44 protein-coding genes and 5 pseudogenes (1 of these 49 running past the window's edge) are annotated in these 57,671 nt (G+C 42.9%); 14 read left to right on the forward strand and 35 right to left on the reverse strand.

Features of this window, described 5'->3' with window-relative positions:
* A partial coding sequence (locus tag KNP02_RS15045; protein ID WP_353048771.1) for an IS3 family transposase occupies nucleotides 1-77 on the forward strand: 77 nt, incomplete at its 5' end.
* Between the two features lie 72 nt (nucleotides 78-149).
* Here the strand turns inward: KNP02_RS15045 and KNP02_RS03155 are convergent.
* The 9 genes from KNP02_RS03155 to KNP02_RS03195 all read right to left on the reverse strand — a co-directional run bounded on the left by KNP02_RS03155 (nucleotide 150) and on the right by KNP02_RS03195 (nucleotide 9,243).
* Nucleotides 150-761 (reverse strand): sugar transferase, encoded by a 612-nt coding sequence (locus KNP02_RS03155; protein WP_285800825.1) that lies wholly within the window; start codon nucleotides 759-761, stop codon nucleotides 150-152.
* Nucleotides 761-2,314, reverse strand: coding sequence for a lipopolysaccharide biosynthesis protein (locus KNP02_RS03160; RefSeq protein ID WP_214709071.1), 1,554 nt, complete (start codon nucleotides 2,312-2,314; stop codon nucleotides 761-763). Before KNP02_RS03160 ends, KNP02_RS03155 begins: the two co-directional genes overlap by 1 nt.
* Before the next feature lie 12 nt (nucleotides 2,315-2,326).
* Nucleotides 2,327-3,028 carry a CpsD/CapB family tyrosine-protein kinase gene (locus KNP02_RS03165; RefSeq protein WP_214709069.1) on the reverse strand — a complete coding sequence of 234 codons (702 nt, stop codon included), beginning with the start codon at nucleotides 3,026-3,028 and terminating at the stop codon, nucleotides 2,327-2,329.
* Nucleotides 2,997-3,758, reverse strand: a complete 762-nt coding sequence (locus KNP02_RS03170; protein WP_214709067.1) for a YveK family protein — start codon at nucleotides 3,756-3,758, stop codon at nucleotides 2,997-2,999. The genes KNP02_RS03165 and KNP02_RS03170 overlap by 32 nt, the downstream gene beginning before the upstream one ends.
* 130 nt (nucleotides 3,759-3,888) lie before the next feature.
* Nucleotides 3,889-5,079 (reverse strand): hypothetical protein, encoded by a 1,191-nt coding sequence (locus tag KNP02_RS03175; protein ID WP_214709065.1) that lies wholly within the window; start codon nucleotides 5,077-5,079, stop codon nucleotides 3,889-3,891.
* 17 nt (nucleotides 5,080-5,096) lie between these two features.
* Nucleotides 5,097-6,251 carry a glycosyltransferase family 4 protein gene (locus tag KNP02_RS03180; protein WP_214709063.1) on the reverse strand — a complete coding sequence of 385 codons (1,155 nt, stop codon included), beginning with the start codon at nucleotides 6,249-6,251 and terminating at the stop codon, nucleotides 5,097-5,099.
* A gap of 13 nt (nucleotides 6,252-6,264) precedes the next feature.
* The gene (locus KNP02_RS03185; RefSeq protein WP_214709061.1) at nucleotides 6,265-7,320 is read right to left on the reverse strand and encodes a glycosyltransferase family 2 protein; all 1,056 of its coding nucleotides are present in this window, start codon (nucleotides 7,318-7,320) and stop codon (nucleotides 6,265-6,267) included.
* A gap of 175 nt (nucleotides 7,321-7,495) precedes the next feature.
* Entirely contained in the window at nucleotides 7,496-8,401 is a 906-nt protein-coding gene (locus KNP02_RS03190; RefSeq protein WP_214751429.1) for an NAD(P)-dependent oxidoreductase, read from the reverse strand.
* Nucleotides 8,398-9,243, reverse strand: coding sequence for an aldolase/citrate lyase family protein (locus KNP02_RS03195; protein ID WP_214709057.1), 846 nt, complete (start codon nucleotides 9,241-9,243; stop codon nucleotides 8,398-8,400). Before KNP02_RS03195 ends, KNP02_RS03190 begins: the two co-directional genes overlap by 4 nt.
* A 283-nt stretch (nucleotides 9,244-9,526) precedes the next feature.
* On the opposite strand from KNP02_RS03195, the gene KNP02_RS03200 reads away from it, so the two are divergent.
* Nucleotides 9,527-10,174, forward strand: coding sequence for an acetyltransferase (locus KNP02_RS03200; RefSeq protein ID WP_058764582.1), 648 nt, complete (start codon nucleotides 9,527-9,529; stop codon nucleotides 10,172-10,174).
* Nucleotides 10,175-10,215: 41 nt separating this feature from the next.
* Here KNP02_RS03200 and KNP02_RS03205 read toward each other — a convergent pair whose 3' ends face one another.
* A complete protein-coding gene (locus tag KNP02_RS03205; protein WP_214709055.1) occupies nucleotides 10,216-10,671 on the reverse strand; it encodes a hypothetical protein in 456 nt (151 codons plus the stop codon).
* 344 nt (nucleotides 10,672-11,015) lie between these two features.
* Between KNP02_RS03205 and KNP02_RS03210 the strand changes: the two are divergent.
* Together KNP02_RS03210 and KNP02_RS03215 are read left to right on the forward strand one after the other, a co-directional pair.
* Nucleotides 11,016-12,924 (forward strand): annotated as a pseudogene (locus KNP02_RS03210) (beta-glucoside-specific PTS transporter subunit IIABC).
* 37 nt (nucleotides 12,925-12,961) lie between these two features.
* Nucleotides 12,962-14,416, forward strand: a complete 1,455-nt coding sequence (locus KNP02_RS03215) for a 6-phospho-beta-glucosidase (RefSeq protein ID WP_214709054.1) — start codon at nucleotides 12,962-12,964, stop codon at nucleotides 14,414-14,416.
* Nucleotides 14,417-14,548: 132 nt separating this feature from the next.
* On the opposite strand, the gene KNP02_RS03220 is transcribed toward KNP02_RS03215, so the two are convergent.
* Nucleotides 14,549-15,574 carry a GTPase gene (locus KNP02_RS03220; protein WP_214709052.1) on the reverse strand — a complete coding sequence of 342 codons (1,026 nt, stop codon included), beginning with the start codon at nucleotides 15,572-15,574 and terminating at the stop codon, nucleotides 14,549-14,551.
* A gap of 320 nt (nucleotides 15,575-15,894) precedes the next feature.
* On the opposite strand from KNP02_RS03220, the gene KNP02_RS03225 reads away from it, so the two are divergent.
* On the forward strand, nucleotides 15,895-17,220 hold the full coding sequence (locus tag KNP02_RS03225; RefSeq protein ID WP_214709050.1) for a PDDEXK-like family protein: 1,326 nt from the start codon (nucleotides 15,895-15,897) through the stop codon (nucleotides 17,218-17,220).
* Between the two features lie 105 nt (nucleotides 17,221-17,325).
* Here KNP02_RS03225 and KNP02_RS03230 read toward each other — a convergent pair whose 3' ends face one another.
* Nucleotides 17,326-18,780, reverse strand: coding sequence for a hypothetical protein (locus KNP02_RS03230; protein ID WP_214709049.1), 1,455 nt, complete (start codon nucleotides 18,778-18,780; stop codon nucleotides 17,326-17,328).
* Nucleotides 18,781-18,901: 121 nt separating this feature from the next.
* Here KNP02_RS03230 and KNP02_RS03235 point away from each other — a divergent pair, with 121 nt between their 5' ends.
* Nucleotides 18,902-19,222, forward strand: coding sequence for a hypothetical protein (locus tag KNP02_RS03235; RefSeq protein WP_214709048.1), 321 nt, complete (start codon nucleotides 18,902-18,904; stop codon nucleotides 19,220-19,222).
* Between the two features lie 73 nt (nucleotides 19,223-19,295).
* On the opposite strand, the gene KNP02_RS03240 is transcribed toward KNP02_RS03235, so the two are convergent.
* Genes KNP02_RS03240 through KNP02_RS03250 form a run of 3 tightly spaced genes read right to left on the reverse strand, consistent with a single transcriptional unit; the run spans nucleotide 19,296 to nucleotide 25,313 of the window.
* The gene (locus tag KNP02_RS03240; protein ID WP_214751432.1) at nucleotides 19,296-21,653 is read right to left on the reverse strand and encodes a dynamin family protein; all 2,358 of its coding nucleotides are present in this window, start codon (nucleotides 21,651-21,653) and stop codon (nucleotides 19,296-19,298) included.
* Entirely contained in the window at nucleotides 21,650-23,338 is a 1,689-nt protein-coding gene (locus KNP02_RS03245; protein ID WP_214709045.1) for a dynamin family protein, read from the reverse strand. The genes KNP02_RS03240 and KNP02_RS03245 overlap by 4 nt, the downstream gene beginning before the upstream one ends.
* Before the next feature lie 31 nt (nucleotides 23,339-23,369).
* Complete coding sequence (locus KNP02_RS03250; RefSeq protein ID WP_214709042.1) at nucleotides 23,370-25,313, reverse strand: dynamin family protein; 1,944 nt, start codon at nucleotides 25,311-25,313, stop codon at nucleotides 23,370-23,372.
* 455 nt (nucleotides 25,314-25,768) lie between these two features.
* On the opposite strand from KNP02_RS03250, the gene KNP02_RS03255 reads away from it, so the two are divergent.
* Nucleotides 25,769-27,115 carry a PDDEXK-like family protein gene (locus tag KNP02_RS03255; protein WP_214709039.1) on the forward strand — a complete coding sequence of 449 codons (1,347 nt, stop codon included), beginning with the start codon at nucleotides 25,769-25,771 and terminating at the stop codon, nucleotides 27,113-27,115.
* Between the two features lie 63 nt (nucleotides 27,116-27,178).
* On the opposite strand, the gene KNP02_RS15050 is transcribed toward KNP02_RS03255, so the two are convergent.
* Nucleotides 27,179-31,354, reverse strand: a complete 4,176-nt coding sequence (locus KNP02_RS15050; RefSeq protein WP_214751435.1) for an Ig-like domain-containing protein — start codon at nucleotides 31,352-31,354, stop codon at nucleotides 27,179-27,181.
* 386 nt (nucleotides 31,355-31,740) lie between these two features.
* On the opposite strand from KNP02_RS15050, the pseudogene KNP02_RS03265 reads away from it, so the two are divergent.
* Nucleotides 31,741-31,987: pseudogene (locus tag KNP02_RS03265) on the forward strand (transposase); the annotation flags it as partial.
* Nucleotides 31,988-32,055: 68 nt separating this feature from the next.
* On the opposite strand, the gene KNP02_RS03270 reads toward KNP02_RS03265, so the two are convergent.
* Nucleotides 32,056-33,018, reverse strand: a complete 963-nt coding sequence (locus tag KNP02_RS03270; RefSeq protein WP_214709077.1) for an aldose epimerase family protein — start codon at nucleotides 33,016-33,018, stop codon at nucleotides 32,056-32,058.
* A gap of 342 nt (nucleotides 33,019-33,360) precedes the next feature.
* On the opposite strand from KNP02_RS03270, the gene KNP02_RS03275 reads away from it, so the two are divergent.
* The 6 genes and pseudogenes from KNP02_RS03275 (at nucleotide 33,361) to KNP02_RS03300 (ending at nucleotide 39,046) form a co-directional block, all read left to right on the forward strand.
* On the forward strand, nucleotides 33,361-33,813 hold the full coding sequence (locus tag KNP02_RS03275; RefSeq protein WP_214709035.1) for a sigma factor: 453 nt from the start codon (nucleotides 33,361-33,363) through the stop codon (nucleotides 33,811-33,813).
* A gap of 5 nt (nucleotides 33,814-33,818) precedes the next feature.
* Nucleotides 33,819-34,688 carry a tyrosine-type recombinase/integrase gene (locus KNP02_RS03280; RefSeq protein WP_214709033.1) on the forward strand — a complete coding sequence of 290 codons (870 nt, stop codon included), beginning with the start codon at nucleotides 33,819-33,821 and terminating at the stop codon, nucleotides 34,686-34,688.
* An 835-nt stretch (nucleotides 34,689-35,523) separates the two neighbouring features.
* A complete protein-coding gene (locus KNP02_RS03285; protein WP_214751438.1) occupies nucleotides 35,524-35,928 on the forward strand; it encodes a hypothetical protein in 405 nt (134 codons plus the stop codon).
* Between the two features lie 245 nt (nucleotides 35,929-36,173).
* A complete protein-coding gene (gene istA / locus KNP02_RS03290; protein ID WP_214709029.1) occupies nucleotides 36,174-37,730 on the forward strand; it encodes an IS21 family transposase in 1,557 nt (518 codons plus the stop codon).
* Nucleotides 37,723-38,472 (forward strand): annotated as a pseudogene (istB, locus tag KNP02_RS03295) (IS21-like element helper ATPase IstB). Before istA ends, istB begins: the two are co-directional and overlap by 8 nt.
* Before the next feature lie 190 nt (nucleotides 38,473-38,662).
* The gene (locus KNP02_RS03300; RefSeq protein ID WP_353047324.1) at nucleotides 38,663-39,046 is read left to right on the forward strand and encodes a transposase; all 384 of its coding nucleotides are present in this window, start codon (nucleotides 38,663-38,665) and stop codon (nucleotides 39,044-39,046) included.
* Between the two features lie 135 nt (nucleotides 39,047-39,181).
* Here KNP02_RS03300 and KNP02_RS15055 read toward each other — a convergent pair.
* The 18 genes and pseudogenes from KNP02_RS15055 to KNP02_RS03390 form a co-directional block, all read right to left on the reverse strand.
* A pseudogene (locus KNP02_RS15055) lies at nucleotides 39,182-39,580 on the reverse strand (IS21 family transposase); the annotation flags it as partial.
* Between the two features lie 424 nt (nucleotides 39,581-40,004).
* A pseudogene (locus tag KNP02_RS03310) lies at nucleotides 40,005-40,274 on the reverse strand (DapH/DapD/GlmU-related protein); the annotation flags it as partial.
* A gap of 483 nt (nucleotides 40,275-40,757) precedes the next feature.
* Nucleotides 40,758-41,786: a GDP-mannose 4,6-dehydratase gene (locus tag KNP02_RS03315; RefSeq protein WP_285800824.1), complete on the reverse strand. Its 1,029-nt coding sequence runs from the start codon at nucleotides 41,784-41,786 to the stop codon at nucleotides 40,758-40,760.
* Entirely contained in the window at nucleotides 41,767-43,137 is a 1,371-nt protein-coding gene (locus KNP02_RS03320) for a UDP-glucose dehydrogenase family protein (protein WP_214709019.1), read from the reverse strand. The genes KNP02_RS03315 and KNP02_RS03320 overlap by 20 nt, the downstream gene beginning before the upstream one ends.
* Before the next feature lie 34 nt (nucleotides 43,138-43,171).
* The gene (gene wecB / locus KNP02_RS03325; protein WP_214709017.1) at nucleotides 43,172-44,302 is read right to left on the reverse strand and encodes a non-hydrolyzing UDP-N-acetylglucosamine 2-epimerase; all 1,131 of its coding nucleotides are present in this window, start codon (nucleotides 44,300-44,302) and stop codon (nucleotides 43,172-43,174) included.
* Nucleotides 44,303-45,412 carry a polysaccharide biosynthesis C-terminal domain-containing protein gene (locus KNP02_RS03330; protein WP_214709015.1) on the reverse strand — a complete coding sequence of 370 codons (1,110 nt, stop codon included), beginning with the start codon at nucleotides 45,410-45,412 and terminating at the stop codon, nucleotides 44,303-44,305.
* Between the two features lie 23 nt (nucleotides 45,413-45,435).
* Nucleotides 45,436-46,464, reverse strand: coding sequence for a polysaccharide biosynthesis protein (locus KNP02_RS03335; protein WP_214709012.1), 1,029 nt, complete (start codon nucleotides 46,462-46,464; stop codon nucleotides 45,436-45,438).
* 8 nt (nucleotides 46,465-46,472) lie between these two features.
* Nucleotides 46,473-46,991 (reverse strand): acyltransferase, encoded by a 519-nt coding sequence (locus KNP02_RS03340; protein WP_214709011.1) that lies wholly within the window; start codon nucleotides 46,989-46,991, stop codon nucleotides 46,473-46,475.
* 67 nt (nucleotides 46,992-47,058) lie between these two features.
* Nucleotides 47,059-48,414 (reverse strand): MATE family efflux transporter, encoded by a 1,356-nt coding sequence (locus KNP02_RS03345; protein WP_214709009.1) that lies wholly within the window; start codon nucleotides 48,412-48,414, stop codon nucleotides 47,059-47,061.
* A complete protein-coding gene (locus tag KNP02_RS03350) occupies nucleotides 48,404-49,093 on the reverse strand; it encodes a CatB-related O-acetyltransferase (protein WP_214709007.1) in 690 nt (229 codons plus the stop codon). The genes KNP02_RS03345 and KNP02_RS03350 overlap by 11 nt, the downstream gene beginning before the upstream one ends.
* Nucleotides 49,074-50,228 carry a glycosyltransferase gene (locus tag KNP02_RS15060; RefSeq protein ID WP_214709005.1) on the reverse strand — a complete coding sequence of 385 codons (1,155 nt, stop codon included), beginning with the start codon at nucleotides 50,226-50,228 and terminating at the stop codon, nucleotides 49,074-49,076. Before KNP02_RS15060 ends, KNP02_RS03350 begins: the two co-directional genes overlap by 20 nt.
* Nucleotides 50,229-50,242: 14 nt before the next feature.
* Nucleotides 50,243-51,343, reverse strand: a complete 1,101-nt coding sequence (locus KNP02_RS03360; RefSeq protein ID WP_214751441.1) for a glycosyltransferase family 4 protein — start codon at nucleotides 51,341-51,343, stop codon at nucleotides 50,243-50,245.
* A 31-nt stretch (nucleotides 51,344-51,374) separates the two neighbouring features.
* Nucleotides 51,375-52,634 carry a hypothetical protein gene (locus KNP02_RS03365; RefSeq protein WP_214709001.1) on the reverse strand — a complete coding sequence of 420 codons (1,260 nt, stop codon included), beginning with the start codon at nucleotides 52,632-52,634 and terminating at the stop codon, nucleotides 51,375-51,377.
* 27 nt (nucleotides 52,635-52,661) lie between these two features.
* Nucleotides 52,662-53,828 (reverse strand): glycosyltransferase family 4 protein, encoded by a 1,167-nt coding sequence (locus KNP02_RS03370; protein ID WP_214708999.1) that lies wholly within the window; start codon nucleotides 53,826-53,828, stop codon nucleotides 52,662-52,664.
* 54 nt (nucleotides 53,829-53,882) lie between these two features.
* Nucleotides 53,883-54,974: a glycosyltransferase family 4 protein gene (locus tag KNP02_RS03375; protein ID WP_214708997.1), complete on the reverse strand. Its 1,092-nt coding sequence runs from the start codon at nucleotides 54,972-54,974 to the stop codon at nucleotides 53,883-53,885.
* A 12-nt stretch (nucleotides 54,975-54,986) separates the two neighbouring features.
* Nucleotides 54,987-55,850, reverse strand: coding sequence for an NAD-dependent epimerase/dehydratase family protein (locus tag KNP02_RS03380; RefSeq protein ID WP_214708995.1), 864 nt, complete (start codon nucleotides 55,848-55,850; stop codon nucleotides 54,987-54,989).
* A complete protein-coding gene (locus KNP02_RS03385; RefSeq protein WP_214708993.1) occupies nucleotides 55,847-56,479 on the reverse strand; it encodes a sugar transferase in 633 nt (210 codons plus the stop codon). The genes KNP02_RS03380 and KNP02_RS03385 overlap by 4 nt, the downstream gene beginning before the upstream one ends.
* A 17-nt stretch (nucleotides 56,480-56,496) precedes the next feature.
* Nucleotides 56,497-57,671 carry the 3' portion of a polysaccharide biosynthesis protein gene (locus tag KNP02_RS03390; protein WP_251129268.1) on the reverse strand. It continues 709 nt past the right edge of the window, so the window shows 1,175 of its 1,884 coding nt (coding positions 710-1,884); its start codon lies beyond the right edge, outside the window — the gene reads right to left on this strand; the stop codon is at nucleotides 56,497-56,499.

Here is a 57,671-nt window from a genome sequence, read left to right on the forward strand (position 1 = left end):
ACCATCATCGTTATCAATGGAACATGAAAAAGATGACTCCCGTACAGTACAGGAATCATCTCCTTGAATCAGCATAAGTTTTTTTATTAATGTCCTTTACAAGGGGTACAGATTATGTGGCCCGCTCGCTTCATTTATAAGACGTGTTATCATTCATCCCCCATAAACGCCTCCATTGTCACCGCCGTATCTGACGAGATGCCGTCCTTCTTCACGACTTTCCCGACCGTCTGCAGGATGATCTTCCAGTCGTTGAAGAACGTGACATTGTCGACGTATTTCACGTCGAGCGCGAAGCGATCGGGCCACGACAGCCGGTTCCGGCCGTTCACTTGGGCGAGGCCCGTCAGTCCGGGACGTACATCGTGACGTCGGCGTTGCTCCTCGTTATAGCGCGGTAAATATTCGACGAGCAACGGGCGCGGTCCGACGATGGCGATGTCGCCTTTGACGATATTGAGCAAGCTCGGCAACTCATCGAGACTGAGCGACCGGAGCGTCTGACCGAACGGGGTCAACCGGACCTCGTCCGGCAACAGCTCGCCGTGCTCATCCCGCTCATCGGTCATCGTCCGAAACTTCACCATCTCGAAGATGACGCCGTCCTTCCCGGGACGTTTCTGTTTGAACAGCACCGGCCCCCCGAGCTTCCACTTGATCAGACCCGCGACCGTCACGAGGACGGGACTCAATACGACGAGCGCAGCCGACGCGAGCACCACGTCTTGTGGCCGTTTGACGTACGTCTCATACATCCTCATCACACTCCCCCCTTTCCGAATCGCTTGCTTGGGATCATCGACCGGACCAAGTCTTTCTCGAACGCATCGACCGTGAACACCCACATGAAGATGGCGTAGGCGAGGACGAGTCCCATTCCTTTGAAGACGAAGCCGAACAACGTGTCAGCCGGAAACCAATACTGGACGATGAAGCCGAGTCCGAGAACGAACAGTAATCCCGGGGCGAGCTTCACATGACACTCTCGGAAAAATCGGAACACGTCGAGCTTCAACACTTTCGCGTAGATGATGTTCATGAACAGCGTATTGCCGCTCAAGTATCCAATCATGACCGACAGCGCCGCCCCCGTCGCCCCGAACGGACCGCTCAGGAATGCCGAGACAATCAAGGCGATCACCGCCGACAATACCATCCCGTACGCCCGGTAGCGGACCTGGTTCGTCGCGACGAGGTGGATGTTGGCAATCTCTTGCGGTAGCGTGATGATCCCCATCGCGATCAACAGTGCCGCGACGACATACGATTCTTTGAAGTCGTCCCCGACCCAGAAGTGGATGAACTCCGCGCCCATCGCGATGAACACCATCGTGATGAGCCCAATGACGTACAGTTGGATGCGACCGACCCGGATCATCAAGTTCTCGATGTCTTTCAAACCGCCCGAGTGGTTGAGCCGGGTCACTTTTGGCAAAAACAACGAGTTGACGGCCGTGGCGATTAACAGGACGTATCCTTCAATGACCATCCCAATCGAGAAGATAGCGACGGCGACACCGCTCGCGAAGATGACGAGCACGGTCGGCATGATGTGCATCAAGAAATTCTGTGTCGCGGACACGGTCGTCTGCCACGAGGCGAAGACGAAAATCTCGCGATACATCCCTTTTCCCGACGCGGTGAAGTCGATTTCCGTGTCCGTTCCTTTCCAGACGTACAGCAACTTACACAAGTTGATCAGCAAAATCATCGCCGCGTTGACGACAACGAGGGCATAGACCCCGTAACCCATGACGAGCGCCCCGATCGTGAAGCTGACGATGAGGATTTTCTCGAGGAAGAGCAGCGTGTTCAGCTGGATGAAACGCTCGTTGACGATAAAGACAGCGTCGATTGGTTTGGCGAGCAGCGTAATCAAGATGTAGAAACCGACAATCGGATACATGACTTTCAACTTCTCCATGTCACTCGCGCTCAAATTGCCGTAAATGACGTCGAGCAGGAAGTAGAGGACAACGAGGACGACCGTCAATAAGAGCGTCAAGAAGAAGAACAGTTTATAGGCGATGCCAAGAAAGCGAATCTCCCCGGCTCGGTCGCCGTGCGTCCGATAGTTGCTGAGGAAACGGGCGACGACGACCTCGAGCCCGAGGTTGAACGCGAAGATGGCGATAATCGAGAACGACAGGACGTATAACCCATAGTCCCCTTGCCCAATCTTACTGATCATCCACGGCGTGTAGAGGAGCCCCGAGATGATATTGAACCCGATCGATCCGTACGAGACCAAGGCGCCGTATTTGATTTGATTCGAACTCGCCTGTTCCGGTTCGATGGCATATTTGGTCGCCATGGTAGAGCCTCCTCATTGATACGTATAGTAGTAGGCGTCCTTGCCTTGACGCGATTCGCGACGGTTCAAGACGATACCGAGAATCTTCGCTCCGGTCATGAGCAGCTGGTCACGTGCTTTGACGACCTCATCCCGGTCGGCCGATTCACAACTGAGGACGAGGATTGCCCCGTCGACTTCCTGGGCAATAATCCGGCTGTCCGCCACTTGCATGATCGGCGGTGCGTCGAGCAGGATGATATCAAAGTCGTCCTTCATATGATCGAGCATTTCCCGGAACGCCGGGGCCGCTAGCAACTCGGACGGATTCGGCGGGACGACGCCCGCGACCATGACGTATAAGTTGTCGAGCTGGGTCGGTTGGATGGCCGCCTCGGCCGTCGAGCGTTTGGCGAGCACGTTCGAGAGCCCGACCCGTGAGTCGATATGGAAGATTTGATGGATCGTCGGACGCCGCATGTCACAGTCGACGAGCAGGACGCGCTTGCCGAGTTGCGAGTAGACGACGGCCAAGTTGCTCGCGGTCGTCGACTTCCCTTCCCCCATCGACGTCGAGGTGATGAGCAGCGTCTGCAACTTCGAGCCGAGCGATGTGAACTCGAGATTCGTCCGGAGCGTCCGGTATTGCTCCGAGATCGGTGACTTCGGTTCGTAAATCGTGATCAAGTTTTTCGTCATCCGATTATGATAGTTTTCGTTGCGTTTTCGGAACATACGGTTCACCCTCCTTTACGACTTTTGGTTCCTGCGGCTTCCGTTTCTCAGGTTTCGCGATTTGACGATCAAACAACGGGATCGACGCGATGACCGGGATACCGAGGATGGCTTCGGCCTCGGCCTCGGAGCGAATCTGTTTATTGAACAAATAACGCATGAGGACGATACCGCTGCTCAAGATGAAACCGACCAAGACACCGAGTGCCGTGTTTCGTGGGATATTCGGTTCGACCGGTTCGGCCGGGATGAATGCCGGCGATAAGATTTGCGTATTGTCGATATTCATCAATTTCGGTACCTCGTTCGAGAAGACGCGTCCGAGCTCGTTGGCAATGGTGGACGCGAGCGCTGCCGAATCGGCCGTCGCCCGGATGGTGATGACTTGCGAGTTCTCCTCGCTCTCGATGACGATCTGGTCCTCGAGTTTCTCCGGGGCGTTGGCGATATTCTCGCGCACCTCGTTCAAGATGATCGGACTCTTCATGATAATTCGATACGTGTTGACGAGCCCTTGAGACGATTGGATTTGCGTACTGTCGAGCGTCTCCGTCCCCGTTTGTTTCGGCACGACGAGAATCTGGGTCGATGCCTCGTACGTCGGCGGGATAACGTAACGGCTGAGCGAATAGGCGATGCCCCCGACTAGGACCATGGTGAACAGGATGACCCATTTCTTCGTTTTTAGGATGAACCAAATATCGCGAATCGATGCGTTGATGTCTTTCACGGCAACCTAACCTCCTTCATTGGTGCGACTCATAGTTGTATGCGTTGTTGGATAATGACCATTTCCCCGTCCCGCTTCCCGTCAAATACAAACAGGAAGGAGATGCCTATCATTTTTTTGAAAGATTTGTCTACGTCGTGACAACAGGCGGAACGGGCTGTTTCGCTTGTTCGGCCCGGTGCCGGCTATAGGCGACGACAAAGACGAGCAAGATCAACAGATAAGCGATGGCGCGGAGCCGCAGCGCGGTCCCGATATTATCGTTCGTGATGGCGATCAAGCCGTTCCAGACGAACGCCTGCGTCAAGATGAACTGTTGTACTTTCGTGACGTAGGCGCGTCGTGACCAAAGGAACAACAAGATGAGCGTCATCGGCAACGCCTCGATGAAGAAGGCGAGCAAGATCGTGAGGCCGCGTACGTCCCATGGGAGCGGGCCGACGAGGTTGCCGAGGTAACTGTGTACATAATTGACTAAGAAACCGAAGTAGTTTGATGCGTCGAGCCGGATGCCCATCTGACTGCCCCCGGCGAGGAAGCCGATGCCGTCGGAGCGATACTGCAACGCCGAGCGGAGCGTCTTGTCGACGATCGGGACTTGGACATCCATGAAGAACGTATAGATGACGCCGAAGAAGACGAGCGCGAGCGTCAGGATGACGAACGGTCCGGCGACTTTGCGCACCGCTTGAAGTGACAGCCATAGGACGGTCGCCATGACGAACGACAGAAGCGCATATGTCCGGAACTCACCGAGCAGCCAAACGGTCGGAATCAGGAGCAGGAAGTAGGTCCAATTCTTCTCGAACAGCCAACGGATGGCGAGATACGTCGCCGCAATATAGAGCATGTAAATCCAGACGTCCCGGTAAATCGATGTCGTGATGTTGATGAACAGGCTGATGTAGGCGATGAAACTGAACAGCGCGTATAGATAGGCGTAGTGGCGGATGCGTTTCTCTTTCTCCCCGAGCTCTGTCGTCGCGAGCTGAATGGAGACGAGTTTCAAGGCGAAATGGATGAGGAGCGCCATCCCGACGAAGTTGAACAGCCGGATGGCGAACACGCTCTCGGTACCGATCAACTGCATCAGCTTGCCGATGACCCATGGATAAATCGACGTGCGGATCCACGACAAGTCGTAAAACACGTTCATCGCCTGTTCCCAGTAGAAGACGCCGTCATCCCCTTCCCCGAACAAATGGTACGACACGCCGTTCCCGGTCGCGTAAATCGCGAGCGCGTAAAAGACGGTCGTCGCAAGCAGATAATAGAACAACACCAAGTACTTGACGACGCCGACCTCGGTATCGAGTTTCATGCGTCTCCCTCCTCTCTTTAGGCGATCGGTCGATCAAAACTCTCATAGATGCGTCGCATCTCCGTCTTCGAGCGGTCGACGTCGAACGCTTTGACCGACTCGCTGTTATGGAGCCCCATCTGATGGGACAAATCGAAATCGAGTTGCATCGTCCGGATGGCCCGGGCGAATCCGGCCACGTCTTCCGGCGAACATTTATAACCGGTGACCCCGTCAATCGAATAGTCATTGATACCGTGCACGTTCGACGTGATGAGCGGGAGTCCGGCCGCCATCGCCTCGAGCGCGGCCATGCCGAGCCCTTCCCGTTTCGACGGGAAGACGAAGCAGTCCGACGCCTTCATCACTTCGATGACGTCATCCCGGAAACCGAGCAAGGTCACTTGCCGCTCGAGTCCGAGTTCACGGATGAGCCGCTCGAGATGCTCCTTGTTGTCACCCGTCCCGGCGATCAAATAACGGAGCGTCGGTTCTTTGAGCGAGGCAATGGCGCGGATGATTGTCTCGTGGTTCTTGTTCTCGTTCAACTCGCCGACCGACAACAAGACGAAGTCGGTATCGCTGTCGATGCCGAGGCCACGACGTTTCAGTGGTCGATCGATCGTGACCGCCTCGATTCGTTTCGTGTCGACGCCGATCCCGGGGATGCGGAACGTGTGCGATGTCTTGAACGTCTGTGCCCGCGAGAAGTCCTCTTCGTTGATGGTGACGATCGTGTCGGTCATGCGGGCGAGCGTCCGTTCGACCGGATAATACAGCATCCAGTTGAGCGACGGGCTGCCTTTGAAAAAATGGAAGCCGTGCGCCGTATACATGCATGGGGTGTGCGTCTGACGCGCGACGAGCCGGCCGACGACCCCGCCGATCGGCGAGTGGCAGTGGATGAAGTGATAGCGGTTCGCCGTCATGACGGCTTTCAACTGTTGATAGGCGCGGACGTGGCCGTTCATCTTCTTGATGTCGCGCTCGAAATCGATTTGGAAGAGCGTGACGCCGTTCGCCTCTAGGTCCTGCTTGATGCGGGCGATCTTGTCAGCGGAATACATGCTGCCCCATTCGAAGTTCGTGGCGACATCGACTTGATACCCCATCTCTTGGAGCATGCGGATATTGTCGCGGTTGAAGCTCTCGATCATCGAGACGACCGAGGCGACCATGAGCACTCGTTTCATCGTTTTCTCCTCCTCACACACGTTTCCGAAGATAGTCGACCCCATGCAACATCAAGACGAGCGGGACGGTCCGTTCGTGCTTACAGAGCTGGAAGAACGTCCGCCACTTCACATCGAAATGCTCGAGCTCCATCTGCGAATAGGCCTGTTTATATTCGTCCTGGCGGAGCACTTGTTTGAGCGACTCGGCCTGGGCGAACAGCGACTTCGGTGCCGCCAGTTCATTCAAGCCGATGCCGATCATGCTGAGGGCGATGCGGTTGTAGAGGGCCTGCACATACTCCTCGCCGAGGTGGTGCGTCTCGATGTAGCGCATCAAGATGTGGAAGAATTGTAGCCGCGATGTGACGAGATTCCGTTTGTACGCACTCGACATCGAACCCGCGTCCGTCTTTCGGTAATGGTAGACCGGGTAGTCGACATAGACGAAACGCTGGCAGTTCTCGAGCGCCTCGATTTGGAAGTAGAGGTCGTTGAACGTACCGTACGGACCGGCCCCGAACGTGAGGTGTTTGACGAGATCGCGATGATAGAGCGTGAAACAGTTCGAGTTGAGGGCGTCAACGTTCTCCGGGTGGGCGAGCTCTTCCCCGACCAATCCGAACAAGCGACGATGGACGTGGCGCTTCGTCTCGTCCGCATCGAACGATAAAAAGTCCGCATCAAAGATTTTCTTCGGTAGCGAGCGGCCCTTGTACTCCCGGACGTATGTGCCCATGACCGCATCGGCACGTTCCCGTTCGGCATGCTCGACGAGGACACGAACCGCATCGAGGTCAAGCCAATCATCGCTGTCGATGAACATGATGTACTCCCCCGTGGCCATGCCAAGCCCCCGGGTGCGGCTAAAGGCGCAGCCCCGGTTCGTTTGGTCGAGCACTTGGACACGCGGGTCATGAATATATTCCATCAAGATGTCGTGGCTGTCGTCGGTACTGCCGTCGTTGATACAGATGATCTCGACGTGCGGATACGTCTGTTGCGTCAAGCTGTCGAGACATTGACGGACGTAGGCGCTCGCGTTGTAGACCGGGACGACGAGACTGACGAGCGGGGTGAGGCTTGGCATGTGGGTCACTCCTTCTAGGTTGTCGTTTCATGGTGTGAGTGAGAAATGGGGATGATTCTATCCTCGTTGTTCCCGTAAGCTCTTTCTGGTAACTCACAAACGGAATGAGCCGTGGATAATCTTTTCGTGAATTATAAAAAACGAAAAAAGCCGACCCTTCGGTCAGCTTCGCATGTCACTGAAGTTGTTCTTGCCGCAAGTTGCGGAAGATGTTCTCGAACAAACGCTCCTTCACTCGGTCCGACACGTACGAATTGTGCGGGGTGAGCGTCACCCACTCGAAGTTATAGAGCGCGTGATCCGACGGGAGCGGTTCGGTCTCAAAGACATCCAAGGCGACCCCGAAGAACTTGCCGTCCTCGAGCGCCGCGATGAGCGCCTCTTCATCGATGATCGACCCGCGCGCCACATTCAATAGGACGGCATCTTCTTTCATCGCCGCAATCGCCTTAGCATCGATCACATGATACGTGTCGTCAGTGAGCGGCAAGGCGATGACGACGACGTCGCTCTCCGCCAACACGTCGTGCAACTCATCCATCAACACGTAACGGTCGACGAACGGCACCTGTTTCTCACGATGACCGACACCGATAATCGTCATATCGAACGCACGGAGCCGAGTCGCGATTGCCTCCCCGACGTGACCGAGGCCGAGCAAAGCGACGGTCTTCCCAGTCAGTTCACGTAAACGACGTTCCTTCTCCCAATGCCGGTTCGCCTGTTTCTCTCGGAACGCCGCCCCCTGTTTCATAAAGTCGAGCAGCTGCCAGACGACCCATTCGGCCATCGGAACGGCATATGTGTCACCGGCATTGTAGACACGGATGCCTCGATCTTCGAGCTCGTCGAGCGGGAGACGGTCGAGGCCGGCACTGACGGCTTGGACGAACCGTAGTTGTTTAAAATCGTCGACATGACAATATTGGAACACGTTGTTACAAATCATGCCCTCGACTTCTGAGACGTCGATGTCTGTGACATCCGCCTCTTCACGGAGCGTCGTCACTGTATAGCCAAGTTGTTCGAGTTTTGCGAGTTGTTCAGGAGTCAACCGCACTCCTGTCGACAGCAAATTCAAGATAAGATCCCCTTCCGGTTCTGGATTTCCGTCGCGATGGCATCGACGGTCGAGACGAGGCTCAACCGGTTCAATTCCAACCACTCCGGTGTCGCGTGTTCGAGCTGTTGCTCGTACGCTCTAATTTTCCATACCCCTTCTTGGAACATTTGTGCCTGTCTGGCGTCAAATTTTCCGGTCGACCCGATATTGCAAAAGCTGCGCGACAAGATAGCGAGCGACGAGCCGAGTCGGACGTGCTCCCCGAGCACCTTCTCGGCCGGGAGTCTCCCTTCCCCGATTCGGGCGATGCCACCGAACCCATACGGGATGCCGACCGCTTGCATTTGACGCGTGACCGCCTCGACCGTCCCGTCGGCGAGCGGCTCGAACAGGAAACTCTGCCCGTAACTCAGATGCAGATCGTTCAGACCGATATGGATGTAGTCGATACCCGGTAATTTGAGCACGTCCGGCATACAGGCGACGGCCTCTTTCGTCTCACACAACAGACAGACGTCGGCCCGCTTGTCGACGAGCTCGATGAACGTCGCGACTTCGTCGACCGTCTTATAGTATGGCAACATGACGACGTCGGCCCCACGATTGATGACCTCATTGATCTCATAGCGCGAGCCTTGGAAAATCGGATTGACGCGGACGAGCAGCTCCGCATGCTTCAAGACCGCGCGCAACCGGCTCACGTCGCGAATCGCATGGCGTGAGATGACCGTATCGAGATGGCCTTGCCGTTCCTCTTTCCCGTTCAATTCCAAATCGACGAACACCCAGTCGACCCCGTTTTGTTCCGCGAGCAGCGCGATATCCGGCTGGTTTGTGATATACATCAGTTTCAAAGGCATGGCGAGCACTCCTCCCATCGATAGATTACCTTAGGAAAATAGCCCGTCCGAAAAACAACAAAACGGAAATGCGGATAATGCTTTTGGATTGTAAATGGGAAGTTTACAGATTTTTGAACAAATCCCTTTATAGGAAGTCACACCTCTCCCCTTCGAATATGCTTTGACATCAAATCATGTTCGCAACTTCCTTTTTGTTTTGTTTCAAATGCGGGGAATCGGAAATAACTAACGTACAGAACCATATTTTCGACAGTTTTCGGCAAAAAAGGGGTGACCAATCATGGAATGGATTGTGATATTTGGTGCAGGCGGTCACGCACAAGTCATCATCGATATTCTTGAATTGATGGGGCTCTACCGGATCGCAGGAATTTATGACGACAACCCAGCATTAATCGGGAAGTTCATCGCCGGGTACCCCGTGCTCGGTCTCGTCCATTCCAACGTCGTCGCCCAGAAAGGCATTATCGGAATCGGTGACAACGTCCAACGCGAGTCACTCGCGCGTGCCATCCGCGAACGGACACCAAACTTTGAATTCGTCAACGCCATTCACCCGAGCGCCGTCATCGGCAAGAACGTCACGCTCGGTGAAGGGACGGCCGTCATGGCCGGCAGCGTCATCAATCCGAACGCCGTCATCGGTCCGCACAGCATCATCAACACGATGGCATCGGTCGATCACGACTGTGTGCTCGAATCGTTCGCTTCAATTGCCCCAGGTGCCCATCTCGGGGGCAACGTCCATGTCGGCGCCCGCACGTTCATCGGCATGAGTGCGACGGTCATCCACAACGTCCATATCGGCCACGACACGGTCATCGGTGCCGGGGCCACGGTCGTGAAAGACATCCCGAACCACGTGGTCGCTTATGGCTCACCGGCTAAACCAATCAGGGGTCGAGTCATGAACGAACGATACTTGTGAACACAAAAACGAGGTCTCCCCGCGCCGGGTGACCTCGTTTTTCATTTCAACTCGCGATGCAGCTCACGGTCGGTGATATAATCCGGCTCGAGTTTCAAGATGATCCGCTCGAAATAGCGTTGGAGCAGATACATCCCGCCGACGAGAACGGCGAGCGTGAGGAAGACGGACGGTCCCGGTGAACCAAGATCGTACCATCCCAAAATCGAATAAAGAATCGCTAAACCGAATAACGTCATCCAGAACGGCAACCGGACGAGCCGTTGATACGTCACATTGTCGTTGAACGAGGCTCGGATCGTGCCGAACCGCCACTCGCGAACGAGGAGCGGAATGACGCCAAGAAAACCGAAACCAAGCAAGAGATATTCAGATTGGTCGACCTTATCAATCAGTATCCCGGTGATGATGAACGATGCGACTGCTAAAATGATGGCCCAGCGCTGACTTCGTTTCGCATAGTCGACGAGGCGCCGGATATGTTGTTCACGTCTCATGATTTGGTCTCCTTTTGTGATTGTTAATCTATGTACGAATTCTTTTCACCTTTGGTTTCAAATCGAAATAATCCCCATCTATAGAAGTAAAAAAATCTCACTTGTGACAGATTAAAGAAATCTGAATATTTGTAAATGTAAGCGTTGACATTTTGTTTTGGCGCGTGCTACATTTCAAGTATCAAATAACAACTGAACGGTCTCCTGCGCAGGAATGTTACCTTTAGTGGGCATAACCTGACTCGAGTCAGATGGTAGACGTGATTTCACGTATCTCATCTGACACGGGTCAGGTTTTTTATTTGACGCAAACCAAAAATCCAATGAAAAAGGAAGGTATGGACATGAAGTATGAACAGCTCGCACGCGACATTATCCAGCACGTCGGCGGCAAAGAGAACGTCAACAGCGTCGTCCACTGTATCACCCGTTTGCGTTTCAAATTAAAAGACGAGAGCAAGGCCAACACGGAAGCCCTCAAAAACATGGATGGTGTCGTCACCGTCATGAAGAGTGGCGGTCAATACCAAGTCGTCATCGGTAATCACGTCCCGGACGTCTATAAAGCTGTCGTCGAAGTCGGCGGTTTCCAGAACCAGTCACCGATTGAAGAAGAGGACGGCCCGAAAGGATCATTATTCAGCCGGTTCATCGACATCATCTCTAGCATCTTCACCCCTATCCTCGGCGTTTTGGCCGCGACCGGGATGATCAAAGGGTTTCAACGCCCTCTTCGTCGCCCTCGGTTGGCTCGACGCCACATCCGGCACGTATCAGCTGTTGAACGCCATCGGCGACTCGTTGTTCTACTTCTTCCCAATCTTCCTCGGCTATACGGCCATTAAGAAGTTCGGCGGCAGTCCGTTTATCGGGATGGCCATCGGGGCGGCGCTCGTCTATCCGACGCTGTCGACGCTCACGGCCGGTGACCCGCTCTACACCGTCTTCGCCGGAACCATGTTCGAGTCACCGATCCACATCACGTTCCTCGGTGTGCCGGTCATCTTGATGACGTACTCGACATCGGTCATCCCAATCATCATCGCGGCGTTCTTCGCAGCGAAGCTTGAGAACTTCTTGAAGACGGTCATTCCAGACGTCGTCAAAATGTTCATCGTTCCATTATTGACGTTGCTCATCATCGTCCCGCTCACGTTCATCTTGATCGGACCAATCGCGACATGGGCTGGTATGTTGCTCGGTAGCGCCACGGTCGCCGTCTACAACTTGAGCCCGCTCGTCGCCGGGATCTTCCTTGGCGGTCTCTGGCAGGTGTTCGTCATCTTCGGTTTGCACTGGGGACTCGTCCCGGTCGCCATCAACAACTTGACGTCACTCGGGGCAGACCCGGTGCTCGCACTCGTCTTCGCGGCCTCATTCGCGCAAATCGGTGCCGTACTCGCGGTCTTCCTTCGTATCAAAAATCAAAAGATCAAAACGCTCTCTATCCCGGCCTTCATCTCAGGGATCTTCGGGGTCACTGAGCCAGCCATTTACGGGGTCACGCTTCCGCTCAAAAAACCGTTCATCATGAGCTGTATCGGTGGTGCCGTCGGTGGGGCCATCATGGGTGTCATGGGTACGCAAGTGTATATCATCGGAGGTCTCGGGGTCTTCGGTTACCCGTCGAACATCTCACCAGAAGGCATCACGACCGGCTTCTACGGTTCACTCATCGGGACGGCCGTCGCCTTCGTCGTCGGTTTCGTCTTGACGTACTTGTTCGGTGGCGTCAATAAAGCGGTCGCCGCAACGCCACAACCAGAAGTCACACCGGTCGCAGAAGAAGTTTCAGCGACAAAAGTCGGCCAAGAACAGATCCTCAGCCCACTCGCCGGCAACGTCGTCAACTTGAAAGACATCTCAGACGTCGCCTTCTCATCTGGCTCGCTCGGCCAAGGCGTCGCCATCGAACCGACAGAAGGCAAGCTTGTCGCCCCGGTCGCTGGGACAGTGTCCGCTCTCTTCCCGACGCATCACGCCATCGGCATCACGACCGAGACGGGAGCTGAGGTGCTCATCCATATCGGTATGGACACGGTTCAACTCGAAGGCAAATACTTTAAAGCACACGTCACGCAAGGCGAGTTCGTCGAGAAAGGACAGCTGTTGATCGAGTTTGACCTCGACGCGATCAAACGCTCAGGCCGGGCCCTCACGACGCCGGTCATCGTCACGAATCGGAAAGTGATTTCACCGAGCCGCGCCACAAACGTTCGCTCAGGCGAAGCGTTGTTTGTCATTAACGAATAAATGTGGGAGGGCTCGTCCCTCCCCTACTTTAGAAAGGATGGATTTAATGAGTTTTCCAAACGGATTTTTATGGGGCGGCGCCATCGCCGCGAACCAAGCAGAAGGTGCGTACTTAGAAGGTGGCAAAGGCTTGACGACAGTCGACTTGTTGCCGACCGGGAAGAAGCGGTTCGACGTCATGTTCGGCGACTTGCCGTCACTCGAGCCGGTGCCGGGCGAGTTTTATCCGTCACACGAAGCGATCGACTTCTATCACCGCTACAAAGAAGATATCGCGCTGTTCGCCGAGATGGGCTTCAAGGCACTCCGCCTGTCGATCTCATGGGCCCGCATCTTCCCGAACGGTGACGACGCCGAGCCGAACGAGGCCGGTCTTCAGTTTTATGACGACGTCTTCGACGAGCTGTTGAAGCACGGCATCGAGCCAGTCGTCACGATCGCCCACTTCGACGTGCCGGTCAGCCTGATCCAAAACTACGGCAGTTGGCGCGACCGCCGCGTCGTCGACTTCTTCGAGACGTACGCGACGACGCTGTTCACCCGCTATAACGGCAAAGTGAAGTATTGGATGACGTTCAACGAGATCAATATGCTGTTGCACTTGCCGTTCATCGGCGCCGGTCTCGTCTTCGAGGACGGTGAGGACAAGCAGCAAGTGAAATACCAGGCGGCCCACCATCAGCTCGTCGCGAGCGCGAAAGCGGTCAAGGCGGCGCACGCCATCAACCCCGACATGCAAGTCGGCTGCATGCTCGCGGCCGGTCAGACGTACGCCTACTCGTGCAACCCGGACGACGTCTTGGACGCGATGGACAAGGACCGTGAATCGTTCTTCTTCATCGATGTCCAGTCGCGCGGCGAGTACCCGGGCTATGCCAAACGTTTCCTCGACGAAAACGGCATCACGCTCCAAATGGAAGACGGCGACCTCGAGCTGTTGAAACAGCACACGGTCGACTATATCGGTTTCAGCTATTATGCGAGCCGGACGACGAGCACGGACCCGGAAATCAACGCATCGACCGAAGGCAACATCTTCAGTTCGCTCGAGAACCCGTTCCTCGAGAAGTCAGAGTGGGGCTGGACAATCGATCCGACCGGCTTCCGCATCACGGCGAACCAGCTGTACGACCGCTATCAGAAACCGTTGTTCGTCGTCGAGAATGGACTCGGTGCCGTCGACGCGCCAGACGCGAATGGCTACGTTGAGGACGATTACCGCATCGACTATATGGCGAAACATATCGAACAGATGCATGAGGCGATCAAGGACGGTGTTGAGATTCTCGGCTACACGAGCTGGGGCCCGATTGACTTGGTCAGTGCCTCGACCGGTGAGATGAAGAAACGTTATGGCTTCATCTACGTCGACAAAGACAATGAAGGTAATGGTACCCTCACCCGCTCGAAGAAGAAGAGCTTTGATTGGTACAAGCAAGTCATCGCGACGAATGGTGAAGAAGTGACACTTAAGGCTTCTGTAGAAAAATGAGAAAAGCAGCTTCGGCCGAATTGGCTGGAGCTGCTTTGTTTGCGTTATGATTTGATTCTACAATCAAACTTCTTTATCGATGATTGCATGATTTATTACTCATATTTTTATTCAATGTGATTCATTTAGACATTACTTACTTTTTTCTTTTTCCAAAAATGTGTTATATACAAATTTCAATTGTTCGGCCGACAGTTCAATGTCATGTTCGTGTAGGTATTTGACAGCATATCCTAAAGCGATAGTGGCCGCACTCGCCACACCAGCTCCAACAGCCCAACCAGCTCCAGGAATTAATTTAACCAACTGACGAAATGCTGTTTTTCCTGCATTTCCAACGATTGTAGCAAGTAGCAGCTCTTTAGCACTCTCTTTTGAGACCGGCTTATTGTAAAGCATAGAGAGTTTAATGATTAGGCCAACTTGAATGCCGGTTAAAGGAATGATATCAGACCCAGGAATTGGAGAGGCACCGATAGCCGCCGAAGCAACTCCTGCGCTGTTAATCCAACGGTTTGCTGTTGTTGATTTATCCTTTAATTCACGAGCCATCAAAATGTCTTTTTGCTTCTCCTCTAAAATTTTTAAGAGCTCTTTCTGTAACATCTCGATATTTTCACCTGTTCGCGATGAAATTGGAGTAACTGGGTAACTGTAGTTTGTCGCTTGTTGAATATATTGAACAAGCCCACCAATATCTTCGGCTGCATCAATTTTATTTAAGACGATAATGATGTTTTTATTCGTTTTTTCAATTTCTTTCAAGTTCTTCAGCTCATTCTCAGATAACACAGTACCCGCCGCATTCGTAAAAAATAAGATGACATCTGACTTTTTATAGTAATCTAGTGTCACTTGTGAATTTTCTTTATTGATATCGTCGAGCCCCGGTGTATCCACGAAGACAATTTTATCGGTGTATTGAATTTCTTTGATTTCGACCGTCTCACCTGGCTTTGCACCTGTAGACACGATTTCCCCGTTCATCAACTTGTTGATTGTAGACGACTTTCCACAGTTCACATCCCCAACGAGTGCAATTAAGATATTGCCTTCTAATTGATCATTTGCCTGCTTAAATTGCGCTTCATAATTTCGATTAAATTCTTGTTCGAATTCCTCTTTATCCATTCCATTAAAGTCAAATGTTGTATCCATTCTAACCCCTCCATATTCTATGTTTGTTTGAATTGATGTTCACTTCTTTTTTATGCCTCGTGGTCGATTTTACATAAGAAATAGCTTAAATACTGTCATTTTCTACAAAAGAGGTAGAGGATGTCTGTGCTCTCACCTTTTAATCGTTCGACATTTGTTCGACAAATACTTATTCGTCAATCAAAACCACCTCCCAATTCGATATTACCGTTTTCACCGTTGCTATCCCGATACGTTTTTTGACCACGTTTATTTTTCATACAGCCTTCTTCATTTATTTGTAGTTTACTTATCTTATCTACTTTTCTTAGGAGGCCTATATGACCTACTCACTCGACACCATCTTACAACTCGAAAACTCGACCGAATTCAACCGTCTCCATCAGCAGTTCCACCAATTCAATCCGCTCAAAGTGCTCCGCGTCGATCAGTACGAGATCCGTCACTCGAACGTCCTGGCCTGGCTGTTCGATCCGAACGAGAACCATCGGCTCGGTAGCTTCTTTTTACGGAAAGTATTGATGAACTTAATCACAAAGCCGGAGAACGAAGAGAAGATTGTCGGCATAGACTATCTCCCATTCCTGCACGCCCCACTCTCGGACGTCATGGTCCATCGCGAATGGTGGACCGGAAATGGTGCCATCGACTTGTTGATTGATATTCCATCCCTGAATTTGATGCTACTCATCGAAAACAAGTTTCATTCGAGCGAGTCGGCCGGGCAACTCAGTCACTACTTTGACCACGTCCACGAGACATTTCCGAATCGGAACATCTTGCCGGTCTATTTGACACTCTCGAGTGATGCCCCGTCCCACGACGACTATTGGTTCCTCGACTATGAGGACGTCCGTCTGATGATCACCCAAGAACTCGAGTTGAACCGCGCGACGATTGCCGACAATATTTACGATTTCCTGACGTATTATATCGCGCTACTCGAGGAGCGCCTCGTTGATGACGAGGACACGATGAATACGGCGCTCGAGCTCTATCAAGACTACGCCTCTGCGATTCATTTGCTGTATGCGAATGCCAATCCGGCAAAGCATAAACAAATCGAGCTACGGCAAGCTGTCAAAACGCTTGAGACGTTCGACGCGGAGACGAAACGACATCTACTGCTCATCTATAACCGGAAGCGACAAACCATCGACTACATTTTCAAAACCGGTGGTAACATCGTTCACCAAGCGTTTCTCGAGTTCGTGAACGAGCAGGCGATTACGACCTACTCTGCACATACTCGGGTGCCTAACTTCGTCATGGACGACTGGTTACCATACTTAGAACAGATGGACCGGTTGAATCGCTATTGGCTCAATTATGGACTAATCATCTGGTTCGAACAAAAAGGCAGCAAACGTCTCAAGCTTTATGTGGAAGTTGGACCGATCGACTATACCGAACGTCTCCCGCTGCTAGAAGCACTCGAAGCGAAGAACATCTCTTTTTGGAAGTCTGGGGAACAAGAAGGCAAGAAGTTCACGCGCATTTATACGGAGACGACCGATGTCTCCGATTGGACGAACGCAGCTGTCGTGAAAAAGGCTATGACATCACTCATCGACGACTCGTCGTTCCGCTCGTTCAGTCAGACAGTGACTGATGTATTAGGTGAATTGTATGCCGTCAAAGCGTAACGCAAAAGACCATCTAACTTGTTAGAGATGAGTTAAATGGTCTTCATGTATACATATCGGTCTCTAACTTCTTTTTCTCATCCAACTGAAAAACAGTCTAAGAATTTAATAACTTGAATATGACTGTATGCCACCTTCTGAGAACTGTTTCAAAAGTGTAGTATCTACGATGTACCACGTCTGTGCATCGTAGTCGAATTCTAAATTGTATCGGAAAGTACTTGGTTTAGAATCGTCTTCCTCAGCAAACTCCATCGTATCTTCATCTAAGTATTCACCCTCGTATTGAATTCTAGCTTCAATCGTGGCTTTGATTGGATTAGATTCTTCAATGCTGATTGAATCACTACTGAACTCCAATCCGACATATTCACCTTGCCAATACCAATCATTTCGATCCAGTGCTCGGTAATATGATTCTTGTCGATCGATATAGTCTGACGAACGAATGCGAGTAAAGTAACTAGAATCTTTATTTCGATAAGCTTTTTCCCAATCCCGTGCATTCGTATAAATTGTATCCACAATATCCTGTTTCACTTCTGGGCGAACTGGATCAATTCGATCACTCGATGAATCTGAAATCAGTTTTCGCTCATCTACTTTCCAATACCCATCTTCTTTCAGTATTGTCAGTTGCCATTCCATTTCACTACCTTCTGGTTCCCCTCTCAAATAAGGGACATAAGATAGAGAAGAATAGTCCGTCCCAACAATCGCAATCACTCGACTGTCAGTCACTTCAATGATATTGGATGAACTGATTGGGTATGATTGAATTTCGCCTTCAAAAACCACGTGATTTTCTCCCATTCTTTCAACAATAGGACGAAAATCGCTTCGAAATTTATCTGTGACAATTCCCGAAAAATTATCTGTCCTTCCTTTTAGTGAGTTCTGTAAATCTGTAAAAAATACTGGTGACATATCGTTCACTAATCCGATTGCCATTTCATTTAAGTAAGCTTGTTCATCGTCTTCATTTTGCACTTCGTCTTCTAAGACTTCATCAGAATAAGACTCATCTTCAGAATAATAACCTTCGTCATACTCTCCATCCCAGTCTTCTTCATCCGAAGGTAATAAACTAAAATCCATTTCATTATTCATATAGTATTGATGCGTAGCATTTGATAAGAGCGCGCCACTCGCTACAAGTAAAAAAGCCATTGGCAAAACATAATATTTCTTGTTGTTTGCAGATCCTTTACTCATATCCGAGCGATAATGTGCAATTTTAGAAGAAATTGAAGGGTACGTAAACTGCTGGTTGTAATTTTGATCCCCTAAAAAGATTTTTTGCTGTATATCACGATGATTTGAATTCTTTTTGGGTTTCCCTGCTAATTTAGGCACTGATTGATTACTTAGTTCATGTTCAACATTGGAAATATAACTTCTTTCATGGACAGTCTTATTTAATGACCTGACGATGATTTGATAAGCTTCTTCAATTTCATCAAGGTTTGCTGAATCGTCTTTACGAAGATTCAGGTATTCTTTTTCAACTTCCTCTCTTGTATGTAAAGGAGTTACTTTTAAAACTTTGTAAGGATTCATTAGATTTTCTCCCCGCAGTGGATAAGTACATTTTTAATTACATAAATGAAAGAATGAAAATTTATAGTTTTTGTAATAAGCTATAAGTATCTTACAAATTATATCTTAAGGAGGATTTAATATGGATAACGATTTTGATTCATACGACTATCAATCACTAAGTGAGATATCACCTACTGACATCGCAAATGATCCATTTGTCCTGTCTAATGCTATGGTACATTCTTCACACGCAATGTCTGTTGATGATTGTTTGTTAAAACACGATCCTTTAGCACACATCCAACATTTGAACCTGGAACCTGTAAAGTTAACTTATGTAGAACCTCACTGGGTAGATGGGTATCTCCGCTCAGATGGCACATATGTACAAGGATATTTCCGTGACGGAGATGGAAACACTAATGTATTTGATGGTGATGGATACTACAGAAGAAGCTAATGCTAGATAATAAGGGATGATAGTTAAATAATAACTATCATCCTTTTATTATTGGTAGGTTATGAACAATTGATTAATAGTTTCGAAACAACATAAACGGTAAAATTGCACCGACTAAATAACTAACGACTGCACGGTCAGCTCCAAATAGGAGATTACCAATCTCAACTAAAAGTAGTGCCATGCCTATCAACATAAGATTCCAAGGAAAATCTAATTTTGCTGTTTTCTGTACATCTGTTGTAAATCGCACTCCGACTACTTTTGACTTCATCAACGTTCTCTCTACGTATCGATGTGCAAAGTAAGTCCAGGTTAATGAGCTGATAAAACTGAAGGCGACGATTCCCCAAAATCTTGGGCTGGTAAGTAGGAATAATAGAAACCCTTTCCCATAATCCATTTCTATAGTTGAAAAAGAAATCAAAGGACCAACCAAAAGTAAGAATGTCAGTAAGACCGTCATAGACAATGTATCGAATTTAAAAAGTGAGTAATTCCATTGCCGTTGATTAAACTTATTGTATTTTGCAGAAGATTTTTCTGGCTTTACATATTTCTTGTACACTGGTTGATAAGAGAACGCATGAGTTTTAGAAACCCCATTTAATAGTATTTTCGAATCTGAAATCACCCGTTCGACAACAGCATTAACAAAGCTCCATTCATTTTCTTGTGGGATAGGATACTTGATTAATTTTTTATCAATTATCTCAACCTTTTGACCTAACTCATTCAAAGAATGTTCTGCTTGATCCATCTTACTTTGCCAGTCATCGGAATACTTTAGAATTCTATTTCGTTTTTCCTCAAGTTTTAACAAAGAGTCTTTAATCGCTTTCCACGGATTTTCTAATACTTGTTCCTCCTTCGGTAATCCCCATTCTTTTCTAGGTGAATTTTTTAAGACTTCTTCTACCAAATACATGTTCTCTCGTTTTATCGATGTGAGTGCTAATTCCATTTCATGGATGAAAGTCAACATATTATCTCTTTCTATTTGGTCCTTCAAATCGGGAGAAATTTTTATTTCTCCACTACTTCCATTTCGTTTTATAAAAATAACTTTCCCAAAATCATTCAAATAATCTTTTTCTACATTTTTCTTAATGGTCTTCTTTACAATGGCTAAGTGCCGAGTACCAAATTCACTAAACTCTTTATAACCTTCTTGAAGTCTTGCTTCCTCTAACTTCTCTTTATCTTTATCAAGTATTAGATTTAAGCGTTGATCTAATTTCTGTGCATCCTCAATCACGTCATGAAATGCACACTGTTCAGTTTTAGTCCAAGATAGATTACTGAATAGTCTTTTTTCCATTGCGTATAACAACGAAAGCATCTGTTCCTTTTGATGCATAATCAACTGTTGATTATCATGAGATAAAGAAAAATCATTATATTGATTCCATGTTTGTTTAAATATATTCACAGTTTTACCGATTAAATTCGCAGTATGAGGCTCTTCATTCTTCCAAATCATATTAAAAAATGATAAGTACCATTCCTGTTGAAGTTCCTTAAGTTTTAAATCAAAATTGTTCAAACTAGTTTGATAGGCTTTGTCCCAAGAGTTATACCGCGCGCAAATAACATCTGTCTTTCGCTCGATTGATTTGAATTTCATATTTGCAGTTCGACTAATTGCAGACGACAATTCATGTGTCACTTGGTCAAGGATGGGAATCTGTATATTCCTCGCAGGATATCTAGACTGCTTTATCAGTTGCTCCCATAGAGACTTGCGTAATGAAGGCTCGTCATTTAACCAAAGGCTAGACTGTTGGGTGACCCATTTAAAAAGGCCAGTATCTTGAATTTCAGAAAATAATTCTTCTACTTCTTCTTCCTCATCTTCATCGATGAGATCTGCTTTTGTCGCAATGAGATGTGTAGCCCCAATTTGATTCAAAGTCGTCATTTGTGTCTCGCTGAGTACATCCCCGTATGGCATACACCACGCGTACGTAATACATGGGATAAAATCTAAGTCGAAAGTTGTACTGGCATTTGACCCAGGAGTATCGAGAAGACTTATTTTCTTCAGGTTTTTGTTTGGTAACGTTACTAACAACCAATCCGCCTCTTTTGCTGAAGCTGTTAGCAAAGAAATAGACTCTATATCAAAACTTTGAATGGAAGGCACTTGTTTACTAAATGGATAAATACGAGCTTTATCTCCGTATACGAAGTATACGGGACATTTGGTTGATTCGAGAATATCGATTACGCCTGCCTTTGTCTCTAACAAAGCTTCAATCAAACTAGTTTTCCCTGCACTGAATTCACCCAGTAACGCCATGGTGGGCCTTGTTGTTGCTAGAGAATAGTATTCCAAAAAATGAAGGTAATCGTTCCATGCATCCATTTCAAAAGCTTCAAGGAGAGGAAGCATTTTTTTGTACTGAATCATATTTTTTCTCGCTTTCATTTAAATAATGCCTCTTTAATTTTTTCGATTTCATGTTCTAGTTCTTTTTCAATCGTATTTTTTTGCTCATACCAAACGTTTTTATCATTTTTTTGATTATGTAATTGTTTTTGAATTTTCTCTTCTTGGCTTCGGTAATGATTTGCAATTTGACTTAATGTTGTTTCTGAAATGGTAGCAAAAGATTTTTCCACATAAGTCTCAAGCGTTTGCTTCATATCTTTTAGAACAACATGAACTATTTTATCCAAGTCCATTAGCATTAGATTTTTGGCTTCTGTCAGGGCTTGAGTTTCTAACTTCTTTCTAATGATTGGATAGGCTGCTAAACCGACGAAAGGCAATAGTAAACCGCCCCCTAGGCCTAACATGATGGCTGCCGCTCCCCCTGCCACCAATCCAGCAGTAATAGTCGGATCCGGTTTTCCATCCGAGAAAGGCGGTTGGAATAATACTTCTGATAAATTGTCTTGTTCGATCTGTTTCCATAGCACGACGGCTTGCTGTTTCGTCATGTTGGTTACGGACTGTAGAACCTCCTGTTGGACTTTTCGAATATATAAATCAACTTGTGGTGTATAACGTTCAACCCAACGTTTTCTTTCCGTTGATAATATATGTTCAATATCTTGTTGAATGACTTCTAAAAATTGAGCAGAAGGCCCTTGATAACGTTTGACAACCCGATTACATTCTCGAATCCATTCTTCGGACAGACGTTCAATCGATTTATCAATCATTAGCAAAAGATCATTCTGTCTAACTTCCAAATAATTTTTTATTTCACTAAAATGTACTTGATTCGCTTCGTTGGCTGAATCAATCCATGTCCGAATAATTTCAAGTTCTTCGACCTTCATCACATCTAATTGATTATAAGTCTCTTGTTCCTGATTAAAAGTACGTGTTACCTCATTAAACATCGCCTTATAACGAGGTAACCTTAACGACTCAAGTCCATTTTTTTGGAATTTTTCAATTTGAGAAATCAATTCGTCGACTTCTGAAGTTTGGCCAAGTATCGAGTTATTCAGCGCTCTCTTTGCATCAAATGGAATAATAATCGGATCATCGAGTCCTTCGATGGTACATAAAGTCTCTTTTAAAGACTCAATCATTTCTTCCAACTCTTCTTCTTCATCTTCAAAAGCATCAGCAAAATTCATAACAAAAATTATGCGATGTAGCCCTTCTTTTAAAAGTGTATCGCGTAAAAAAGATAGTTCGGTCTCTGTTATCGGCTGCTCTGCCTTTAATAAAAAGAACACAATGTCCGCCTTAGGGATAAACTTGTAAGACACGTCACTTCGCTTCTTGTTTACGTCATTCAAACCTGGCGTATCTACCACATATACAGGAGGAGCGAACGGAATATTCGGGTGTCTAATGCCAATCCACTCGATTTCACTTACATCAGAATCCCCAATGTAGCTCCGTAAGTCTTCACTTTTTACTGTAACGATTTGCTCCTGTTTATGAATTTGTATCTTTTCATCACCTTGGCCGATAATATTTATCGTTGCCGTAGTTGGCAATATACCTGTAGGCAGTAAATCTTGACGAAGTAAACTGTTCACAAAGGTGCTTTTCCCGTGATTAAATTCACCTACAACCACAATAAAAATTTCTTCTTGTGCAATGACATCCTTCACTCGTTTAATTTTTTCCACTGTATCTAAGTACATGTTCTCACCTCATTGAAAAATATAAAGGATGTTAGATTCTAGCAAGTTGAGCTTGGACTTCTATTTTTAATGAATGAATATACTCAATTTCTTTTGAGACGTTTGTTTCTTCATCTTTAAACGATTGCTCTATTTTCTTTAGACGCTTTTCAGTTCGCTCGAAAGATTTCTGTATACTTTCTTCCATATCATTCATCCATGTTTCAACGGATTGATCGAATCCGGTTTGAATAGTTTTTTTAGACTCTTTTTCTACACGAACATACAGTTTTTCAATTTCTTTGCTGAGTCTTTGTTTCAGTTTACGACCGTCTGAACTTGATGAACTTTCTTCGGCAAGGAAAGCTGCCCCCATTGCTGCTGCAGGAATCAATAAAAGAGCACCAAATATCCCAACACCTAATAATGCAGCCGCTCCAAAACCTACCGCAGCTCCAGTTAATGCCGCTGAATCTGTGTTACTTGATGACGATTTAATCTCTGCTGGAATAAATGCACTACGTATAGTAGGCATTACGAAAACATTTTGGACCGTCGGTAACTGACTAGAGTATTCATTGAGATATATTTGTCTAATGCTTTGTTCAATTTTCGGAAGTTCCTCAAGAACCCACGATTGGATGCGATCCATCAATTCATCAGCTCGAGCTTTTAATAACGCATTTGCTGCTTCACTGGAGTTTATGTGTGTTATTGTCGTTTCCGCTTCAACTTCTGCTTTTATTTCCTCAAAAACCTTTTCAAAACGTTTTAGAAACTCATGTTTCTCTAGCCTCGTCTTTTCACTAAACTTCTGACGAGTCGTTTCCATGGCCTTGATAGATTGCTTATGTTCATCTCGATTGCGCTTCAGTTCAGTTTTCACTTCATCATCTGTCCGACGCAAGTCTTTATTCGCTTCATCCAATTCATCATTTAGACGCTTTCCAATCTCTTGTAACTGATTTTCGATTTTCTTTTTTCTGCCTTCTCCTTTATTCGAAACAAGAAATTCTTGTAACACGTCAAAGAAGTGATTTAATGCACTCGACTCTCTCAGACGGAGCATTTCATCTTTTGCAAGCGACACCCGTTCACTAGGAGTTAACGACTCTGCTTTACGTTGAAGAGATTGCGTTGGGAAGTCACCCTCTCCGCTGACAACAATTTTTTCTAAGCTGTTCGCAAGAACTGCCTGCTTAGCGGAAATGAAAAAGATATTTTTCTCAGGAATGTTTAACTCTTTGAATTTTTTGTACGTCGCTTCTTTTACCGTGACTTGGTCATCTGCTACTAACTTGTCGAATCGGTTGACTAAGATAAAGATGTGATCCACATGCTTTTTAAGAATATATTCCTCGAAAAAAGCCATCTCTGAATTTGATAACAATTTATCCGCTCGCATCAATACGATTGCAGCGTCCGCTTTTCTGACAAACCGTTTTGTAATCACAGAACGGATGCCACCTGAATCATTGAGTCCAGGAGTATCGATGATGCGAACTCGGTTTTGTAACAATGGATGATTAAGTTGAATTTCAATATATGTATCTTCGTTCACTTCGTTTTTCGTTGTCATGATTTTTTTAAATCGGGCTAACCGTCCGGTGCTTTCTTCCTTCCACCGCTTAGAATGAACAGTGTATGAGTCATTGAATGACTCTAAATCTTTTGAAGAAAAAATTTGCTCCCCTTCAATGTACAGCGACGCTTTTAAGTTCTCTCCTCTACGCACGTGAGTTACAAGTGCTGTAGATTCTTTTCTGGAAACAGGTAAAACAGGGTGCTTTAATAGTGCATTTAAAAAAGAGGACTTCCCAACGGATACCTCTCCGACAGTAGCTAATAGCAAATCTTGTTCTTCTGTCCATAGCTTCACTAATTTTAATTGTTCAAAAAGATCATCTTGTTCTATCGCACTTGCTATTTTTTGTAGAGCATTAGCTGTACTTACAAGGTTATTAATCGAATTTTTATATTGAGTTAATTTTTCCAAATTTAATCACCTTCTATACATATTTTCTATCGATTACTATTTCTAAACTTTATAATACGTTGTACTTAGATTATTTGAGTATATTTGTTATTAACTTTATTAGGGTTTTATAGGCATGAGGAACTAAATATAGACCATATTAGATATAATTACTCAGTATCATACCTTCGATGTTGATATTACAAAAGAAATAGAAAAATTACTCTCGCTTTCTGTAAAAAAGGTAGATGATATTGCCAATTTTGACCTTGAATCGTTCGACATTTATTCGACAATTTTAATCTATGAATTCTTAAAAACTTTTAATTGCTCACTAAACTTATTTATATTCATAATTTCATTAAATTCACTTCTATAAATACCTACATATTTTTTGGACCACGTATAATATATGCACCCCCAGCTACAAATAATTGTAGTTTACTAATCTTATCAACTATCCTTAGGAGGTCCCTATGCCCTACTCACTCGACACCATCTTACAACTCGAAAATTCGACGGATTTCAACCGCCTTCATCAACAGTTCCATCAATTTAACCCTCTCAAAGTACTACGTGATGACCAATATGAGATCCGCCACTCGAACGTCCTCGCTTGGCTGCTCGACCCGAACGAGAATCACCGACTGGGAAGTTTCTTCTTACGTAAAGTACTGATGAACCTCGTGACGAAAGCGGATAATGAAGATAAGATCAACAGCTTTGATTACTTGTCATTCCTTCACACGTCGCTCTCTGACGTCGTCGTTCATCGAGAGTGGTCGACAAATGGGCATGGTTCGATTGATTTATTGATCGAAATCCCCTCGTTAAAAACAATCATGCTCATTGAAAACAAATTTCATTCAGCTGAATCCGAAGGACAGTTGGATCGCTATTTGACAAGTGTGACAACTCGTTATTCAGAGTGGAAAGTACTACCTGTCTTTTTAACCCTATCAGGCGAACCACCATCTCACGACGCTTATTGGATGTTGGCCTATGAAGATGTGCTGCAAATCATCCTGCAAGAACTCGATTTGAATAAAGAAACGATTGCCGACAGCATTTATGACTTTTTGAATTACTATGTAGCATTACTAGAAGAACAATTAGTTGAGGATGAAAACACGATGCAGATGGCGATGAGGCTGTACCAAAACTATACCTCGGCCATTCATTTGATTTATGCCAATGCCTATCAAAATACCAATCGCCAAAAACAAATCGAGCTTCGTGAGGCTGTAGCTGTGCTACAAGAGTTATCCTCGACCGAGCGAGAACATTTGACGAAATTCTATGCAAAGAAAAGCAAAACAATTGATTACATCTTTAAAATGGGTAGCAATATTCTTTATCAATCATTCTTGTCGTTTGCAGAGAAGCAAAAGCTACCGAATCACCTCTATCGACCGCATGCCAAAGTCCCGAATTTTATTTCTCCACAATGGGAACCATACTTAGAGAACATGGAGAAACTTGGTAGTAGCTACTGGATCGGTTATGGAATGATTATCTGGTTCTCACGAGAATGGAACCAGGATTTAAAAATCCACGTCGAGGTCGGTCCGATCAATTATACTGACCGGTTGAAATTGTTGGAGGTGTTACGAGACCAAGGAATCTCATTCCGCCCATCGGGTATGCTCGAAGGTAAAAAATACACAAAAATCTATGTCGCAACCACTCCAGTCTCGGATTGGACGGATACAGCCTGCGTAGAGCGTGCGATGGCATCACTCGTGACATCTTCTGGTTATAAAGAACTTGAGACCAAAGTGTTGAATGTATTGAGTTCGCTCTATACAACAGTCACGCCGTAAAAAAACACCTCAAGCTTTGGCTAAACGAATAGCCAAGCCTTCAGGTGTTTTATTGTAACTGCATCACTTCACTACTTTAGTTACTTTCTTTAATTCCAGATATCCGGTTTGCTTCATCTTCACAGTCACCGTAACCCCAGCTTTTTGACGTGGAATCGTCAGCTTGTAGTAGCCTTTCGAATCCACTTTTGCGGTCTTACTGATAGCTTTCGTTCCGACAAACGCTTGAACCGTCGCAGTTTTATTGCCTTTACCCGTTACCGAGGTAGCGCTCGATTTCACCGTATTCACAGTGAACGTCGCGAACGTGTTCAATACTTTGGACGAAACAGCCGTCGATAGGTTTCCTGCCGCATCTTTCGCTCGGACCGTCACCGTCGCCCCTGCTTTCGTCGTTTTCAAGTTGTAACTGTATGTGCCGGCAGTCGATGCTTTCGTCGTGTATGTCCGTCCATTATACGTGATTAGAACGGTCGCACCCGCTTCTGTCTTCCCGGTCACCCGTGTCGACTTGTTCGTCAGCGTGAGAACAGTCGGTTTTGTTGGTCCGACCTTGTCAATCGCGAAGGAAATCGAGCTATAGTTGCCGGCCGCATCCGTCACGCGAAGCGCATATTTACCAGATGCGCCCACTTGTGTGTTCATACGGAACGCCTTGCCGTTCAACGTTGCCGTCCCTTCGTTGAACCGGATTGTCACGGTCTGGTTCGTCAACTGGTTCGCAGTGACACCTGTCACGATAGGTCGCGTCCGGTCAATCGTAAACGTCGCGACCGTCTCGTTTCCAATCGCGTCGACAAGACGGAGTGTGTACACCCCTTCCCGGGAAATACGTGTGCCTGAGACAAAAGGTTGTCCGTTCAGTGTCGCAGCCCCTTCCGTAAAGAGAGGCACGACTTCACGGTAATGTGTCTTCCCTTTCGTTAATCCGCTCAAGACAGGAGGTCTCGTATCAATCGTGAAATGAACGACAGTCTGATTTCCAGCTCGATCGGTGACCATCAATGTGTAGTCCCCATCACTCGTGATGGCTTGACTCGACGAGAACGGTTTCCCGTTCAAGGTCGCCTCTCCCTCACTAAACGTCGGGTGAGCAGACGGATACGTGTCACCTTCTGTCACACCGAGAACCTTAACCGCCGTCTTATCGATAGTGAAGGTTATTTTCGTGACGTTCCCCGCCTCGTCCTTAACTACTAGGTCATAGACACCTTCTTTCGTCAAAATCGTCCCACTTTCGAATGGTTTGTCATTCAAAAGCGCCGTTCCTTCTAAAAAGACAGGAGTAATGTCTCGGTTGAAGAATCCATTTTTAACTTCACTGACAACAGGTGGGGTACGGTCAATCTTAAATGATTGCCTCGTTTCATTTCCCGCCTTGTCTCGAACGACTAACGTATACACACCGTCTGTCGTGATTGATTGGCCTGACGTAAACGTCTCCCCATTCAAAAGCGCTACACCTTCATTGAAGGTCGGTGTTACGACTTGATTTGTCACACCGTTCGGTACTCCCGTCAAAACAGGCGCTTTTTGATCTAACACGAAGCGCATTGTTGTCTGATTGTTCGCTTCATCTTTGACCACTAGCTCGTAAGTGCCGTCCGTTTCTACACGGACAGGTGACGTGACGACATTGCCATTCAACATCGCTGTCCCTTCGTTGAACGTGAACGAAACAGGTTGAGCATAGAACTGATCATGCGATACACCCGTCACGATTGGCGCAATGACGTCTTGGATCGGCCTCGTCCAAACGTCACTCGTCAGCATACCGTGAGTGGCTTGGACGGAGAACATAGATTCATTCGTTAGCCGTAGTGCGTGGAAGACGAAACGGCCCGTTTCATCGGTCGTGACTGTAGAGATGTTTGCGCCGAGTGACAATGTCACATGTGTACCTGGTTCCGCCGTTCCTTGAATCGACATATCTCGATTCGTCACAGGATCAATTGTCATGACTTCATATCGACGTGGTATTGTCTCAGACGTACGGTCAATCTCATCTTTGGCATAAATAGAGAGGCTCACCGTCTTGTCGAGAGTGAAAGGTCCTTCGTATACAGATGATTCGTCGTTGCGTGTGACATGAATCGTTCCATCGGTCGTCGTCAATTCAACCGTCTGACCTTTCAAATAGATGCCACTGTCGAGTGTGGCAGTTACAATCGGAGCATCCGTATTATACACTCGATACGACCATCGATGAATCTTACCGTATACATCGGTCATCGAGAAACGTAAAGTTCGGTCTTTCGGTGCCTTCATATCGACACGGAACGTTCCGTTTGCTTTTGTTTGGAGCGGTTCTCCGTTCAAATAGAGAGTCGAAAGCGGAATGAAGGATCCCGATATTGACACCATACCGTCTTTTTCGAATACAGGTGTGGCTTCAAGTTCAAATGGCAATGTGTCATACAATTGATTCGTCGCAGCTTTTGAATATACAAGATTCGATCCTGATATGACGACCATCCCATCTTGGGAAGGTGTATAGTAGCCGGTAATAAAATAACTTGCACGAATTTGCTCATACGCTTTCACACCTCCAGTGATCCACAATCGCCCACCGACATACACCTTTCCGTTGAGGACCGTACCTTGTCCGAGCGTCAATGTGACACCTGGCATGATGTACACATCTTGGTTCACTATTGTGTTAGTCCATTTTTCATTGGATGTAACGATGCGTGCATCGATAGGCGTGATGAGAGCGAGCGTTTTAATCGTGAAAGATAAGCCTTCCGTCACCGTTGTCTCATTCCCGTTCATATCTTTTATACGCAAAGATTGAAGTTTCCAAGTCGCTGCTTCTTTAGGGAACGCACTACGAGGCAACTCCATGTTAAACCCGTCTGTCGTGACATTCGTACTCGATAACGTCATTGTTTCATCGGATTCGTTTGCAAACGTGGCATCAACTGACATCAATTTTGAATTGTCAGAAGTGAACACGGTAAACGATTGGAAGCTATCGTCGTCCAATTCAAATGAAGTTGATTCGATTTTTTCAAAAATAGGAACTCTGTCGTCCTCAATTAAGTCAAAATTATAATCACTAAAATCTTTTTTGTTCCATGAATAAAGAACTTTGTCATGATTCGAATTGTATGTCGTCAAGTAGTTACCCATGTTGTCATAAATCGACACGTAATAGATGATCCAGGTACCCGACTCGTCGTTTGAGGTCATCGCGAGCTGTCCCCGATACTTGCCGTCCTCGCCTAACGTCAGATGTACGCTTTTCGTTTTGGATGTGACCGGGCTACTGTAGTAGACATCGACCGTACGAATTCCGCTGCCCTCATCAGAGGTGTCAATTGTGATGCCGACGCTCTCTCCTGGGATGACGGATTTTTTATCGAGGCTGATGTTCTTTAGCACTGGCTTGACCGTGTCCACCTGCGTTCCATTCAATTCGAAGTTATACTCGCTGAAATCTCTCTTGTTCCATGAATAAAGAACTTTGTCATGATTCGAATTGTACGTCGTCAAGTAGTTCCCCATGTTGTCATAAATCGACACGTAATAGATGATCCAGGTACCCGACTCGTCGTTTGAGGTCATCGCGAGCTGTCCCCGATACTTGCCGTCCTCGCCTAACGTCAGATGTACGCTTTTCGTTTTGGATGTGACCGGGCTACTGTAGTAGACATCGACCGTACGAATTCCGCTGCCCTCATCAGAGGTGTCAATTGTGATGCCGACGCTCTCTCCTGGGATGACGGATTTTTTATCGAGGCTGATGTTCTTTAGCACTGGCTTGACCGTGTCCACCTGCGTTCCATTCAATTCGAAGTTATACTCGCTGAAATCTCTCTTGTTCCAAGATGAAAGCACATTGCTATGATTCAAATTGTAAATTTCTAAATAGTTCCCCATGTTGTCGTATATCGACACATGATAGATAATCCAGGTACCCGACTCGTCGTTTGACGTCATCGCGAGCTGTCCCCGATACTTGCCGTCCTCGCCTAACGTCAGACGTACGCTCTTCGTTTTGGATGTGACCGGGCTACTGTAGTAAACATCGACCGTACGAATTCCGCTGCCCTCATCAGAGGCGTCAACCGTGATGCCGACGCTCTCTCCTGGGATGACGGATTTCTTATCGAGACTAATACTTTTTAGTTCCGGCTTGATTGTATCCACTTGCGCATTCACGATTAGAGAAAAAGAATCGATGTGGAAGCCAAAAAGTAGCATAGTACAAATGAGTAAACTCATAAATTTCTTCACCTGAACATCCTCCTTATATTACTTCTTTCAATCTTTGTATATTGTAAAGAAACAGCTAGATAACCGCCGTATAGTTTATTCTAAAATCAACCTGATCATCTTTTCATATTTTTCCTCTTCTCTTTATTGAATGTTTATGTTTTGAATATGAAACCTATAAATCCCATATAAAAATATAGCATGTTTTTCAACACACAATTACCTGTTTTGTAAAAACAGGTGGATGGACAACACAAAAAAGTGAAGTGACCATTTTCAGTCGCTCCACTTCTTCTCATGTACGGACTCTCCACCTCAAGCTTCGAACGTAAAAGGACCTGACTAACTAGGAAAAACTGGAACGTCTCATCCAACAGATCGAGCGTAAGAACGAGCGCCTGCTGGCCGAGAACATGATAGAAGACGCGGGACTGATCTGCAGCATGTCCCGTGTCGGACGTTGTCTCGACAATGCGCCGATCGAGGGCTTTTGGGGTACCCTGAAAGTGGAGATGTACTACTTGCGTGAGTTCCAGGCCTATAGCGAACTCACATCGACCATCGAGACCTACATTATTGTTCTACAACCACGAGCGTTTCCAGAAACGACTAAACGGCTTGAGCCCTGTCGAATACAGGTCTCAAGCCGTTTAGGCTAGTTTTCATTATTTGCCCTGTCTACTTGACGGGGAGCAGTTCAGACAAGTTCGATGGCCTTGATTTTATTCCACCCCAAACCGATAAACTGTCCTCGAGTGATACAACTCCTCGGGTTTCAGTTCAATCGATGTGGCGATGTCTGGATGGTTCGGTGCGTCCGGGAACGCTTGAGCTTCGAGACAGATAGCACTATGCTTCTGCCGTCCTTCGAGCGTAACCGGTGTCTCTTCACTGAGGAAGTTCGCCGTATAGACGACCATGACCGGCTGATTCGTCTCGACGTCCATGACGCGTCCGCTCACCGGGTCGTGTAGCCGGGTCACCCCGTACTTCAAGATGAACGGGTGATCAAGTCCTCCAGCCTTCACGATAGCCTCGTCCTCCGCCGTAATCGCCTCACCGACTGGCTTCCCGTCACGGAAGTCGAACGGTGTCGCCTCCACTTCAAGCAATTCGCCCGTCGGCAGCGACTCCTCATCAAGTTTCGCGACGTGATTGGCCGGCAACGTCAACACATGGTCATGAATCGTCGGTCGTCCACCGAGATTGAAATAGTTGTGATGGTTCAAGTTGACCCAAGTCCGTTTGTCCGTCTGGGCCGTCATCGTGACGACGAGCTCGTTGTCGTCCGTCAACTCATAGACGACTTTGAACGTGACGTTGCCGGGATACCCTTCTTCCCCGTCCGGACTTAGATACGTAAAGGTAATCGCCTGCCCCTCGACGTCCATGTCCCAATGCCTGGCCGTGATGCCGTCGTCTCCGCCGTGGATATGATGCGGGGCCTCGCTTGGGGTCAAGGTCACGCCATCAATCTCCGCGTTGCGGATCCGTCCGGCGATTCGTCCGACGACAGAACCGATATACACCGGGTTCTCTAGGTATTGCTCGGGACTGCCATATTTCAAAATGACAGAGTCCATATTCCCGTCACGGTCCGGCGCCGTCAACTCGGTCATGGCACACCCGTACGAAATAGCCGACAAGCGCATGCCGTTCTTGTTTTCAATCGTTGCTTCTCTCAACTGGCTCACCTACTTCGATTCGTTTACCTGTTCATTCCCGTAGTCGTCGCCCCGTACTCCACTTTATCGACGTGACTCAAAAACGCGTTCATGAATGCGGTAAAACTCGTGAACCCCCTTATCCTCGTCCGTATCGTTTCACATTCACCGGATATTCATCGATATCCGAGATGGACTAGCGCCCTTATCACACGTAAGCCTAGGGCTTGATTGAAATATCGGCTTACAATAACGAATGGAGTCGGAAGGCGAACGTACAGCAACAACCAATCGTCGAATATCGATGACTATACTCGAATTAACCTAGGAAAATCAACAGAGCGCTCGGAAATGAATTGCCACATGAATCAAATCGATGATCAAATCCACGAATGGGAACCGATGATTCACTATGTCATCCGCCACCTATCGATTCATCCGAACGAACAGGAAGACTGCGCCCAAATCGCACGGGTCGCCTTATGGGAAGCGTTGAATCGCGGCTGCACGCTGTCCAAGACGTATTGCTTCCAACGCATCCGGGGCGCCATCCTAAATCACCAACAGAAGAATGCCAGACATTTGAAACACGAGGTTACTGCCGAACGGATCCCCGAACAATGCATGACGTCCGAACGTAATCTCTTCGACTGGCTCGACGAACAGCGGTTGTTGCTGTCCCCCCGCCATTTCGAACTCCTATGCCACTTGATCGATGGGACCGAACAGACGTTGTCTTATTCGCCGAGTCGTTTGCGGGCATATAAGGCCGACGTCCAACGAGAACTGAAAGAGGCAATCAACTTGAAGGAGTGAATGATATGAAACACGTATTACTGAGTGACGCGATTGAGATGTACTTGACAGACATGAGAGAACGAAAGGAAGCTCCCGAGACGACGCTGAAAAGTACGCGTAACTCGTTGCTGCGCTTCGCCCGCTATGCAGCCGAGCACGGTGCGATGTACATCCAAGACATCACTGAGACGAGCCATGCGATCCCGTACAAGAAACATATCAGCGCGATGGCCGACAATACGGTCAAATCCTATATCATGCGCATCCGTGGGCTGTTCACGTTCGCCATCGAGCAGCATTGGATGCAACATAATCCGTTTGCCCGCATCGTCACACGGGAGGGCGTCAGCGAACCGCCGACAATCATCACCCGCGACCAATTGAACACGGTGCTGTACCATGCCCGCAATTACACGCTCTATACGATTTATCTCGTCGGAGGGGATGCTGGATTACGAATCAGTGAGATTCTGAATTTAGAGATCAATCATATCAATTTTGAGGAGCGCTTGTTGACGGTTCAAAAAGGAAAAGGGGATAAAACCCGCCATGTCCCGATGACACCCCGACTCACCGACGAATTGAAGAAGTATATAGCCACACACCGACCGAAAACAGGGAAATCGAATCGTATTTTCTTGATGCCGACCGGACGTGTCGTCCAACCCGGCTTTGTGAACCATGACTTGAAGGCAATCGCGCAAGAACAGTTCGGCGTGAAGCTGACGAGCCATATGTTACGTCACAGTTTTGCGACGACACTGTACGACCAGAGCCAAGATCTCCTCGGTGTAGCCAACCTCCTAGGACACAAGTCAATCAATACGACCGAACGCTATCTTCATGTGTCAAGAGAGCGGAGTCGGAAGTTGATCGAGGGGTTGAATGAATAAGTAGAGAACTGATCGAGACATGGATGAGCGATTATTCATGTCTCCTTTTTCGAAGAAGTACCGATGACGAACAGGTTTCGCAATCGTTTTGAATACCAATTCTGCCCGAACTATGTGTACGGACACTTGCGTACCGTACCAAGTGTAATCAACGCAGTTAAAATGGTTTTTTCTCACTTTTGATGAAGTCCGTCTTCAGGAATTAGTTCACTAAAAGTATTGAACGGATCAATCATGTTAGACGACTTTCTTCCAGAACTAGAAGTGGTAGATGTGAATCGTTGTGATGAAGCATATCAGTTCATTTGTCATGGGAAAAAGTCGTGTACCTTATGTCCTAGTTGTGCAAAGTGCTCTTACCGTGTTCACAGTAGATACATCAGAACATTAAGGGATGAGCGAGTGTTCGGGATGGATGGCAACTACGGGCTCAGGCGAGACGTTTCTTCTGCGACAATCGCACCTGTCCCACGGGTATCTTCACGGAACGGTTTACCTCCCTATGTCGACCCACACACCTGCAGAACAATCCATTTGGAACACGGCCTGTCGAGGCTATTGAGTTCGATTGGGCTAGAACGAATCTTGAACAATATCAGCGATAGTACTGCTACTTCGAATGCTGAAACGCTCGGAACGGCATCGATGACTGCTCCTGGAGAAAACGACAAAAGTATGGGACGATCATCTGCAACCTTGAGATCAGACTCCCAATCGCCTTGCTTCCCTCTTGGTATATCAACACTGTCTCTGCCTGGATCCGTTCACATCCTACCATTCAGGTCGTGGCACGGGACTGATCCGTCGAGTTCCGAGAGGCCGAGAGGCCATCCGTTTGGCCGATGAGACGATTCAACAGGTGAGTGACCGATGGCACTTGTTTCACAACTTAGGAAAGAAAATTGATGACATATTGAAACAGCGTCTTCCATCTGGCAAAAAGATACTGTTCGAACCGGATGGTGTAAACATCGAACGCGAACTGACAGACGCAGAGAGAAGGAAGTGGACACTTATTCTGGACGTACAACAGAATGCAGAACAAGGTGTCCCGATCTCCGAATTGGTCAGACGGCATCAAATCGACCCGAAGACATGTCGTAGATATCTGAAGATGACAGATCCACCAAGAATCGGTCGGTCACATCGACGACACAGCGCAGACATCTACAAACAAGACATCGTCAGATGGATTCGCCAAGGTAAGACGACAGAATGGATGCACCGGACAGTGAAATGAAAAGGATATGCCGGCGGAATCAGTACGTTTCGACCGTATGTCGCAAGGTTGAAAAAACAGTCCCACACGAAATCAATATCAACTGATTACGGCCATTGAAATGTACCAGTCTTGCAATCTTATTTACCAAAGAGTGACAAACAATTTACCGGGTGATGCCAAAGTCCCGACCATCCTTCATATCGCCTCCCTATTATTAAGGTGCACACCCAATGGTGTGACATCGTTACATGGGAGGTTTTTTTATGCTTCGCTATTCGGCCATCCTAAAACTTAAAGAGCAAGGACTCAGCCTGAGAAGCATCGCAGCTAGCACCGTCAACTCGCGTCAAAAAGTGACGGAGGTGATCGACCGGGCGACAGAAAAAGGCTTGATGGGGCCGTTCGATGATGACATGACCGATAAGTGGATTGAAGAGTTCTTGTTCCCTGAGAGAACGCTTGAGTCGTCCGGTAGACACCCAATCGACTTTGACTATGTACACAGGGAATTGGCAAAGCCGAACGTCACCTTGTCTCTCCTACATCATGAGTACGAGCTTGAGTGCCGTACGAACAAACGAATCCCTTACTCCTATCGGAGTTTCGTGCGACATTATAGCGCCTATGCGAATAAGCACAAGGCCACACTCCGGATTCGTCGAAAGCCAGGAGAGGTGATGGAAGTCGACTGGGCCGGTTCAACCACGTTCATCATCGACCGGGACACAGGAGAAAAAGTAAAAGTATACATATTCGTAGCGACATTGCCCTGTAGCCAATTGTCTTATGCCGAGGCGAGCCTCTCGATGGACTTGTCGGCATGGATCACGTGCCATAACCATGCCTACAGCTATTTCGGTGGGAGTACCCAGATTCTCATCCCTGACAATCTGAAGATCGGTGTCACGAGAAACACGTCACGTGAACTCATCCTCAACCCGACATACCGAGAGATGGCTGAACATTATGGGACGGTCGTCATGCCCGCGCGTGTGAGCGCACCCAAGGACAAACCGAGTGTCGAGGGTTCCGTCGGTGTCATCTCCACTTGGATCATCGCCGCCTTGAGGAACTCCCACTGCTTCAGCCTAGAGGAGCTGAACCGTGAGGTTCATGAAAAGCTGGAAGAGTTCAACCATCGTCCGTTCACCCGGAAGCCCGGTAGCCGTCTCTCCGCATTCGAGGAAGAGGAAAAGTTCGCGTTAGCACCACTCCCGAAGCATTCGTACAAACAATCGAGTTGGCGGGACGCGAAGGTCCGGCCGGACTACCACATATCCGTCGAGAGCATGTTTTATTCGGTGCCCTATGAATACATCAACTGTCAGGTCGCGGTGCGACTGACCGAGCAATTGGTCGAGGTGTATTTCAACGAGATGCGGATTGCCTCCCACAAGCGACTGATCGGGCGCTTCGGACAATTATCGACCAACCGCGATCACATGCCCGACAACCATAAGCTCTACATCGACCAGACCCCGGAGAACGCAAAAGACTGGGCAGACGAGATCGGTCCGAACACCTTGAAAGTGATCGATTTCCTTCTTGGCACTGCTCAGACCGAGCGATTGGCACTCCAATCCATCTTCACGCTGAAGAAGCTGGAGCGACGTTATTCCAAGTATGAGATCGAGCGCGCCTGTAAGATGGTCGTCTCCATGACCAACAGACCGACGGTCAAGGGCATCCAGAGCATCCTGTCGAACAACAAGAAGAGCGACGCCGAGCAGGAGTTGAAACGCAAGACGGAAACTGCCAACAATCACTATGGCTTCATGCGTGGTGCGGCATACTATGGGGGAGCTGATAAAGATGAATGAACAGACGATTGCCAAACTGATCGAGATGAAGATGAACGGGATGGCCGAAGCCTATGAGGAACAGTCATCCAATCGCGATTTTCAACGCATGGACTTTGATGAACGACTGGCACTACTCGTCGATTTTGAGCATTCCAGACGAAAGAACGGCAAGCTGCACCGGCTGATCCAGGCTGCCTCGTTCATCAACTCGAATGCTTGCATCGAGGACATCGAGTACCATGCCGACCGTCGATTGAACAAAGAGCAGATCCTCAAGTTGGCAAGCGGAACTTACATCTTGGACAGCCACAATTTGATTCTGAAGGGACCGACAGGATTCGGGAAGACCTATCTCGCGACCGCCTTCGGGGTCTCGGCCTGTCGCCAGTCGTTCAAGGTGAGATACATTCGTCTGCCTGAATTGTTGGATTAACTGACACTGGCGAAGCTCGCAGCCGATGGGAGCTACCGACGACTCCTCAAAAAGTATACAAAAGTCGACCTACTCATCCTCGATAAATGGCTATTGACCGACTTGACGACTGACGAGGCGACGATTCTCCTCGAGATTTCCGAGTCGCGCCATAAGACCGTCTCCACCATCTACTGTTCTCAGATCGACCCGAGCGGATGGCATCTTCGATTAGGAAACGAGACCATCGCAGAGGCGATCCTCGACCGGATCATCCATGACTCTTATCAAATCATGATCGACGGTGAAATATCGATGAGGGAACGCCATGGCATATCAGCACGCTGACCGTCCGAGCCATCCAAGTGATGGCTCTTTTCTTCGCACTAGGTGGCTCAGTCGTCCGCAATCGATGGCTCACAATGCCGCAATCCCTTGTCCAACGGACTTTGAGTCACATGATGGTCGACATATGTCACTGAGTGGTACCAAACATGGCATTTGGTGGTAAATAAAATGGCAGAGGCGGTAAAAACTCGTGGCCGTAATCATCAACCGACGATTCATCCAGAAAGTTCTCTGGGAGGACGAGCCTTCCAACAAACCACTTCTCCTAAAAATACTGGAAATCCATCCCTTCTTGAAGGAATTGAACGAGTTGCTCCGCTCATTCAAAGAACGTTTCGAGGCTGCGACGTCTGAACAAGATATCTTAAGGTGGTGTGGACAGGCAGAGCAGATGAATAAAACGAAGCTATCTTCTTTCGCAACCTATATAGGAGGGGACATCGACGCTATCCGGCTCGGGATGACGCTGCCCTGGTCAAATGGCATGATCGAGGGACATGTCAACCGACTCAAGACAATCAACTGTCAAATGTATGGTCGCCAAAATTGGAACTGTTGCGCATCAAAACATTGAATGTCACTTGAGGCTCTTTGTTCTACTGAGATATAAATCGATGTCTACATAACCACAGGGATGAAGCATTTCATCAAAAGTGAGGAAGAACCATTTTAACAGCATTGATTATATCCGTTGTCTGGCCTCACCTCAGTCCACCTGTATTTGCTTACCTATCGGTTGTTCTGGAATAGCCTCGTAATGGCGGACGACCCTTTTCTTTTCAATCTGATAGATTTCTCGGATTTTCTTCACGTATGTCCTGACCGTTCTCAATCCGACCGAGAGGTCGGGATATCTTTCAAGTAACCAGTCATGGACTTGTGCACTGCTCAAATACGGATACTCCCCCAAACATGCAATGATCCAGTCTCGGTATGCATCGAATTTCTTCTTTCGTGATCAGGATTTCCCGTCAAATTCATGTAGGACATCTTTATATGTCAACTTCAGGTACTTACATACCGTCGGTCTCGATATCTTCAGTGCTGTTGCGATTTGAGCCACTTTCATGTTTTGCTGATACATTTGATGAATCTTGATGTGTAGCACTAACTTTTCTTCCAATTCTATTCCCTCCAGATAAAATACCCTCAACTAATCTATCGGAGTTCTGTTCTGATTTTTCGGCAATAGTGTAAAATCGTATCGAGCAAAAACTGTCAATTTTATTCTAGCATTCACACACTACCTAATTAACATTGCTTAAGAACCACATTCATATTGCAAAATACACTCATGGCGGTGAATCTGCGGAAGTTCATCGCCACCGGCGTCGCCCGAAGTGCAAAGAGAGGGTCCAGCCAACGAAAATCGGTGGCCGGACCCCTCTTTTGATTGAAAAACTTTATAACTGGCTAGTTATGTCCCGCCCTCGTCATTATAAACATTTTTTCATCAATATATACTTGTTTCAAATTAGAATGTTGAAGAAAAAAATGATACTTTAGATTGTAGATGAATCGAAGAATATATATTATTCATACCTTTTTAAAGGATCTAATTTTCTTGCTGCTTCAATACTTTCAAAATACTGTGGGTATTCGCCATTTCTTACTTTCCTTATTTTCCCTGCATACTCATTAGTAGTCCTTTTCACTTTTGCAGGTACTCCAACAGCAACTGAATTATTAGGAATATCACTTGCAACAACGGAACCAGCACCAATAATACAATTTTCACCAATTGTTACTCCCGGCAGGATTATGGTTCTGGTACCAATATAAGTATTAGAACCTATTGTAATTTTCCCTGTTAAAATATAGTCATTTTTAAACTCGGGAAAAATTAATGTCCCTCCATCATGAGTAATAAATTTAACTTCGTCAGTTATATGTGTATTATTACCTAGTGTGATTAACCATGGTTCAGTACTAAACATATTTGGGTCCCCACCGTATATCTGAACGTCCTCTCCCACATTTACACCTATACTTTTTGCATATTTAATAGGATTTATTCTAAATTGGATTGTTTTTTTTATTTTAAAAAATATTTTTATAATAATTTTTTTTATTATGACAACACACCTTCTTTCTCTATTGTGAAGTAAAATAATGTTCTAAGGTTATTACGATTTATCACTAATTTACACTATTAAGTATATTTAACGTTTAAAAAAAAAAAAACAATTTTTTCTATGAAAATAATACAACTTAAACTTGTACAAATCATTTTTATAAAACGGCAAAAAATTTTAAATATATGCTGATTTACTAACTAACTTTATTTATACTATTTTTCCATAGTATCTTACATACCAATCAGCAAACTGTTGTAAACCATCTTGGATTGTCGTTTTAGGCTTAAATCCTACAGCCTTTTGAAGTGCATCTGTTGAAGCGTAAGTAGCCGGGACATCTCCTGGCTTAATTGGTTCATATTCTTTATTGAACTCGACCGGACGTCCAAGAGCATTTCCTAGTGCGCACTCTAGTGAAGTAATGAACGTCATCAACTTTTCAGGATTATTGTTCCCGATGTTGAATACTTCGTGCTGAACGCTTCCAGATGGAGGGGTTTGAAGTAAACGCTTGATTCCCTCTACGATGTCGTCGATATAAGTAAAATCGCGATACAAGTCATTCTCGAAATCACCGTTATTAAAGATTTTTATTGCCTGATTGTTGAAGTACCGATCCGCAAAACCAAAGTAAGCCATATCTGGGCGTCCTAGTGGACCGTAGACGGTGAAGAAACGTAAACCGGTTGCCGGAATTTTGTAGAGGTGGCTATACGTATGTGCCATTAGCTCGTTTGACTTTTTAGTGGCGGCGTATAGAGATACTGGGTGATCCACAAAATCAGTCTCTTCGAACGGCACCTTCTTATTTGAACCATAAACAGAACTCGAAGAAGCATAAACTAAATGCTCCACCGGATACTGACGACATGCTTCTAATACGTTATAAAAGCCAATGACATTACTCTGCATGTACGCGTCCGGATTTTCAATCGAATAACGTACTCCAGCTTGAGCCGCTAAGTTGGCTACAAACGCGGGACGATATTCTTTAAACAATTCGAGGATGAAATCTTTATCCGAGATATCACCTTTAATAAATGTGAACTTCGAGTAAGGTTTCAGTTGTTTCAAGCGCTCATGCTTCAAATTGACATCGTAATAGTCATTGAGGTTATCTAATCCAATAACATTACAACCATTATCAAGTAAGTGTTTGGATAAAAAATACCCGACGAATCCGGCTGCCCCAGTCACTAAATACGTTTTAGTTGTATCAAGAGTTGTGTAGTTCAACATTCTTCAACTCCTTAGTAGTTTGTCGTAGGACCGGACGTCTTCCGACTGAATGATACTCGACATCTGCCGACTCCATCTCTTCAGTAGCATAAATGTTTCGACCGTCGTACACTAAAGGCGTTCTCATCAAAGATTTATAGGCAGCAGGTTCGATTGCTTTTATTTCTCCCCATTCAGTGAAAATGAAGCAGACATTAGCATTTTCTAAAGCGTCTTCAACTTTATCTACATACGTGATGCTGCCTCTACTATGGTTACCTTCGGGATGAACCTGAGCAAAGTTATCTGCACCAACAGGATCGAAGGCAAAAATCTGAGCACCTTGTTCAAGTAGTAACGGTACATTTTCTAAAGAGGCTGCTTCGCGCAAATCATCAGTACCCGGTTTGAATGTTAAGCCTAGAACTGCAACTTTGAGACCATTAAAAGTGATTAGGCGCTTGCTTGCTTTTTTGTAAAGTAACGTTTTCTGATCTGTGTTCACCTCAATTGCCGCTTTAACAGTTTTGAGTTCATAGTTATTCTGCTTAGCGATATACTCAAGAGCTTTCGTGTCTTTTGGGAAACAAGAGCCTCCATACCCAATACCTGCATTTAAAAACTTACTACCAATGCGATTATCAAAGCTCATACCTTTAGCTACGTCTTGAACGTCAGCACCAACCAACTCGCATAAATTCGCAATATCATTCATATAAGAAATCTTAAGTGCTAAGAAATCATTCGATGCATACTTAATCATTTCAGCAGAACGACGATTGACTGAAACAATAGGTAAATTAAACGGCTCATAGATTTTTTTGAGTAAACTTTCAGCCCATTCACTTTCAGTACCGATAACAATTCGATCCGCATAAAGTGTATCTCGAACTGCAGATCCTTGAGCTAAAAACTCAGGATTTGAAGCAACTTCGATCTTAACGTCATGCACCAGAAAATCTTGAATGAATTGTTCAACTTTGTCGTTTGTGCCAACAGGAACTGTCGACTTAACAACTACCAGACAGTCCTTCTCAACAGACTCAGCGATTTGACGAGCAACCGTCGCAATATGGGATAGGTTTGCAGATCCGTCAGGTTGTTCAGGCGTTCCTACACCTATAAAAATTACATCAGCATCTTTGTAAGCCGCTACATAATCTGTTGTATAATCTAAGGAACCGTTAGAGTAATTTTTATGCATCAGTTCTTCTAATCCATTTTCAAAAATTGGAGATACTCCAGATTTCAATAACTCCACTTTCTTACTATCAATATCAACACAAGTTACATGATGACCTATTTCTGAAAAGCATACACCAGCAACTAAGCCTACATAACCTGTTCCTGCCACCGCTACTCTATACAATATAATCCCTCATCACATAATTTATAGTTTTACTTCAGTTACTTTTGTGCCATACTACTCTATTAATATAATCTGTATAGGATAGTATAATTCTTAGAACTTTGTCCGATACATTTGGCATATTATAATCTTGTACAATTCTCAGCGTAGATGGCACTTGCTTTTCAAGTACCTCTAAAGATTGAAGAATGCGCTCCTTATTTAAACCTACCATCATCACTGCTGCCTCTTCCATGGCCTCTGGCCTCTCATGAGCTTGTCTGATATTGAGTGCTTTAAAACCTAATATCGAAGACTCTTCACTTATTGTTCCGCTGTCACTCAATACCACTTTTGCTTTCAACTGTAGTTTTACATAGTCATCAAAACCTAATGGTTTAATAATCCTTACTAACGAATTAAATTTCACATTTTTAATTTCAATCATTTGTCTTGTTCTTGGGTGGGCACTAACAATTACAGGAACATTGTACTTCTCAGCAATTGTATCTAGACTTTCGACCAACTCCATAAAGTTGGTTTCCGAATTAATATTTTCTTCTCTATGAGCCGAAACTAAAAAATACCCATTTTCCTGAAGATTCATTTCTTTAAGAATATTAGATTTGTCAATGTCATTTTTTTTAGTATTTAATACTTCAAACATAGGACTACCCGTTTTTATAATTCTGTCTGAAAGAATACCTTCTCTTAATAAATATTCTCTCGCGATATCACTGTAAGTTAAATTAATGTCCGCGATGTGATCAACAATTTTTCTGTTTGTTTCTTCTGGTACTCTTTCATCAAAACATCTGTTCCCCGCTTCCATATGAAAAATTGGAATCTTTCTTCGCTTTGCTGCAATTGAAGATAAACAACTATTTGTATCACCTAATATAAGAAATGCATCAGGCTTTTCGATTTCTAGTATAGGGTCAATTTTTTTCAATATATTGCTAATTGTTTCAATGGCTGTTCCATTAGCTGATTCTAGAAAGTAATCGGGTTTCTTTAATTTGAAATTTTTGAAAAAAACTTCATTTAACTCATAATCGTAATTTTGACCCGTGTGTACAAGAATATGATTAACAGCATTTGATTCTTCTAATTTATTTATCACCGCAGATAATCTAATTATCTCTGGTCTGGTACCAACCACGGTCATTACCTTCAACTTATTCATTTATACCTCCAAATAATATGTGTCTGGTCTATTTTGATCAAAATATTCATTCGCCCACATAATTGTAACTAAATCTATTTCGCTTACGTTTTCGATAGAATGTGTATATCCTGTAGGGATATCTATAACTTGTAATTTTTCTCCACAGACTTCGTACTCAATTATTTCATTTGAGTTTATATTACGTAGACGGACAATCCCTTTCCCACTTACGACTAGAAATTTCTCGTTTTTCGTATGATGCCAATGGTTCCCTTTAGTAATACCTGGTTTAGAAACATTTACGGAAACTTGACCTCTCTCATCAAGCTTCAGAAATTCTGTAAATGAACCTCGGAAGTCGATATTCATTTTTAAATCATATGAAAAACATTCTTGAGGTAGAAAACTTAAATAAGTACTATATAATGTTTTAATTAAGTCATTATTCGTATTAGGCACGACGAGTGTCTCTCTACTCTCTTTAAATCCGTTTATGATGTGCGCTAAATCTCCAACTTTAATTTTATGTGTATTAGGAATGATACAAAATTCTTTAACCTTAGTCGGCTTCCCCTCTAAAGCATTTATAAATTCACTTAAAACATCATCTATATATGCAATATTCAATTCAGCTTCAGGATTATCTACGCTAATTTCTAAATCTCTTGAAATACGATAACAAAAAGTAGCAATAACTGAATTATAGTCTGGTCTACTCCATTTGCCATATAAATTCGGAAGTCGATAAATATATACATTTACTCCATATTCACTAGAATAATTGGAAAGCAACCTCTCTCCTGCTCGTTTGCTTATGCCATATAAGTTATCTCTTTCAGCTTGTATAGACGAACACGATAGAACAGGCACCATATTATTATTATTTTTGAGTAAATTTAATAATTCTGATGTGAAATCATGATTTCCTTCCATGAAATCATTTTCATTCTCAGACCTGTTAACACCAGCTAAATGAAAAACAAAATCACATTTTTTTGTATACTCATTTAAAGTTGCCCAATCAGTTTCTCTAGTAACTTTAAAAACATTTTTGTAACCTCTATTATTTAATTCAGCGACAAGATTTTTACCAATAAAGCCGTTCGCACCCGTAACTAAAATATTCATATACTTTACCACCCCAATTACAATTAATTGTACGTTTTTTTCCACTCTTTTAGTTCGTTTTTTATAAAATCTAATTCCAAGAGTTTATCTTTTATTTGTTCAATCGTAAGAATTTCAGTATTATCAGAGTTATATTCATTTTCAGTGGTAAGTTTTTGATTTCCTTCGTCAAAATATTTGTCATAATTTAAATCTCTTTGATCAGCAGAAACCCTATAGAAACCAGGTAAGTCTTCTGAGTTCAAAAACTCTTCTTTAGTTAAAAGTGTTTCATAACGTTTTTCGCCATGACGTGTTCCAATAACTTTGATTTCATTATCAGCATTAAAAAGTTCTTTTATTGCTCGAGCTAAATCTCCGATAGTACTTGCTGGAGATTTTTGAACCATAATATCGCCAGCTTTAGCATTTTCAAAGGCAAAAATCACTAGTTCTACGGCTTCTTCCAAACTCATAAGAAATCGAGTCATGTTAGGGTCTGTAATTGTTAAGGGTTGACCACTCTTTATTTGATCAACAAACAGAGGAATGACCGACCCACGCGAAGCCATAACATTTCCGTACCTTGTTCCACAAATCAAAGTTTTGTTAGGATCTACAGTTCTAGACTTAGCAACAAAAACCTTTTCCATCATAGCTTTTGAAATACCCATTGCATTTATGGGATAAGCTGCTTTGTCAGTAGAGAGACAAATAACTTTCTCAATCCCACATTCAATTGCTGCAGTTAAGACATTATCAGTGCCTAATATATTTGTTTTAACAGCTTCTAAAGGGAAAAATTCACATGAAGGAACTTGTTTTAATGCTGCAGCATGAAAGATATAATCTACACCATACATTGCGTTTTTAACACTAGATAAATCTCTAACATCTCCAATATGAAATTTTAATTTTTCATTCTTATAACGCTTTCGCATATCGTCTTGTTTTTTCTCATCACGTGAAAAAATTCGAATTTCTTTAATATTCGTGTCAAGAAATCGCTCCATAACTGCATTACCAAAAGAACCTGTACCACCTGTAATTAATAGTGTTTTGTTTTCAAACATTCTCATCATCACTTTCTATCGCTTATTTTTTTTGCGGGAATTCCTACACTAATTGAATAAGGGGAAGTGTACCCTTTTATCAAACTCATTGCGCCTATTACAGAACCATCACTGATATAGGAGCCCTTTAACACTTTACATCCTGCACCTAACCATACGTCTTGTCCTATAAAAATACTCTCTGACTGCATTGGTTGCTCTCTAATTAATTGAGACCTAGATGTTTCATGATCACTATCAATTATGTAGCATTGGGCAGCTATCGAAGTGTCGTTACCTATAGTCATAGACTCTTGTGCAAAAATTATTGTATCTTTTCCTATTGCAACATTATCTCCTAAAGTAATCATTCCATTTCCCCAAATCTGTACACCAGGATATAAAGAAACGTTATTTCCAAATATAATATTAGGATTATCAAGCCTAACTTCTCCATAAATTTTTATTGCGCTTTTCGTCTTATACTTATTTTGGACATTTTTTACAGCCAATTCATTTTTGATTTTATTGAAAATTTTACAAATCATTAATTTTCACCTCTCTTAAAATCATGTTTATAAACTTTATCACATGATAGAATGCTACATTTATGGTTTATTCTCTTACTTCTGCAAAACGATACTTGATATCAAAATATTCAATAATGATATACGGTAACAGTGCAAATATATTTGCTGTTACAATAAAAATCCAAGATTCAGTATATTGAATGATAATGATTGATAACAAAATTTTTAAGATTGTAGTGAACGTTAAAGATACACTTTGAATCTTTAATTTACCAAAACCTGCAATTATACTGGTATCAATGCTCACTTTCATAAAAAGTATATTGTAAACAGCAAATATAATACCATGAGTGTAACTTACGTCAATCGAACTATCTCTTAGCCAGAAATCAATTATATAAGGAAATAATAATATTAGAATAGCTTGCAATGGAATTAACAAAAGTAAAGAAAGGTTTAACTTTTTGTATAATAGTTTTATCCATATATAATCGTTTTTTACACGTGCCTCAGTAACAGCAGACCAGACGGGTGTAAGAGCTAAATTAAAGAAAGTACTAACAACAGAAAATAACTTGTTATAGACTTGAAATTGTACAACTTCAGCTGGATTTATCAACCATGAGATCAATAGTTCATTAGTGTTAAACATTATCATAGTTAAGATTTGCAAGTAGAAGAATATTCCGCCTAGCTTAATAATTCTCAAAGCATATTTACTTTCAAAGTATTTAAAACTAGGTTTGGCAGTTTTCAATTTTGTTGAAAATAAAACTAATGTAGCAATTAGGTAAGGAATATTAGTTGCAAATACGTAAGCAATCGATATTAATTTGATTTTCATATCTAAATCATCATTCTTAATAAAAAAAGCAAATAACAACATAGAAATTGATGATACAAGTATCAATAGTCCAGGAATTGCAGATTTTTGTAGCGAGTAGAAAATTGAAGAAACTAGTTTCAAGAAAAATTGTATTAGTATTCCTGTGATTAACATGGTTGCCATAAAGCTCAGTGTTTCTCCATCAATAAGATATGAAGGAACATTAAATACAACATTCCAGTTAATTAGAGGGATTATAAAAAACGATAGAACTGACAAAAATAATACAATAATTCCAACAGAGATATAAGCAGATGAAATATTTTTTCTTATTTCTTGATTGTCTTTATTTATTAAAGGGCTTACAAGATGATTTCTTAAACCATTTCCTATTCCTAAGTCAAAAGTTAGTATCCAAGATAATAATGAGATTGCAGTAAACCACATTCCTAAAACCAAATTATCAGAGAAGTACGAAATATATACCGGTAAAGTTAATAGAGATACTATTATCGCTGCTCCTTTAATAAGAAATGATAATGTAATATTTCTTATTAATTGAGCACTCTTAAAATCCAAACGTTTTAACTTAGATGATAAAAACTTATAGTCCACCATTATTACACCATTTCTTTTTCAAATCATTTATATCAGAAAAAAAATCCACGTGATCTTGTATCCAATCCTCACTTTTTTCCCACCACTGTAAGTTAAGTAAATAATTTATTTCTTCTTCATTGAATCTATACTTTATAAGTTTTGCAGGCACACCGCCTACTATTGCATAAGGAGGAACATCTTTAGTTACCACCGCTCCCGAAGCTACAATAGCTCCATCTCCTATGGTTATACCATTAATAATTTTTACTTCATTGCCAAGCCAAACATCATTTCCAATATCGCAGTAAAAACAATTGTTATTATCCGCGAAACTATATTCTTCAAAAAAATTATCATGAATATATTTCAAACCCGAGAATTCTTTTTGTGTAAAGAATATAGGATGTGTTGCTACATATTTAGATGTAGGATGATTCCCAGTAATTACTTTAACCCCAGGAGCTATCGAACAATATTTCCCAATTTTTGTTTTTGAGAATGTGCAATTACTTGATATATAGGTTGCTTTTCCAATTTGTGAATTTATAATATGTGTCTTAGAGTTAACTACATTCCTTCCTTCAAATGTCGAATTTTCAATCTTTGTATTATAAGAAATTCTACAATTGTTTCGTTTATTAATATTGACTATTGAAATGAAATTGTATATTTTGTTAGACACTTTTTTTAGCATAATTCATCTCCAAGAGTTCATTAATCTCCGTTTTAAATTTCTCATCTAAGTTATTTAATAGTTCTCTACTATCATATTTTTCATTTAGATTAACAGATTTAATTGCTTCAGCAATTTTTTCAGGTAATGGTTCATCAAAATAAATAACTATATTTCCAACCGTTGATTTTTCGACCACTCTAATTCTAACAGTGACTACCCTGATACCATTTGCTAAATAAGATAATATTTTTGAAGGGAATGAAGTATCATTGTACTTGGATTCAGGGTTTTGAGTACTCAATCCAATATGACATTTTTGCAAAAAAATAGTGAAATCTTTTCCTTTTAATAACCCGTCGTAAGTAATCGTTGAGTCAGATATACTATCCACTTTTTTTATTAATTGATTAACCTCATGTAACTGGGACTCACTCCCAAACCCCACTACATGTAGATGGTATTTTTCAGGTAAGTGACCAGCTGCTTCTATCGCCGTATATACACCACCTTTTTTCGGATCAAAAGTACCTGCATAAACCAAATGAATTTTATTATCATCAAATCTTTCATTTAATGGAAGCTCTGCTTTATAGATACCGTTAATAGTTACAGACGGAATATTTTTTATTTTCAATTTAGTTTTTAGAGAATCTGTAGATAATATAAACTTGTCAGCTGCTTTAAACAAAAACAACTCATTTTTTTTCATATAATTTGATAATGTTTGTGCATCTTGATAAATTTCTTCAATTTCTAAAACTAATCGAAACCTTTTTATTATTTTCGCAACTCTAATTGGGAGAGACAACATTACTGAATGATAAACAATTACTAACTCTCCTTTTTTAGTTTTTACCAATAAATGGATAAACAACTGCAACATCGAGAATAAGTATTTCAAACCTCTAGTGAGTTTACTGCTTCCACCAAAGGTAGAAAAAGTTTTTAAAGTAATACGGTTTGCAATTTCTTTAGTTTCTCCACAATAGAAACCTTGACTATTCATTGTCCAACTCGGAGAAATTATTTCGACTTCATGACCGAGTTCAACAATTGAATTACTGATATAATCAATTTTATTAGTGGCAGCAGGACTATAGTCTCTGTTTTCTACACTATGATAATGATAAAACGCAACATATTTTATTTTCACATTATGCACCTCTCTCACTTTTTATGTTGTATATCAATATGTAAGAGAGAATTGTAAAGATTATCAAATTCCCAAGCAATCCTATTTGAATCAAATTGAGTTTTTATTCTCTTAAAAGCATTTTCCGCCATTTTTTTTCTCAAATCTGCATTATTATAAAGTTCAGTTATAGCGCTGGCTAATAAAGCGGAGTCATGGATCGGCACCAAAATTCCAGTTACACCATCTATGATAACTTCAGGCACGCCCCCTACATTAGTAGCTATGCTTGGAATTTTAGCCTGTGAAGCTTCTAAAAAAACATTACCTAAATTTTCGTGAAGTGTTGGCAATACAAACACATCACTTTCACTCAAAATACTTGGTACGTCATCTCTTTTACCTAAAATAATTACTTTTCCACTTTCAATTTCTGTAGAAACTAAGTTCTTAAATTGCGCTTCAAATTCTCCGTCTCCAACAATCAAAAACTTTATATGTTTTAAATTAGATACTTTTCGAATTGCATTCCCTAAATCCTCATATCCTTTATCAAAAACAATACGAGATACAGTAGTAAAAATTATGTCATCTTCCCTAAGGCCTAAATCCCTTCTAATTGACTTGTCTTCTTCCAGTTCATGTGGCAAAGGCGGAAAATTATAAATGTAAGTGCTTTTATTCCTTGCATAACGATCAACCATTTTATGATTAGAGGTGAATTTACTAATCCCAAGAACTTTGGTTGCTAAAATTAAAGTAAAAGGCTCTATAACTGAATTAAATATAATTTTTTTATATGATGAAATCTGAAGGGAGGATCCCTGAAATCCATGTGTAGTAATTAACCTTACTTTACATCTTGCCAATAGTGCAGCTACCATACAATGAAAACCAGAACTTTGCATACCTGAAATATGAATTATATCTGGTTTTTCTTTTATGATTTGTTTCCTTAACTCATTAATCAATCCAAAACTAATTTTCTTTCCTGCAGTTCTATTTTGATTAAGTTGAACAAAATCATACTTATTAGATAAAAATTCATGTTTTCTAATTCTATCGTAATATACGTTTGGTCCACCTGTAGCACCTGGAAGAACGTAATGCAACATTATTTTAGGCTTCTGAGTCATTTTGATTTCTCCTAAATTTCATATATTGAAACTATAAATCATGCTTAACTTTGCTACTAAATTTATCATATAAGGTAGGATAAACAAAAAATATTGCAAATCCGATTGATGGTGTAATGTTGTTCATAATAAAAATTATAGAAGTTACAACTAACATAGCGAAATTGAGACTATTTAGAACTGAAGAGGGGGCATACCTTTTAAAAAAAGGATATGAAACAATATAAATCAAGGTTCCACCTACAACTATTCCATAAAGAGCTAATGTGTCTAAAATTTGTGAGTGTTGTCCAAATCCAGTCAAAAAACCGTTAGATATCATAATTTCGTTTGTGATTGTCCCGTAAAGTGGATTCTCAAGAAAGGCGTACCAGCTGGAATTAAGAGTATCGTATCTCCCCTCCAGTAATCCTGCATTGGAACCATTTCCAATAATATCTGCTTGTAAGATCATCATTCTCTCTACTGTTCTTCCAGATTCTAAATAACTAATAATTATATTAGTCACGTAGATGAATATCTCTTTGCTTTTAAATAAAAATATTAGAACAAACATGTTAAATAACATCATAGATGCTAAGTTTCTTTCTTTTGTAATTATTATTAAAAGAGTTCCGACTGTCATCATTATTAAAGCAGTGAAATAATTAGCATATAGTATTGTAATTAAGGACAGTAAATAAAAGACCCATGGAACTAATAACTTATTAAATTTCAGATTAAGATTTACTCTATTATATAAAAGAAAAAATGCAATGATGTTAAGAAAAACTAGAAAGTATACAAGCTCATAACCACCAATTCCTTGAATTCTTAAATCAGCAGAATAGTCCCCATTACTTTTCAGGCTTCTAGAAATCCAAGGATTTTCAAAAAGGTTATACAAAGTAATTATTGTTGTAATTGCGATAAATGGTAACGTCCATTTAATAATTTTTTCGTTTATATCGTTATGTCCATTCGCTTTATTAAATTCATACATTATATAAAAAAACAGTACTTGTCCAAAATTTAAATATCTATTCCCTATAACTGGATTCCCAAATAAATACGGCATAATAAAAGTTATTAAAATAAATAAAAATACAAAGAGGGTGTGAACATTAGTTTGTACAAAAAAATTCCTATTAAGAAGAAACGCTACAAATACCCACAAAGTCATTAAAATAAAACCAAGTGGAGTTACAAAATTAAGACTCTGAAAAGGGGGGAAAATACTAACTACAGCTAAGTAATATGTGATTACGGTTATTATTGAATTATAAATAAATACTTGCTTTGAATCACTCATCAAATTTACCTATTCTCCCACAAAATGTTATTCAATATTTTCCATAAATGCTTTAAAGTCACTTTTAAAGATTCTATAATCAAGAGGATTGTGATTACGACAATGACTATGCATATCCTTTAGTATGTTGTCGTCCACATTAATTGCTTCTTCCATCACTTTAACTAATGCATCAACGGAACAACTCTTTGCTATAAAACCGTTTTTTCTGAATTCAATAAATCTTGACACATTGCTAGTTGGTGTTGTAATGACAGGCGTACCGCAAGAGAAACTTTCTGCTAGTTTAGTAGGAAAACCAGCCATTGTCACTCTGTTTTCTAGTCTTGCAAAGATTGTGTAGTCTGATTGCTTTACTATTTCAATAGCATTTCCGTGTGGAATGCGACCTAAGAAAATAACATGTTCTCTTAAAATATTTAATTTCTGCTTATACGTCGGAAACATTTCTAAAAATGATTCCTCCGATATACCTGCAATATTAAATAAAAATGCATAACCCTTATTTTTTAAAATTAGAAAACTGTCTATTATCATATCTAACCGATCTTTTTCTTTTGAAATTCCTGGACTTCCTACGTATGAGAAAATTCTTTCTGTACTTGGATAATATTCTTTAGTTTGTAACCATTTTTTATCTTGTTTATCGATTAATGAAGGTATATTTACCGTAATACTATTCTTATAATAATTTTGCAGATAATCACTAATGCAAATGACATTTTTCACTTTCTTTTGGACAAATCTCATCCTTAAATTGCTATCAATTATTTTCACGAGATTATTTGTACCGTACCATTCCGTACAATCTGATACAATTTTTATATTGTTTTTCAATGCATATTTTTGTAATTTTAACAAAGCTATTGATGGATAGTTATATGCGATTATTGCGTAAATCCTATTTGGATCATACTTCCCTATAAGTTTCTTGACCCAATCAATTTGAGTTGAATATTTAAACCAATCTAATAGACCACTTGGATAAGATTTTGAAAATATTTCAAAGTTGTCAAGTTGAGAACTGTAAACCGGTTTTAGCTCTCCAGAATTCTTATCTGATTTGTTCAATCCAGCTAAAATCACTTTATATCCATGTTCTTTAAGAATCTTACTATTTGCTATCACTCTCTGAGCAGCCGCATTTTTGTCTGGAAACTCCATTCCACCTATATAAATAACGATATCTCTCATATTTTGTATCCTCCGTACCATTAAAAAATTAATTAAGTGTAGAATTTATAAATCTCAATTAATTTTTCTTAGTTCATCTAAGTATGCATCTACTACTAATTCTCTGCGAAACTCCTTCATGATTTTTTGCCTTCCCATAAGCCCCATTTTTTCTTTCTGTTTAAAATTTAGAGATAAAAATATTTCGATCTTGTCAATTAAATCTTCCGAATTTTCTTGCTCTATAAAATATCCATTAATTTCGTTATCCACAATTTCTTTTGTTCCACTTCTATTCGTTGTAATTATTGGTCTTCCTGACGCGGCGGTTTCTAGAAGAACATTTGACATTCCTTCCGGATAATACGTAGGATGAATTGTGCAACTAGAAATTTTATGGAATTCCCTCACGTTATCTTGCATTCCGTGGTACTTTAATATGCCTAACTCCTGCAGATTATGTAATTTAGATTCGTAATCCTGTTCACAAAATCCAAGAACGTGAAACATAGTATATGGATGCTTTCTTTTAATATATTGAGCTGCTTCTAAAAACTGATCTATCCCTTTCTCTTTCATAATTCTTGAGATATATACAAAATTCACAGTAGGTAAATCAGGATAAGGTAGTAGTGGAAACTCACTAATGTTTACACCAGATCCAGGAATAATTTTATATTTGTTTATGTTGACACCATTTTCCATAATAATCCTTTTATCTTCTTTATTTTGAAAAAATACACAAGTGGCTTTTTTATAGGATGCTTTATAAAGATTCAACAAAATTTTCTTTGTGATTCCCTTTTTCTCGAACCCAGATCCTAATCCTGTAACATTTGGGAAAAAAGGAACTTTTTTAAGCCTTGCAATCAGTCCTCCGTAGACATTAGGTTTAACTGTATAAGAAATAATTGCATCCGGTAATATTTTATTTATAACTTTGTAGTACTGATACAATAATTTTAAATCTTTAAATGGATTCATACCTCTACGATCTAATGAAACATTATGATGAATACATCCCATCTCTATTAAGCGCTCCAATTTTTCCCCATATGGCAAAACTAAATGTACTTCAAATTTTTCTTCAAGTAATTTTTGAATAATTTCTTTACGAAAATTATAAGTGTAAACATCATGGTTAGATAAAATAACGACTTTCTTCACTATATAATCACCTTATTTTCTAGAATTGTGTACTTTTTTAGAGTTAGTAATAATAATTGATTCGTCAAATTCAATTTTTTGATAGTTAAATTTAGTTCCCGAAAGATTTTCGTCGACTTTTAAACTCCCAAATATTTTTTTAAAGAAACTAATTCTTTTACTAAGAAGATTCGGAATTTTAAATGGAATTAATATTGGATTCTTGTTTTTCATTTCGCAAGTGACTTTATAAACAGAAGAAATGTTAACATACTCTTTGTTTTGAGGAATCCAAGTTCCTGTAGCTTCATTCTCTATAATTTTGTATAAAAAATTGGATAAGTTGTCTACGAATATCATGCTTCTTTCGCTAAAGGTTGTTATAAAAAAAGGTAGAATAGAAAACAAATGTAACAATCTAGAGAAATTACCTGGAGAATCTGGGCCATAAACTAAAGGTGGTCTAACAATACATAATTTGAAATTTTCATTAGATAGTTTTTGCAATTCTTTCTCTGCCATAAATTTTGATTTGCCGTAGTCACTCTTCGGCGCTTCTATTGTAGCATTGTCTATAGTACCGTTTATTAACCCGTAAACACTAAGAGTACTAAAAAATACAAAATGCTTTACACCTTGTTTTTTTGCTTTTTCAGCTAATCTTATAGTCAAATCTCTATTTACCGTGTAATATGATTCGCTAGAAGATTTTTTTGAATGTACTATTCCTGATAAATGAATTATTGAATCGTATTTTGTGAAATCAAGTTCTTGCCATGAATTTCCTCTTACACTAATGCTATCAATTTTATAATCAGATATTTTATTTTCTTCTACCCATCTTTTAAACGATAATCCTATATAACCTTTTAAACCTGTAATTAAAATTCTTTTCATTTATCAATCTCCTTTGCACTAGCTACTTCATTGACCATTCTAATGGAATCACCTTCTACAACCCCGTCACTATTAATTACACTGATTAGAGTTTTAAAAAAGCATTTGATATCCATCCATAGTGATAACTTTGATACGTATTCTCCATCCAATTGAGCTTTAATTTTGATTGGCAATTCATCACGACCATTAACTTGTGCCCAGCCAGTAAGCCCCGGCAAAACTCCATTAGCACCATGTTTTTCTCTTTCTTTAATCAAATCATATTGATTCCATAATGCTGGGCGAGGACCGATTACAGCCATCTCCCCTTTCAAAATATTTATAAGTTGAGGAAGTTCATCTAAACTTGTTTTACGCAAAAACTTACCTGTTTTAGTAATGTATTGATTTGGATTTGTTAGTAAGTGAGTCGGTGTATCTTTGGGAGCATCAATAAACATTGTTCTAAATTTCAAAATGTTAAAGTGAGATTGCTGAAGCCCGACACGCTTTTGTTTAAAAAATACCGGGCCTTTCGACTCAAGTTTAATTGCAATCATAATTCCAATAAATAAAGGAGCAAGTACAATTAGTCCAATCAACGACAATATAAAGTCAATTTTTCGTTTTTGTTCAATATACTTCATCATTCACACTCCATTAGTTAGACTGTTTCTTTTAGTTGATCACGCTTAACCGAATCGAGACAATCATTTGCCCAGTTGACGAGATATAGACCGAGCGCTTCACTCGTCTTTAACTCATGCATTCGAATAAGTTTTCCTTCCAAATCTGCTTCCTCGGTGACGATACCTGTAAAGATTTTCGGATAAACTGCTTCAGGATGAACTTCCCCTTCTTTCAACAGCTCTTCAAACATTTTTTCGCCTGGACGAATCCCACTAAACTCAATCGCAATTTGATTTTCAGTGAATCCGCTCAATTTAATCATATTGCGTGCAAGATCAACAATTTTCACTGGTTCACCCATATCAAGGACAAACACTTCTCCACCATCCGCAAGCGTTCCCGCTTGAATGACCAGACGACTCGCCTCAGGAATTGTCATGAAGTAACGCGTCATATCAGGATGTGTTACGGTGACCGGTCCGCCCTTCTCAATTTGAGCTTTAAATAACGGAATCACAGAACCACGACTGCCTAATACATTCCCGAAACGGACAATAGCGTACTTTGTTTGACTAGTCTTTGCTAAATTTTGAACAACCATTTCAGCAATACGTTTTGTTGAACCCATAACGTTCGTCGGATTGACGGCTTTATCCGTCGAAATCATGACAAATCTATCTGCGCCAAACTCATCTGCCATCTCAGCGACATTTCTAGTGCCATAAATGTTGTTCTTCACAGCTTCATGTGGATTTGCTTCCATCAACGGAACATGTTTGTGTGCTGCCGCATGGAAAACTATATGTGGTGAATGTGTCATAAAGACGTTACGCAACCGTTCAACGTCCTGAACGTCAGCGATAAGCGGAATAATTTCTACATCTAAATTCAATTCACGTAATTCACGTTCAATCAAATAAATGCTGTTTTCACCATGTCCGAGTAGTAACAAGCGTTCTGGCTTGAACTTTAAAATTTGACGACAAATCTCTGATCCAATCGAACCACCTGCACCCGTTACAAGAATCGTTCTCCCTTCGACTTCTGACTGGATTCCCGAAATATCTAGTTCAACCGGTTCACGCCCCAATAAATCGTCAATGGAGACTTGGCGCATTTGATTGACAGCAACTTTACCCGCTGCCACTTCTTCAATCATGGGTAGCGTATGCACATTTGTACAAAGTGATTTTGCACGTTTAATAACGG

Origin of the sequence: Exiguobacterium sp. s40 (genome assembly GCF_018617905.1) — a bacterium.
In the GTDB taxonomy this organism is placed as follows: domain Bacteria; phylum Bacillota; class Bacilli; order Exiguobacteriales; family Exiguobacteriaceae; genus Exiguobacterium; species Exiguobacterium mexicanum_A.

Bases quoted from the DNA above. Each gene is read 5' to 3' on its own strand.
- KNP02_RS03155 (WP_285800825.1), bottom strand. From the start codon at position 761: ATGAGGATGTATGAGACGTACGTCAAACGGCCACAAGACGTGGTGCTC.
- KNP02_RS03160 (WP_214709071.1), bottom strand. From the start codon at position 2,314: ATGGCGACCAAATATGCCATCGAACCGGAACAGGCGAGTTCGAATCAA.
- KNP02_RS03165 (WP_214709069.1), bottom strand. From the start codon at position 3,028: ATGTTCCGAAAACGCAACGAAAACTATCATAATCGGATGACGAAAAAC.
- KNP02_RS03175 (WP_214709065.1), bottom strand. From the start codon at position 5,079: ATGAAACTCGATACCGAGGTCGGCGTCGTCAAGTACTTGGTGTTGTTC.
- KNP02_RS03180 (WP_214709063.1), bottom strand. From the start codon at position 6,251: ATGAAACGAGTGCTCATGGTCGCCTCGGTCGTCTCGATGATCGAGAGC.
- KNP02_RS03185 (WP_214709061.1), bottom strand. From the start codon at position 7,320: ATGCCAAGCCTCACCCCGCTCGTCAGTCTCGTCGTCCCGGTCTACAAC.
- KNP02_RS03195 (WP_214709057.1), bottom strand. From the start codon at position 9,243: ATGCCTTTGAAACTGATGTATATCACAAACCAGCCGGATATCGCGCTG.
- KNP02_RS03200 (WP_058764582.1), top strand. From the start codon at position 9,527: ATGGAATGGATTGTGATATTTGGTGCAGGCGGTCACGCACAAGTCATC.
- KNP02_RS03205 (WP_214709055.1), bottom strand. From the start codon at position 10,671: ATGAGACGTGAACAACATATCCGGCGCCTCGTCGACTATGCGAAACGA.
- KNP02_RS03215 (WP_214709054.1), top strand. From the start codon at position 12,962: ATGGATTTAATGAGTTTTCCAAACGGATTTTTATGGGGCGGCGCCATC.
- KNP02_RS03220 (WP_214709052.1), bottom strand. From the start codon at position 15,574: ATGGATACAACATTTGACTTTAATGGAATGGATAAAGAGGAATTCGAA.
- KNP02_RS03225 (WP_214709050.1), top strand. From the start codon at position 15,895: ATGACCTACTCACTCGACACCATCTTACAACTCGAAAACTCGACCGAA.
- KNP02_RS03230 (WP_214709049.1), bottom strand. From the start codon at position 18,780: ATGAATCCTTACAAAGTTTTAAAAGTAACTCCTTTACATACAAGAGAG.
- KNP02_RS03235 (WP_214709048.1), top strand. From the start codon at position 18,902: ATGGATAACGATTTTGATTCATACGACTATCAATCACTAAGTGAGATA.
- KNP02_RS03240 (WP_214751432.1), bottom strand. From the start codon at position 21,653: ATGAAAGCGAGAAAAAATATGATTCAGTACAAAAAAATGCTTCCTCTC.
- KNP02_RS03245 (WP_214709045.1), bottom strand. From the start codon at position 23,338: ATGTACTTAGATACAGTGGAAAAAATTAAACGAGTGAAGGATGTCATT.
- KNP02_RS03255 (WP_214709039.1), top strand. From the start codon at position 25,769: ATGCCCTACTCACTCGACACCATCTTACAACTCGAAAATTCGACGGAT.
- KNP02_RS03275 (WP_214709035.1), top strand. From the start codon at position 33,361: ATGAATCAAATCGATGATCAAATCCACGAATGGGAACCGATGATTCAC.
- KNP02_RS03280 (WP_214709033.1), top strand. From the start codon at position 33,819: ATGAAACACGTATTACTGAGTGACGCGATTGAGATGTACTTGACAGAC.
- istA (WP_214709029.1), top strand. From the start codon at position 36,174: ATGCTTCGCTATTCGGCCATCCTAAAACTTAAAGAGCAAGGACTCAGC.
- wecB (WP_214709017.1), bottom strand. From the start codon at position 44,302: ATGAATAAGTTGAAGGTAATGACCGTGGTTGGTACCAGACCAGAGATA.
- KNP02_RS03330 (WP_214709015.1), bottom strand. From the start codon at position 45,412: ATGAATATTTTAGTTACGGGTGCGAACGGCTTTATTGGTAAAAATCTT.
- KNP02_RS03335 (WP_214709012.1), bottom strand. From the start codon at position 46,464: ATGTTTGAAAACAAAACACTATTAATTACAGGTGGTACAGGTTCTTTT.
- KNP02_RS03340 (WP_214709011.1), bottom strand. From the start codon at position 46,991: ATGATTTGTAAAATTTTCAATAAAATCAAAAATGAATTGGCTGTAAAA.
- KNP02_RS03350 (WP_214709007.1), bottom strand. From the start codon at position 49,093: ATGCTAAAAAAAGTGTCTAACAAAATATACAATTTCATTTCAATAGTC.
- KNP02_RS03360 (WP_214751441.1), bottom strand. From the start codon at position 51,343: ATGACTCAGAAGCCTAAAATAATGTTGCATTACGTTCTTCCAGGTGCT.
- KNP02_RS03365 (WP_214709001.1), bottom strand. From the start codon at position 52,634: ATGAGTGATTCAAAGCAAGTATTTATTTATAATTCAATAATAACCGTA.
- KNP02_RS03370 (WP_214708999.1), bottom strand. From the start codon at position 53,828: ATGAGAGATATCGTTATTTATATAGGTGGAATGGAGTTTCCAGACAAA.
- KNP02_RS03380 (WP_214708995.1), bottom strand. From the start codon at position 55,850: ATGAAAAGAATTTTAATTACAGGTTTAAAAGGTTATATAGGATTATCG.
- KNP02_RS03385 (WP_214708993.1), bottom strand. From the start codon at position 56,479: ATGAAGTATATTGAACAAAAACGAAAAATTGACTTTATATTGTCGTTG.